The sequence below is a fragment of the Bacillus sp. CR71 genome, assembly GCF_003429245.1.
Taxonomy (GTDB): domain Bacteria; phylum Bacillota; class Bacilli; order Bacillales; family Bacillaceae_G; genus Bacillus_A; species Bacillus_A thuringiensis_S.
Genome location: NZ_CP031748.1, coordinates 3,573,599 through 3,631,269, shown reverse-complemented (window position 1 = coordinate 3,631,269; position 57,671 = coordinate 3,573,599). Strand labels below are relative to the sequence as shown.

Genomic DNA, 57,671 nt, shown 5'->3' with positions numbered 1-57,671 from the left:
AACTAAGTCCCCACATTCATCACTTATCTAAAACTCCTGGATCTATCAATCAAGAAATTAAGAAAATAATTTCTTATATTGATAGTATTGTCCTAGAGTGTGAAGGTGCTACCACAAAAGATTATCTTACCAAAAGGAAATACGAAGCTTTAGAGACTGTTTTATCTTATTTAGTACAAGAAGGCTATAGTCAAGTTAGACAAGAACACATCAGCAAAAAATCTGGAATTTCAAAACCTATTATTAATTACATTTTTAATTGGCTGCAAGATTTAGGGGTATGCCAACAAATAAAGGTAAGACGGCATGGAAAGATCGCCCCCTCTGTTTACATCTTAACAATACATAATAACTATCTAAAGATTGTTGAATATTTCAAGATAAAATGGGCTGTAGCAATTGATGTTTGTGCTACTTTTACTAGATTTTTAAAGAACAAAATTAGTAAAAAGTCTGATGTAACAGATCTTGAATTTATGCAAAAAAACAATTTTAAACCTTCACCTTCCTTAGATTTTTTCGGCATTGAAGAGCAATCAAAACCTGCTGTCAATCATGAGAAACAAGGAAAAAATAATAGATTACAAGACTTAAATGATTATTTGAGTGAAGATCAGAAAAGAGCGTATTACTACATTTTGAGTCAAGAGCTAACATACCTATCTGAAAATGATGCGTATACAATTGCTTTAAGATTGCCACCGGATATTGATCGCTACACAAGATGGGATTTTGAAGAATGTGTGCAATGGTTCCAGTTTAATAAAGCTGAAAACAGTAATCCTGCACATTTCATAAAAATGTTTAATCAAAAATCTAAACAGAATCAAGAACGTAGAATACGTAATGCACAAAATACAAGCTCACTCTTAGATAAAACTAATAGTCATACATTTGTTTTCTATAATTTTTTAAAAGAGCACGATTAAAATCAAAAAATCCAATTACAAATAGCCTTGCTGAAAAAAACATATACAGCAAGGCTATTTGTAATGTCTTCCTATAGTTCTTTATAACCCTATTGGTCTTCAATAAAATAATTCATAAATCATTTATATTTTTTAAGTACTATAAGTTTTTCTTTTTAATTCAACCATAAAATTTAAACCTTATGAATCCAGTATATTCAATTATTATTTACTAAACTATTTATTTAGAAATTTACTAAGTAAAAATCTCCAATACCTTGATACAATAACCATTATGGCCCAAATATTAATTCTAATGTTTTTATTTATTTTAATTTCTAAAACAAGATTTATTAAATATAGTACTTTGCATCTATTTGTAACTTTTTAGGGAGGCTTAGCATATTTTCTAAAAGATTCCCTAATTTTTTATATAATTTGGCATAAATCATATTTTAAACAATCGATTAAAATATGATTCTATCAGTTATGTCAATACAGTGACCTTTTGTTATTCATCAAAATTGATCAATAATATTGAATTAATTTTTTCTAAATTATCTATGGTCTTTAAAATCTTCGTACTCATTGATTTCACTCTTTAAAAGGTATAATAGCTTATTTCACGCACTGTCTTAACAACTGATTTCATTATACAAGCGTCTTCGTCCCCCTCTTCAACTATTGTACAGTCTACATTTTGTTCTAACATCTGTTTTATTACTCTTAACGACTCTTGAAATCATTCACCCTAATTACTAGTAAAATTAATAAACGTCTAGATAAATCTATTGCCCCCCTTTTCATCTTCCTATACACATCTACATTTCATATCAAATTTATGATGTATATTATTCAGAAATCTGGTCCATACTAATACAAATGAAACTTCAAATTAAATTTTTTTAGCTATAATTATTTAATATTTAATTAATATATTTCATCTCCCAATATCCTCATTACTTTTACTTGTAAAAATAACCCTGTTCGAGATTCAAAACCCAACAAATAATATCAGAATCTTTTAAAAATTCAAACAACACCTATGCAAGATTCTATACAACAATAAAACGCTACTTTAACGCATAGCGTTCACATAAAAAAAGCTTTTTATTTGCTTTTTAGGCATATGTACTATAAAAAACCGTACTTAATTGCTAATTCTATTAATGAAAGCTTTGATTCTGTTGCAAATATCTAGTAAAATTCTTATATCAGCAACAAACTTCTAATATTAATAGTTAGTTTTAAAATAGTTTCCTATGTACATTAATGTTGTATAAATACTTGTTCACTTCCAACAATGAACGCTATTAGAACGAATAGCGTTCATTGTTGAAAAAACATTAACGCTAGATGTATAGACTGACTTAATATATAAGTATGTATACAAACAAACTGATATGAGTACAAATGATTAGATGGCTGCCTATAAAAATTTCTACTCTTAAAGGAAAGATCTTTTCAAGAACGAATCAATATCTAACATACAAATAATGGAGGTGTGAAGTTTGGAATATGGATATTTTGCACAAGAAGTAGCAAAACAACTAGATATAAACACCAATACACTTCGCAGATGGTCAATTGAACTAGAAAAAATGGAATATATATTTGAAAGAAATGAGCGTAATCAACGAATTTACTATGAGAATGATATAGATATCTTAAAGCAAATGAAAGAATACTTAAATCAAAACTGGAAACTAGAAGAAGCTGCAACAAGAAGCATGGAAAATACTGAAGAGAACGCTCAGAAAACGGATAGCGTTCATGAGGAAAATGAAGTTCAAGTAACACTCAGAAAACGTTCAGAAACTGATATTTTGATGATTCAAGAAAAATTTTCTCACATGCTTGAGCAACAAGATAAAATTGTACAACAAAACCAAGATATCATTAAATTGTTATTACAGGAACGCTCAGAAAAAGAAGACAAAGATCTACAGATTCAGTTATTACAAGAAAAACTGGATAAAGCAATTGAACTATTAAATGAAGATCGCCAAGAACAGCAAGATAACACCAAAAAAACGTTCATTCAACGTATATTTAATTTAAATTAAATCAAATATACGTTTTTTATCAAATATATCTAATTGAGCAAAAAAAAGCGGTAGCTACCGTTTTTTTTTTGCTCATCCTTACAACACGAATATGTAGTTTTGTAAAAAAATTTCTATGATATGTTTTTTCTTGTTTAATTTCGAAAAGTGTAGTTTTTTACAACTTGTGTTACTAATCCTAACTAGAATAAATAGCCTGTGATACATGATGCTATTATAAGGGTTGATTAATTACATAAACTTTCTACTAAAATCATCAAAAAGCATCATGTCATTGGTAAAGAATACTTATAATTCAGTGGTATGCTCAAAAATAGAAAGCTTGTAAAAGCGATTAGTGACATGTCTTGGTCACAATTTCAAACAATGTTGAAATATAAAGTAAAGTGGTGTAGTGAACAATTAGTTGTAATATCTAAAACATTTGCTTCTAGTCAATTATGTTCCAATTGCAACTATAAAACATAGATGCTAAAAATCTAAACATTCGTGAGTAGGATTATCCTTATTGTGGCACACGTCATGATAGAGATCGTAACACAGCGCTCAATCGTAGAAATGAAGCTAAACGTAAGAACTATCGGGATAGCCTACTGAATTAGAAACCGTTTGGCTTCTGTACTTAGGTATCCATTACCTCAAGGATACTAAGTACTCAGTTGTCCAATATATTTTTCTTAACATATCTTATTGGACCTTTCTTAGGGATTCCAAAAACTCTCTATATCGCAAATAAAAACATGTTAATCCTATGTCCTAAAATTAGTTAAGTGTTTACTTTGTCAATTTTTAGGGAAGATTGACAAATCCTCTATTTTCTTAACCACATAATAAACCTGTATAGGAAACTCCATGCTTTTTCTAGTCTTCTTTAATTCATTTTGCCAGACTAAATTTTTTCATATAAATGTCATCAATCACAGCATTCATTATTATTAAATCCTATGCGTTATAAACGCTATTATTAAAGGCCATATCTTTACTTCTAAAGTTACATTATGTCACCCTTAAAGGAAAACTACTATATTTATGCACTGAATCTCTAATGAACGCTATGCGTTCATTATTTACAATACGTTAAATTAACGTTTTGTAAGCGCTCATATCGTTTTTTTATTGTATTAAAATACTTGCCATCTAATATCCTTTTAGATCGTTTCAAGTTCAAAACACTAAACACAGAAAATTTTCCATTCTTTAATTTGTTAGGCCGCTATCACATAGCTCCTAGGCCTCTTAGACGATTCTTATCGCTCTTATAATTTAAAACTTTGCTAATAAGATATGTACCACAGAAAGAACACGCCAATTAATGTCTATATTTCCGTAATCATACTTCGAACATAGTCTACTAACATCAACTATTTTTAATTTAGCAACCACTTTATTTCATACCACTTGCTTAAAATACTTTATGACATATATAGCATAGTCAGGGTCGTTACTATAACGTTCATTAATTAGTACAACTTAGAAACATACAGCTTTATTATGGACTATTAATTGATACACCCTATCAGATTTTATATATTGCTTTAGCATATATTGTATCCTTTAAACAACTCAGAATATTGATATTAAAGAGGTAAACGCCAAAAAAACGGGTAGTGTTCACATAAAAAACACTCAATAACACTTAAGTTAAAAAAGATTTTAGCATAATCACAACTACTTATCTCTTTGTCCTGCCTTATGGATTCCAAAGATACTTCATATATCTCCAGCCTACTTTAATAAATTTATCAGATTGTATTTGTTATATTAAGCTTAACATTAACTTAGGATAAATCTTAAGATTTGTAATAATAAAAAAGCACCATACCATCGCAGCGTTCATTATTACTAATTTATGTGCGTTATCAACACTGTTAAATAAGACATATCTATCCTAAAGCCATATTATACCGAATTCCTTGTGAACGCATAGCGTTCACGTTTTTTCAAATCGTTAAACTAACGTTTCGAAGGCGTTCATTTTTTTATTCCTACTGTATTAAACATCTTGCGCCTCAAACAGCCTGTAAAGATGTTTGGAGACGCAAGATTACTAAATAAAAAAACACTCCATTTCTTATTTGTTAGGTGGCTATTCTCGTAATTCATATACTTTATAAATAAAATACTTCGTTCTTATGATTTAAACTTGTGTTAATACCTTTATCATAATGTGTGTTATAAGAATGAAACTCTTATGAACATCTATAACACGGCTAAAATTAGGGGATTTCTTGAAATACGCCCTTGGAAGATTATGCTTTGCTTCTTGCAAGTTGATCCCTGTTTAAAGAATTTAATACGATATATTTTTACTTCATTTAGTTGAAATTGTTTTTATAACATTTAGTACTAGTTATAAAAGATATTATATTATAAGAATTAAATAATACTAATTTATGTATAGGTATATTTTATTTTTATCATTCAAATAGAACAAAACATCATATGAATCCTTATTTTATTTATTCATACATCTGTTAGGTGTAACACTCTTTAAATAACTCCTAACGTTGTAGTTAAGGGATTAGTCGGTAAAATAACGGATAGCGTTCACGTGAAAATAAACACTAAAATAACACTTTGATAACGTTTAGATTCTCCAGAATCCCGATACCTTAAAATATTCACTTAACCTTTATAGATTATAGTTAGGATTAATAATTTAAATTTATAACATCTTCGATTTGGTAACATCATTTAAAAGCATAGTTGCTTAAAAGTAGCATTCTCAAAATTATTGCATAAATTTTATCAATCTCCGACAAAGAACTATTTCCTCAAAAATGTGAACGTGGTAGGTGTATGCCAATTGACGTAAGCCAAAATGCTTGGCTTGTTATCATATAATTGTAGATATTGCTTTTTATGAATTCTTAAGATAGGATGTTGGTTGCAGAAAACTCATTGCAATTGTAAACTATCGTCCCATGCTTGACGAAATTATGAAAAACAGGATAAAACAGTAATCTCATATATTAAATAGATCGCAATATTGTTAAGAGATCACAGTTTCACATAAATAGTATTCTCATATTAAATACATCCTATACAAAAAATTGTTAGTAGTGTTAAAAATATTTTCTGAGAGTTGCATGACCGTTTTTATAACGTTCATGCAACCCTCAATGTGTGATAGTAACTTTCGTTACACTCATAAATCCCATTATAAAATTTTTCCATTTTTTTATAATTATATTGTAAAGCTAGAAATGAATTGATTTATTTTTTTAGTTAATCCTTGATTAATATATCTATTATAGAATATGCCATAATAATGAAAAATTCATTCGTAAAACCTCTAAAATAAATGCCTAAAGCATGCGATTAGATACAACTATAACTTTCTCCTCATTACATTTTGCCTTCGACTCCAACGTTATTGAAATTACATCTAAGATACATCAAAAAATTATTGCCTTCTTTAGACTACATATGCCAGTTCAAAGTATCATTCGTTCTTCTGAAAAGAATACGTTTTGTTTTTATTAGCTAGTTTCTACTGTTGGAACAAATTTAGCTTTTTTATAAATAAAAAGACTTCTTTAATTCCTAATCCCACATCATTCTCAACAGAAGTACCAATTTTCATTAATTTTTTTATGTATCATCTAACAGTCGTACTAATTCATAGGCTTTACAAACAGCGTTCCACTATAGATTATAGTTATTTTTGTTTGATCATCTATTATAACCATATTTCCGTTCGTTTGTTTCTTTTGTAGAATTTTATTTTGTTTGGACTAGAGTAATTCATTTCAAAAAACATATGCTTATATCCATCGTACTTCTCTCCGGACTAAGATTTCTATCTTGAATCTCCTTATATAAAAAAGAAGATTCTTTTAAATTACACTCATATTATCTCTTTACCGAAGCTTCTGCTCTATCCATCAAAAACATCGAATTAATTAATATGTAAATATGCAACTAAAAATTGATTCAAGTAGGCCCCATTACAAAATAACAACGCCTAAATAACACTTCTAAAACGTTCATATAATAAAACTATTGTATTTAATGTAACTTAAGAAACTTAAATATATAATTTTGGTTAAAAAATTTGATGTCTTACCATAAAAATTTAGAGTTAATTTCAAAAATAAAACAAGAGCACTAAAGGTTATTCACTATCTATTTAAATATCTTACTTTTAAACTTTAAGCCAGCATTCCTGTGATTCTCCGTGAACGCATAGCGTTCACGGAGAATCACTTACTACATTCCTACTATAAACAGTAAAAGTATGTAAACCGATTAACACCCTAGATATATATCCAATCCCAAATCATATTATATTAGTTGCTTCAGAAAGTAGTTTTATTTTTCAAAGTATGTTACCAATGAACCTCCTAAAAAACACCTTTTCAACATAGCTTTATATTGCCACTATGATTTAAGTATGTATGTAGAGACTACTTTGATATCTATGTGATTTTTTATATAGAAATACTTCAATTGAAATTCTTTACAGCCTATATAAACTACTTTTTTTATTATTGAGCTCGAAAAATAAATTTATAGGTTTTATCATTACGTAAACCATTTTCTCTTTAAAACCACCTTTAAATGTTGCTATTACAATGTTTAACGCTTTAAAAACGCCTAGTGTTCATCTGCTAAGTTCGCCAGATAAACACCATAATAACGTTTGTTTAGCAAATATATATGAATCTGTAATTAATCCTGTTTAATTTTTATATTCGAATCAAATTTCATAGATTCTCTATTCTTTTAAAGGAGTGCTGCAAATACAAATAGAACATATACAACAAAAATACATATTGTAACTTGATATGTAGAGAGTTAATTTGCATACTACTTTTTAGTCTTTTAGTTATAGTTATCATCAAAATAGCCAAAAACAAACTTACTATAATAAAGATCTCAGTTTAAAACCGTCTTTCAATGCGTTACTACACCAAAAAACATCTAATCTTCCAATCTCATTTCTTTTATCAGCTATTGGTTTATAAAAAACATTGAAATCATTGATATAGAGGGGTTTAACGCATTAATAACGCCTAGCGTTCACATAATATCAAACACTGAAATAACACCTTTATAACGTTTATTCGGCTAACCATTTTAACTATTCAAGTATGTATAAGTCATATTCGTAATTAATCTTATTTGCATTCTAATTTTCTTTCCCCTGATTAAAATGTATACCTCATTCCACTAGATATCCCTTGGATCCCCAAAATATATCATCAATAGTCTATCCATAAACCATAGAAACAACATGATATTTTAAAAGGCATCTTCGACAAACGTATTCCTCCCACCAATAACGCCTTTTATATTTTATGTATATTTTTTAGATATCTAATATATATCTAAAAATACAAAAGATCAGAAATATCCCGAAATAACCCAACACATCTCGATTTATTATCTAATTTATATTTATTTTATATCTATTTTATATCTTAATTATATTTTTTATTCATAAACCTTATAAAACCCTTGTTATTAAAGGTTTTATAGGTTATAATATATTTATTAGATATAAATTAGAAATAAATTTCATAGAGGTGATGTATAATGGCAAGTTTAAAAGGCAAAACTCTTCATATAGACATAGAAGGTGATATTGGGAACGATTCATTTAAAGGTTACATCAATGGTGAATACATAAAAATGAAAAATGTATATCAAAGTGTTTACTCAATGCCTAATGTTACAGAGACAAACATCCAAAAAAACGTAGTTAATTTAGTAGATAATATGTTCGTGAATATTGCTAGTAAATCAATTCGAAGATCCGGAATGTATTTCATTGGTAATCGAGCGATGTTAACAGGGAAAAATCCTAAAAACATGAACATTAAAGTCGGTCAAAAATACAATGATGATTTGCCTCTAATTAATATGCTAGGATTAATTGCAAACAAATCAGTTCAACTTGAATGGGAACGCACAGAAGAACTACCACAATCAATCAATGTGACTGTCGACCTTATTTCAGCTATCCCAGCAAGCCAATGGACACCCGTAAACGCTAAACATTTAGAACAGCGTTTTACTAATTCAAATCATGTTGTAGTGGTTTATGTAGGAGAAGAGCAGGTAACGGTTAGCTTAACATTTAATAGTGCAAACATTACACAAGAGGGTGTTCCTCCGTTATTTGCAATTCTTGAAGGGGAAGAGGAGATGTTTACTGATTTCACTAAACTATATGCAAAAAAACTTGAAATCAAAAAAATTGACGGCTCTTTCTTTAAAAACAAAAAGATTCTACATTCTGATATTGGGGATGGAACAACTGAGTATATCTATACAGTTGGCGTGAACCCAGTAATTGATGCTTGTAGCGGTGAAAGACGTGGTGTCGGTCATGCTACAGAAGAAGCTGTAAAATTATTAAATCAAGAACGTGGCACAAACATTAAACGCCAACAATTCTCTCAAATTCTTCAAGATATAGATCATAAATACCATGAAGAGGCAACAACCCACTTTAATATTACAAAAGTGGAACAAGCTGAACTAATCCTAGAAGATACAGATGAAAAATATGTAAACAATACAGCCAGTGAAGCTGAAGTTTTATGTGTGTATGGTGGGGGAAGTATTACTTTTAAAGATGAATTATATAATCAATTATTAGAGTATTGTGAGCGAGTTGGAATGTACTTATTGTGGATTCCAGAGAAATACGCTGTAGACATGAATGCTAAGGGGATGCAAATTATCAAGAAAATTCTTTCTCGAAAAAAGGTGAAATAGTATGTCCGACAAAAAAAGAGAATCCTTCTTCTGGAACCTCAAGAAGATTGAGAATGAAGAATTCTTTAAATGGTTCGAGTCACAAAGCAATATAGCCGATTCTTTGTATAAACTTGTTTGCTATTTTATTGATAAACACGGTTTACAAGACGTGGCTGATTATAAGATACAGCAACAAATGCAAAAAGAAATTTTACTTCAAGATAAAGACTTTTTAAATGATGTTAAGCGTATACTTTTAAATAATTCAAACCTTACTATTCAAAAAGAAAGCCAAGCAAATGAAGAAGAGATAGCCGATTCAAATAGAATAATCTCATCTACTGAAAAGAATTCTACTTCTAAAGATACACATATAGAAAATGAATCAACAACTGAAAAAGCAGTACTAAAAGATGAATATGAAGATCTGGATACGGCCAATTTATTTGGTAACTAGCGTTATAAATCCATGATAAAAAGAGTCCCTAAAATAGGGACTCTTTTTATCATAAATTTAAGCTTTTTCTACATCTTATCAATAATAATTTGTCTTTTGTACCACTGATTTAATTTATCTTTAGCCGTGCCTGAAAGGCGTTTTGTTTTCTTATTATAAAACCTAGAAAGGGTAGGTTGTGATATACCTATTTCTTTTGAAAGTTCTCGCATTGTAATATTTTTATTCATATGGAAGTATGATATTTTTTCTCTAATTGAATTTTCATACTCATCAACATCTAAAGTGTTATTTTCTATTTTCACAGGAGACTCTTCTTGTATGATCTCTACTGTTTTTTTCTTCACTATTTTTTCTATTGAATTCATTAATTCTTTCGGCGGTAAAATTATTATACCTAACTGAGCATAATAGTTCTTAAACCAATTCTTCTTTGTTAACATTTCCTCTTTTAAATCTTCACTGTACTCCCAATGTGATATTACCTTTTCCTTCTCTAAATCAATAAGAACATTTTCTAACTGTTCACGAATACGATTTGGCTTTTGATTTTGATTTATACCCATGACAGCCAGTAATCCCTTATCTCCTCCTATAGAGTAAGGCCTTTTTAAGCTAGAGAACATTTGACGAATTCTCCATTGCCAAGTTAAATAACGAATCAATCTCTTATGATATTTATGTCTATAACTATTATATTCTAACGCTTTTTTTGATAATAGTGCCGTTGTACTACTAGAACCATATAAATAACTTGATAAGAAGCTCCCTGGCTTAATCCTGCAAGATTCTATCCCCATATATTCGTTAGTGTTAGTATCTCTCCAGAGTACCACAGAATCTAATACAAAAAGCCTTTTAATAACTTCTCGCTTTACTTCATAATGTTTACCTGCTTCAGCTCGATCATTTAATACAACTACCTCATTATCATCATTTAAATAGATAAAAATACTTGCTAAGGCAGCAATTCGTTTGGCAACCTTTATTTTATCTTCTGCTCGATAATATTCTGTGTTATTAGCCTTTGCTTTAGGTATACTACACATTTCTAATACCTGATTATATGAAAAGTCTATGAATTCATCAGGGGACTTTGCCTCATTTAACCATTGGATAGTAATTGCATCTAAACAGTCAGCAGTTAAATCATCCATATTACTCATTACACCATCAACCAATGTATTCCAACGAGCAGCTTCTTCAATATTTATTAATCTTAAATCTTCATCTTTATGTGAAGAAAGTTGTGCAACTCCACTACTATCTTTCGTTTCAATTGGATAAGATTTCAACTTTGTATTTTCATCTTCTTCAAATTGATTCTTTGCTATACCATCTCTTAATTTATAATAAACCGCAGAATTATTCACTTCATAGTAATTCTCGTGCTCTAAACTTGTATTAGATTCCTTTGGTTCCTGCACGGTTTCATTGTTAGCTCTTGAAAACTCTTGCTCCACAAATAATCCTATCGCCACATCAATTTCAATTTGGTAAGCTTCTATGTTGGTGAATATTTCCAAAGAGGAGATTCCCTTTTTTTGTTGCTGTTCAAGCCACTGTACAAGCATTGAAAATGATGGGGAAAAATAGTCCGAAGTTACGATCCTACTAGTATCTTCTTTAACTTCTAAGTAATAAGCATTCCATTTATACCACAATTGTTCATTATGTTTATAGATAGGTGCTGATATTACTAATGCATCTTTAAACAATTGTAGAACATTATCCATATACATCCTTCTCCTTATTTAATTTACAATTGAGAATGATTTAAACTTAAATCTATATAGCCTTATGATGTTCCTATTCATGAAAATAAAAAAGAATACAGTAAGTTCTATCCAACCATCCTTTAGTGATAATCTAGCACGTATGCTTATAACCACCTCTTTTACTGATTATACAAGACTGTATCCATTTGGAAAAGGTAAGACGTTATATGAAAACCAATATTTTTCAAGGGATTAGCTGAAACATGAAATTCTTTTGCGATATCATGTCCCTTTTGACTAAACATGAAAAAGCTAGGTTATTCATGTTTTAACAGTTTCGCTGTATATATGGTAAAACTCATTAAATTTTGCATACAAAGTGAAAATTTATAGCGGTATCATGTCCCTTTTGATTAAAACATGAAAAAAATCCAGCCTAAAATGTTTCATGAAATTAAACTATATATTTTTTCATAATCTTTTCTATCCTTGATACAAAAGGGTTTCTTCTATATTCAAGGTATGAAACAAGAAAATTTATAGCGGTATCATGTCCCTTTCGTGTTTCATAAAACCTCTTAAATCCCTTATATACCATACATTTATACCACATCTTCTCAAATTTCAGGGGATTATAAAACATGAAAATTTATAGCGGTATCATGTCCCTTTCTATCTGAAAAGATGAATCACTCCTAGCGGTATCATGTTCCTTTTATAAATGCCAAATTTCATATAAATCCCTTTAACATCAATGTTTATTAACGATTTTCATGTGAATTGTAATAAATAGAAATATGAAAATCTACAGCCCTATCATGTCCCTTATATTTTTGAGAAAATAAGCTTCCAATCCCATTAGAACAACGTTTATTAGCAGTTTATAACTCATTTTCTTGTTTATTCGGAACATGAAAATCCATAGTGATATCATGTCCATAAAAAAAATAGAACAAAACCCGAAACCCCTTGATATGAAAGGGATTAACGTACATTTCATTTTTTCATGTTTGCTCTTAAAGGGGCCCATTTCATCGAATTTTGATTTGCTATAATTAAAATCGGTATATTTTATATTGTACGGATATGTATATTTTAATTTGTATAGGAGGTGAAAAAGATGAGCAAATCATTTGTTATTCGTAATCAACGTAGTCTAAATGGACAATCTACTAATGCGGTTATAGTTACATTAAAATCTTGGCAAGCACTTGTTGATGCATTGGAAGGAAAATACTATAGCTATAAAGATACATACCTTGAAGATATTATTAATCAAATGTCGTATGAAGAACGTATTGCGGATATCGATGGATTTGTTGCACAGGCAAAGCCATCTTTTTCACGTCATACTATTTCAAAGACAATGGGAAGAAAACATAGATTGTACGGTATTACAAATGCAGATCTTGAAGTATTCCTTTATCTACATAAAAAATGCTATACGAATGGTATTATTCCAAACGTAACAGTACATATGCTTTGGGAAGACTATAAGCAATACAAAGAAGAATTGGCATGTATACAGCATTCTCAATTCTATATTGCATTAAAAAAATTAAGCCTACATAACATTATTACGATTGAAAATGAATTAGATAGTCGATACACAATTAAAATAACTCATTTTATGAATGAAGAAACAGAAAAAGCAAATCCTTATGTTTACATTAGTCCTGTAGTCTTTACAAAAGCTTTCTTTGAACTTTCAGTAGCATCTAAGAAGCTATTCTTAGATATTGCTATGCAACAGCATAGAGAAACTACATTAAAACGTTCTTTAGACAAACAGGATGAAAGAGGTAATAAGACTCACTTTGGTGGAATGTACCGCTTTCTACATAAGAAGTATCCACATCAAATTCGTGCAGTTATGAAAGAACTAACGACTGTATTGCCTTGTACAGGAACTCCACTATTCAAAATCTGTAAACTACAAAAAGGGGTTCAAAACAAGAAAAAATACACGACTTTATTTTTATCTATTCATACAGACTTCTTATGTGGAAAAGAATCAGGCGAACTACAGTATCGTGATCCTTTTACTCCAAAGGTTACGTATGCCCGTAAAGCCCGATTTATTGAATCTACACTACAAGAAATGCATATTGGGGAATTTACACGAGACATGAATAAATTTATTCATGTACTTAAAAATACTTGTCATCGACAAATTCGTAGTGTAATACATAGTTTGCGTGACATGATTGATCGCACTGAAAAATATCCAAATAAGTTAGTGTATACACTGAAAAAATTACTAAATCAAACATCACAGTATCATATTCTTGATACCGCAGCTAAAGAAGGGATTTATCCTCTTATTACACAGCACGTACCAGCAAAACAAAAAGAACAAGCTATATTTGATTTCGGATTGCATTTCTCTATGTACTCTCGCCGAAGCATCAAGAAGCTGTTCCGTAAAACATTTGAGTTATTAAAGAACAAATTTGCCGTACCTGTTACAGAGGAATCTTACCATCGTAATTATCTAAGATATCAAGAAGAAACATTATTTAGAAAATACGCTTATGAACAAGGTGCAAATCTAAATGCTTATATGGCTTTAGAAATAGAAATGCGTGAACTTCTAAAAATAAAAGGACATAAGGAACGCTTTATTCCTAGCGATGTACGTGAATTGTTCATTGAAAAGATAGATAAATTACCAAAAGAAAAGCTAAGGGTAATTGAAGTACCTGATAGCATAAATTTAATTACCTTTATACGTGCCTTGGAAAAGCTGATACGTACTGGAATTCAAGTAACATCAACTGAACAGGTATTAAAAGTAATGGAAGAAATGTAATCATTTTCAGCTCTCTATATTTGAAAAAAAATCAAAGTAGAGGGCTATTCGTGTTGGCTCTATCATTCAAAGTCTTTCTATTAGATACATTTATATACTTTTCTAAAAGATTCTATTGAAAATAGAGTCTTTTTTTATGCACTTCTATACAATAAAAGTTATTCATCCTTCTTAATTTCCACAATAGTAACTTGAAAAGGTATCCAATACCTATATAAATAGAGATTTTACTCTACATAAAATCATAAGAAAAATTAAATTTTTAGTGGATATGTTTATAAAAAGTATCATTTGTGAATAAAAATATCATACTATTGTTGCTATATAAAGGTTCTATAAGTAAATCTACTAAAATTCATCAAGTTTTATGTGATTAAATATGAATAACTGAATTAAGTGGATTAAATTATGATCCTTGTGTATAGATTGTGTACAAATAACTACAAATTGGGGACAACTATCGAGAATATCTTCTTATTTACGGTTGAATAAATATACTTATCAATGAATTATTTTTCTTCATTTTTTATGTAGGAATAGTGATATTATTTTATGATTTTATGTAGAAAGGATGGTACAACAAAGTCTATTTTTACACTCCCATTACATACCATTTATGATTTTTTACAGTAGGGTATGTTAAAAACATTGTCATAGCAGGCTTTATTCTATATTTTATGAACCTATAAAAGTTTTATCTTTATATTTTTAATATATATAAGATATATATTTATATAAGATTTTAAGAAAAGGGGGAATATTTTAGAGAGGATGGGGACAAACAAAATATTTTTAAATAAAAAAATAATTTATATTATATATACTAATGTTTTCAAAATTTATTAATAAAAATTTCTAACTACTATACACATAAAATACTACTAGATAAATTACATATAAGTGTTAAGTGTCTTCTTTAGTAGAGTTATCACAACAAAGAGATTTACATACTATAACAAATTAATAGTCCTTTACAAGAAGATGAATTACTATTGCTTTAGGAAATTAATAGTTATAAACTTATAGGCAAAGTCAAGATCCTAGCTATAAGTTTGTAAAAATAGAGTATAAATTTATTATACTTTATTAAATTTTTTATACATGAATAGGAGTGATATTTATGCAACTAAAAAATGTAACACCTATGGGATTAAATGATGATGTATTCAAAACAATTATTAATAAAACTGAAAATACATTCCCATCATTTTTTTTCATTAATCCGTCAGGTAATGTTGTCATACCAAAATATTTGAACAAGGATATATGTATCTATGCAGTTTTCGGTGAAACAATGGTTATAATTGATAATGAAATTGAGATATTAAGGCATCAACAAATATTGTATTTTAATGCTGAAGTGTACATTGAATTGAGAAATAATACAACTGAGAATGTAATTGTATATATTGATGGTGTAAATAAGTAATTATCGATTAGAATTATTATAAATATTTGTGAAATACTTCACAAAAAATACACAATAAAAAATAGTCATTTCATGTATAGTGGGAGTAGTTGAAAATTTCATATCATTACTTGTGAAATACTTCACATGTTTTAAGACTTTACTTAATAGGCAAGATGAAAACAATAAGTTCCAACATTTTAAATCTATTTTTATAGTGATCTGGAGGCTTTAATATGACAAAAAAGACAGATGAAAAAGAAGTACAAGCAATGGTCAACGTAGTAATTAAAGATGAAAATGATGTACAAGAAGTTGTTAATACTTTAGTTGAAAATGGAAAAGAAGCACTAAAAGCAATGGAATCTTATACGCAAGAGCAAGTAGATCATATTGTTCATGAAATGGCACTATCTGGATTAGATCAACATATGCCATTAGCAAAAATGGCGGTAGAGGAAACTGGTCGAGGTGTGTATGAGGATAAATGTACAAAAAATATATTTGCGACTGAATATATTTGGCATAGCATAAAAAAAGATAAGACTGTAGGAATTATTCATGAAGATCCACATGAAGAAGTCATTGAAATTGCCGAACCAGTAGGTGTAGTTGCTGGTGTGACACCAGTAACGAATCCTACTTCAACAACTATGTTTAAAGCAATTATTGCAATGAAAACAAGAAATCCAATTATTTTTGCTTTTCATCCATCTGCTCAGCGATGCTCTGTTGCAGCGGCTAAAATTTTAAGAGATGCTGCAATTAAGGCAGGGGCACCGAAAAATTGCATTCAATGGATCGAAAAACCTTCTGTTGAGGCAACAAAAAGATTAATGAACCATGAGGGGGTTGCACTTGTTCTTGCAACCGGGGGTGCTGGAATGGTGAAATCAGCATATTCTACAGGGAAACCGGCCTTAGGAGTAGGACCTGGGAATGTACCTTGTTATTTAGAGAAATCAGCACATGTAAAACGAGCTGTAAATGATTTAATTTTATCAAAAACATTTGATAATGGTATGATTTGTGCTTCTGAACAAGCAATCATTGTAGATAAAGAAATCTATAATAGTGTAAAAAAAGAAATGCAAGACAACAATTGTTATTTTGTTACCGAAGAAGAGAGAATAAAACTAGAGAAGCTTGTTATTAATGAAAATACATGTGCAGTAAATAGTGATATCGTTGGGAAATCAGCACATTATATTGCATCATTAGTAGGCATTAAGGTACCAGAAGATACAAAAATACTTGTAGCTGAAATTAAGGGAGTGGGTGCAGAATATCCACTATCACGTGAAAAATTGAGCCCAGTATTAGCTTGTATCAAAGCAAATTCACAAGAAGAAGGATTTAAATACTGTGAAGAAATGTTAAATTTAGGTGGCTTAGGGCATTCAGCGGTTATTCATTCTACAAATAAAGAAGTACAAAAACAATTTGGTTTAAGAATGAAAGCTTGTCGCCTTATTGTAAATTCACCATCAGCACAAGGTGGGATTGGTGATATATATAATGCATTTATTCCATCTTTAACATTAGGTTGTGGATCATACGGTAAAAATTCTGTTTCTCAAAACGTAACAGCTACACATTTAATAAATGTAAAGCGTTTGGCGAATAGAAAAAATAATATGCAATGGTTCAAATTACCACCTAAGGTTTTTTTTGAAAAACATGCGACACAATATTTAGCTAAGATGCCAAACATTTCACGAGCATTCATTGTAACGGATCCAGGAATGGTAGAACTGGGATATGTGGACACAGTTACACATTACTTACAACAGCATTTAAATGATGTAAAAGTAGGTGTTTTCTCAGAGGTAGAACCAGATCCATCAGATGAAACAGTATTCAAGGGTGCTGAGATGATGAGAAGCTTCAAACCTGATGTAATTATTGCATTGGGCGGAGGTTCAGCAATGGATGCAGCAAAAGGAATGTGGCTATTTTATGAATATCCAGAAACAAAATTCTTTGGAATCAAACAAAAGTTTTTAGATATTAGAAAACGTACATGTAAATTTCCAATACTAGGGCAAAAAGCACAATTTGTTGCGATTCCAACAACATCAGGAACAGGGTCAGAAGTGACACCATTCGCGGTTATTACAGATAAAAAAAATAATATAAAATATCCACTTGCTGATTATGAATTAACACCAGATGTAGCGATTATTGATCCACAGTTTGTAATGACAGTGCCACCTCATGTAACAGCAGACACTGGAATGGATGTGTTAACACATGCAATTGAAGCATACGTGTCTATTATGGCAAATGACTATACAGATGGATTGGCCTTAAAAGCCATTGATCTAGTATTTAAATATTTACCGAGAGCATATAAAAATGGAAATGATGAAGAAGCACGTGAGAAAATGCATAATGCTTCTGCAATTGCAGGTATGGCTTTTGCAAATGCATTTCTTGGTATTAATCATAGTTTGGCTCATAAGCTTGGACCAGAATTTCACATTCCACATGGACGTGCTAACGCAATCTTAATGCCGCATGTAATCCGCTATAATGCTATTAAGCCGAGAAAACATGCATTGTTCCCAAAATATGAGCATTTTGTGGCAGATGAACGTTATGCATATATTGCAAGAACATTGGGGCTGCCAGCAAGTACAGTGGAAGAAGGGGTAGAATCTCTTGTGCAAGCAATTATCAGCCTTGGAAAAGAATTAAATATTAATATGAGTATTGCAGGACAAGGAGTAAAACAAGAAGCATTTGAAAATGTTGTGGATGTCTTATCGGAAAGAGCATTTGAAGATCAATGTACACCAGCAAATCCGAAACTCCCATTGATTTCAGAATTAAAAGAAGTCTATAAACAAGCATATAAAGGTGTGTAATAAGTTAAGTAGGTATAACTTTTTAAGTTCATAGATTTTGTATTTGATATTTGTAAATATATTGTATATGGGAGTTAAGGGGAAATATATATTATAAACAGCATTGTTTTAAATAGAACATCTAACAAAAATGCTGCCTAGATGACCTGTATGTAGGTAAGATGGGAGTGTACAAAAGCTATGTCTAATTATAAGAAGTTAAATCAAGTAATTGAAAAAAAAGAGGAATTAATATCGCTTGTTAAGCAGTATGGATTCACTCATGAAAAGGTGCTTTGTTATAGTAGAGAATTAGATTTATTACTAGATGATTTGATGAAATCTAATAGAAATAATAAATAAATAAAATTTATATAAAAAAGAAATAAAATATATATATTTAAGATATATTTTAAATGAAAAGCGCTCTCCTATTTATAGGTGAGCGCTTTCTTATCTCCATTTCATCTATTTTGGTGAGGTTTTTTTATTACCAAGAATCTTATGCGTGATAAATCTCACAACATAAATGCACATATAATTTTACAATATAGTATGTAAGTTGATGGGAGGCTTTCTTTTTGATAAATCGTGATTATAACAAAAACCCATTTATTGTAATATGGGAGTTAACAAGAGCATGTGAATTAAAATGTCTACATTGTCGTGCTGAAGCTCAGCATTATCGCGATCCTTTTGAGTTAACATTAGAAGAAGGAAAAAAACTAATTGATGATATATATGAAATGGATAATCCGATGCTGATTTTTACTGGTGGGGATCCATTAATGCGTTCGGATATATATGATATTGCTGAATACGCGGTGAAGAAAGGTATTCGGGTTTCCATGACACCCAGTGCTACTCCAAAGGTTACTAAAGAAGCGATTAAAAAAGCAAAAGATGTTGGGATTGCTAGATGGGCATTTAGTATAGATGGACCAACAGCTGAAGTACACGATCATTTTAGAGGAACAGAGGGGTCATTTAAATTAACAATGGATGCAATTCATCATTTAAATGAATTAAAAATCCCTATTCAAATTAATACAGTTGTTTCTAATTATAATTTGAGTGTACTTAAAGATATGGCAAATTTAGTAGAAGCATTAGGTTGTGTGTTGTGGAGTGTATTTTTCTTAGTCCCAACAGGACGTGGTAAAGAGAAAGATATGATTTCACCAATTCAACATGAAAGAGTGTTCCGCTGGCTATATCAGCTTAGTAAAACTGTTTCTTTTGATATAAAAACCACAGCTGCTCAGCACTATAGACGCATTGTTCTTCAAGAAAAAATGAAGGGAATTAAAAAGATAGATCAAATTATTCAATATAGAGACGTACTGATGGAAGGGATGACGGACGGAGTTAATGAATTTGGACGCGCTCCAAAAGGAGTAAATGATGGAAATGGAGTTGTATTTATTTCTCATATTGGAGATGTATACCCAAGTGGGCTATTGCCAATTAAAACCGGGAATATTAAATCAACACCGATAGCTGAAATTTATCGAAACTCTCCTGTTTTTCAAAGTCTTCGTAATCCAGACAATTATAAAGGAAAATGCGGTGTTTGTGAGTTTCGATATGTTTGTGGGGGATCTCGTTCTAGGGCATTTGCGATGACGGGGGATTACATGGAAAGCGAACCTTTTTGTATATATGTTCCAAAAGCATTGCGGAAAAAGTGTAAGAATTGAGCATGTCTCTTTTTTTAACCTGTTTTATAAATTTTTTTATTGTATATTTCCAGTATTTATGAGCAGATACTTTCCGCTCATAAATACTGGGTTAGTGATGACTAATAATTGAAAAAAAGCAAGGGAATTATACTTATTTTAGGCGTATAATACGTTGATTTGAGCTTCCGCGAAATGGAAGAGTCAAATCTCTTTTTTGGATTTCAAATCTTCCATCAACTAAAACATCTCCATAATGTAACAGCTCAATCATATCTTTGTTTTGTGAGTTTTGTATCTCTTCTAGTGTATAGCCAGTGTAAATCCAAAGATTTTTGTTTAAACTTTTTACAGCCTTTGCAACTTCTTTGACCTCGATAGCTTGAAAAAATGGGTCACCACCTGAAAATGTTACATCAGTTAGAGGATTTGTGGAAATTTCTTTTATAATTTCTTTCACACTCATCTCGGTACCATTATAAAGATTCCATGATTTGGGGTTATGGCAACCTAAACAATGATGCGGACAACCAGCAAAAAACACAACTGTCCGTAATCCTTCACCATCTACTACACTATCATGAATAATATTCATTACCTTCATTTATGTTTCACACGATCTGCTTCTTCACTACGCTTTGCATTGTTCCATTTTGACATGTCCCCTACAAGATATCCAGTAATACGGCGAATTCTTTCAATATGATGATCTTCTATATTTCCACAGCTAGGGCACTCATTTTCAATCACTCCATTATAGTCACAACATTTACAACGATCCACTGGGTGATTAATTGAACCATATCCTACTTTATACTGTGCCATTGCTTGAACAATTTGTTTTAAAGCCATTTGATTATGCGCTGCCGCCCCATCTAGTTCAATATACGTAATATGACCACCGTTACAAAGAGCATGAAACGGTCCTTCTAAACGTATTTTATTAATTGCTTGAATAGGATAATAAACTGGAATATGAAATGAATTTGTATAGTAATCATGATCGGTTACACCTGTAATAGTTCCAAACTCAGCACGATCCTTTTTGATAAACTTCCCTGATAGTCCCTCGGCAGGAGTTGCAATTAAAGTGAAATTCAAGCAATGTTCTTCTGTTGCTTGGTCCATCTTATTTCTCATAAAGGTAACAATTTCTTTTCCAAGTTGCCATGAATCTTTATCTTCCCCATGGTGTTTTCCTGTTAAGGCAACCAAGCATTCCGCAAGTCCAATAAAACCAAGGCTCAATGTTCCTTGCTTTAAAATCTCAGTAACTGAGTCTTCCGGTTGTAGTTTTTCTCCATTGCGCCAAATCCCTTGTGAATATAGGAATTGAAAGTCTCTTGCCTTTTTTGTGCATTGATATGAATATCTTTCTAGCAATTGACGAATGCCAAGTTTGATATAATGATTTAACGATTCGAAAAATCCCTCTTTTGAATCATTTATTAAAGCCAATTTTACTAGATTAATAGAGGTAAATGATAGATTTCCCCTGCCAATTGCTGTCTCCTCACCATGAATATTAGACATCACACGAGTACGACAACCCATATAACATACTTCACTTTCTGGGTGCCCATTATAATACGCTGCATTAAATGGCGCATCTAAAAATGAAAAGTTAGGGAACAATCGCTTTGCTGTTGTTTCTAATGCAAGTTCAAATAAATCATAATTTGGATCTTTTTCTTCAAAATTCACACCTTTTTTTAACTTGAAAATTTGAATGGGGAAAATAGGAGTTTCACTTTTTCCTAATCCCGCTTGTGTTGCCTGTAGTAATTGTTTAATTAATAGCCTTCCTTCCTTTGATGTATCTGTTCCGTAATTAATTGAAATAAACGGAACTTGTCCACCACCACGGCTATGCATACTATTGGAATTATGAATAAATGCTTCACATGCTTGATATGTATCGTTTTCTGTTTCTTTCCATGCAAACACTTCGATTTGTTCCTTTGTTAGCGGATAGTCTTTTAACTTTTTCTTATTTTTTTCAAATGTTTTCCTCACATATGGTGCTAAATCTATATCAAACATGGCAAGAGATTGCCCACCATGCTGCATATTTTGATTAGCTTGAAGAATAATAGACGAGAGTGCTAATGCACTTTTAATATCTTGTGGTTGTCTCATATGGCCATGTCCAGTGTGGAACCCTTTTTTCAGCAATTGTGCTAAAGGAATTTGTGAACAAGTGGTTGTTCCTGTTGCATAAAAATCTAAATCGTGTGGGTATAAAATATTTTGATTAATAGCTTGTTTTACTTGTTTAGAAAGCAAATGTTCCCTTACATAAAGTTTTGCGCTCTCTGATGCAAATGTTCCCATCATTCCCATTGGAGATCGACCATCAACATTTGCATTTTCTTGCATTAAGTCTTGATCGTTACTGTTTATAATTTTATCAAAAGTTGTCCATAAAGTATTTTTTTGCTGTTTTACATTGTCTGAGTTGTTCATAAAATTCACTCCTGCTCAATATATAGTATCTAACATCGATAAATAATACTATATACAGTTCGTTTCTGCAATGGTACTAATAAATGGAGTATGTAATCTTTTCTGTTTAGAAGAGACTAAATCTAGAAGTTTATCGTATTACCTTGCTCATAAAAAATGAAAAGATATAGAATGATTCAATTATTTATAGATAAAAATTCTTTTGTTTTAGGTTCAAAGAGTGAGGTTATCAATAGAGAGTAAAAACACAATGAAGAATGTTTTATTCTATAAAATAAAAGGTATAAAAATAGAATGCAGTGATTTCACTCACAGTATTTTTTAAAAACATAGTTTATCTTATAAGGGAAGAGTGAGTATGAGAAATTCATTATATTTTACTATTTGGGATGGGTATTCCCTAAATTGGTGGAGTATGATTACCAGTGGGGGGATTCTCTCACTGGTAAAGTTTTTTATCTATAAATTTAATGATATATATGCTACTTATTATCATTCTTACGTAACATTTTGATAAAAAATTAAATGTGAGGTGTGGAAGAATGAAGTTAATTATTCCAAAGCAGCATGGAGCCTGGGGAATGCTGCTTATTCCATTTGTTTTAGGTATTTTAACTGGTAAATGGACATGGTATCATATACCTCTTTTGTTAGCGTGGTTTTTTGTGTATGTAGCTACATATCCCTTATTAATGTATGTAAAACAGCCGCGAAAGAAGTATTATTTATATTATTTTTTTCTTTACTTTGGTGAGGCTTGTATATGTACAGCTATTGCTCTTAGTTATGAATGGCGTATAGTTTACTTTTCTATTATTATGCTCCCGTTTTTTTGTATAAACATTTATTTTTCTAGCAAAAAAAATGAACCAGCCTTATTAAATGATGTATGTGCAATTCTTTTGTTTTGTATAGGGGGCATTATAAGTTATTACTTCACAATGAAAACAGTCGATAAAAATATATTGATAATAGCGACTATAACATTTTTATATTTTATAGGAAGTACGTTTTATGTAAAAACAATGATACGTGAAAAAAAGAATCCAACGTATCGCATTCTGTCATGGTGGTACCATTTATTACTTGTGATTGTTACGCTTATTTTATCACCAACGATTACCATTATTTTTATCCCAAGTTTGATACGGTCTATAGTACTGTATGGAAGGAATATTTCAATCTTAAAGGTGGGGATTTTAGAGAGTATAAATGCTATTTACGTTTTTATTACAACAATAATAGTATTTAAATATTTTATCTCGTAAAGACTAATAATGATTTATATTGTTTATATTATATTTATATATAAATTTATTTATATATAATATTGTATTAATGTTTTCTTCAATACTGTATGTAGAAAGGAGTGTATAAATAATGACTTTTTACCAAAAATTAATGCCGTATTATGATGAAATTTTTCCGGAAAATGAAAAACAAGTGAATTTTATTGCTTCTTATTTACAAGAGGGGGACTCCGTAATTGATGTAGGTGCGGCAACAGGGAATGTGGCTAATGCATTAGTTGAAAAAGGAATGATTGTAACTGCGATGGAACCAGAGAAGAAAATGGCTGATAAAATTTCTGAGAAGGCTAAAACCCATAGGGGAAGACTTTTTGTAAATACACTTAGAATGCAGCAAATAGACGATGTACCTGGGATATTTGATGGTATTTATTGTATTGGAAATACGTTGGTTCATTTAGACAATGTACAGGAAATTACTGATTTTATTCAAAGCTCTTTTAAAAAACTTAAGAAAAATGGAAAGTTCATAGTTCAAATTGTAAACTATGAAAAAGTATTAAATCAAAAAAATTTCATATTTCCAGTAATTAAGAAAGAACATTTCTCATTCAAACGAGATTATGCAATAGAGAGAATAAAGGTGCTATTTACTGTAACATTAAATACATGTGGTGAAGAATTCTCAAATAGTATAGAGTTATATCCAATTACAAAAAAACAATTACTTCCCATATTAATAGATTGTGGATTTGAGTCAGTAGAAACTTACGCTAATTTTGATAAAAAAATATATTCACTTGATGGTCCGGCATTAGTAATTGTAGCAACAAAATAAATTTTAAAAACACCTGAGTAGAAAGCTGTTACTCAGGTGTTTTTTTATTAATTTTTTTAAAATGTGATTCTAGTCCTCTTTTAATTATAAAAAAGTTTATATAATTCAGTGGTAAATCGAATCTGATTGAGGAGGAATTGAGTTATATGTGCAAAGAAATTCAGTTAACTAAAGATATATATTGGGTAGGAAAAGTTGATAATAGAGAAGTTCCATTTCATCGTTTAATCTTAGCAAAAGGAACAACTTATAACGCGTACTTGCTAAAAACGGAAAAACCAACAGTGATTGATACAGTTGATATAGAGTTTGGAAGAGAATTTGTAGAATCATTAAGTAAATTAATTGATCCACAAGAAATTCAGTATATCGTAGTGAATCATACAGAGCCCGACCATTCAGGGGGATTGGCAGCATTAGCATCAAGAGCTACTAATGCAACGATTGTATGTACAGAAATTGCAGTACCAGAAATACAAGAGATGTATAAGCTGCATAATCGAAAGTTTTTAATAGTAAAAGACGGTGATACATTAGATATTGGTGGAAAAACATTAAAATTTAAAGAAACGCCATATCTTCATACGGAAGAAACAATGATTACCTACTGTGTAGAGGATAAAATTTTATTTCCTTGTGATATTTTTAGTACTCATATAGCAAATGACGAGATTTTCAGTGATAAAGCGAATGTAGATATTACAGAAGACTTTATCGGCTATTATAATGCCATTATCCATCCACATAGAAGATATGTAAGAACATTAATAGAAGCTCTAAAAGGTTTGGATATACAAATGATTGCACCATCTCATGGCTACATTTTACGTCATGATATACAGAAGTATATTAAATTATATGCGGATATGAGTAGAGATACGAATCAAGATAAGAAAGTAACAATTGTATATACAACAATTAAAAATAATACAAAAAAAGTAGCAAATATTATTAAAGAAACTTTAGAAGCAGATAATATTCATGTATCAGTATTTAACGTTGATAAATCAAAAAAATTAGAGGTTTTAAAGAGTATTCAAGAAGCAGATGCAGTCTTTATAGGATCTTCAACTAGATATGCAGATATGATTGGTAATTTAGAAGACATTTTAAAAGAAATGACAGAAATGAACCTAGAAGGGAAAATTGCAGCTTCATTCGGTTCATATGGTTGGAGTGGAGAGGCAATTGAAGTGATACAAGATTACCTCAATGAAACAAATATGAATGTACAAAGCACATCAAAAGTTATCCAATCTACAGGTATGACTCATGTTGAATTTCCTATTCGGATTAGATTCTCTCCAAAAGATGAGGGGAAAGTAAAGAAAATCCAACATGCAACAACATTTGTTACAGATTTATTATTGAGTTCTATTTAATAGAAAAATGGAGGTGAAAACATGGAAAAGAATTTTGTTATTATTGGGAGTGGTGTAGCTGCTGTAAATGCCGCTAAAACTATTAGAGAGTATGATAAAGGATCAAATATATTTATTTTTGGTGAAGAGCCATTACTACCTTATAAAAGAATTAAATTATCAAAGGATCTGTATTCAGATTTACACAGTGAAAAAGTGTTAATTAAAAAGAAAAAGTGGTATCAAGATAATCACATATCAGTTTTTATAAATACAAAGGTGGTAAAAATTAATACAGATGAGCAATTTATTGTTACATCCAATGAAGCGGTATTTTCTTATCATAAACTATTAATTTGTACAGGAGCGAATAATAGAAGATTAGAGATAAATGGAATTAATAAAAAAAATATTTTTACTATTAGGGACATGAAAGAAGCAGATGAGCTTAAAGGTCATTTAGAGGACAAAGAAAGTGTTGTGACCATTGGTGGGGGTGTACAAGGGTTAGAAACAGCATGGTCTATTCTGAAAGCTGGTAAAAAGGTATCCATTGTAGAAGTAGCTCCTTTATTAATGAGAAGACAATTAGATACAAAATCTTCGCTTCTCTTGAAACGAAAAATTGAAAAGGAAGGAGTAAAGGTGTATTTAAATACTTCTATTGATTCTATTCTCGGGAAAGAATCTGTAACTGGCATAAAGATGAACGACAATTCTCAAATTAATTGTGATAGTATTGTTTACTCAATTGGCGTTACTCCGAACACTAAACTTGTACATGATACGGCTATTAAATTAAATAGAGGAATTGTTGTGGATGAGGAGATGAGAACAAATATAGACTCCGTATACGCTGCGGGAGATGTTGCAGAAGTAAATAATGAAATTGAAGGCTTATGGGGGACTGCCTTGGAACAAGGAAGAGTAGCAGGTAGTAATATGGTCTCTAAAACTGCTATTTATAAAAAAGAAATTCCAACTACTATTTTTAACGCATTCAATGTATCTTTATTTTCAATTGGAGTTGTTAATGAAGAGCAATGTGATACAACAATTGTTGAAGAAGACGGTAAGGAGAAGTATACAAGGTTATTTATTAAGGATAATAAAATAGTCGGTGTGATTTCATTAGAAGGAGTTGCGGCATCTATTCCTTACAAATCTGCGATTGAAAAGCATGTATCGTTAGAAGGAATAGATTTATTAAATACAAACATAAGTGAAATAATGAGCAAGTTAAAAGAAAAAATATAAAGCTGTACAAAAAGGAGAGGAAATCATGAAAAAATACATTTGTTTACCATGTGGATATATTTATAACCCAGAGGTAGGGGATCCAGATGAGGATATAGAACCAGGAACAAGTTTCGAAGATTTACCAGAGGACTGGGTTTGTCCTGTGTGCGGAGAAGATAAAAATCATTTTGCACCAATAGATGAATAAGAAGGTAAAAACAATGAGAATACTGCACAGTATTCTCATTGTTTTTTATATTTTTGAATGTGATTCTGGTCACAGAAATATTCTTTGAAAAATCCTATAATAGTTATGTAGCAGATACTTATACCGATTCAGCCATTCTCGGTACACTCTATAAGGCCCTGACGCCACCCTTTCTCCTCAGGGCCTTATTTTTTCTATGCCATATTCAAAATATGTTTATGTAGATAGTGTATATCACTGTCTACATAAACATATAGTTGTGATTTGGGTCACTGCAATTTTTGATAAAAATGTCTATAATAATCTTGGATATCAGTATATTTTTTATTCTATATTTAAAGTAAGGTGAGAAAATATGGACGATAATCATAAAAAATCAAGAGAGCTTTGCCCAAGAAAAGTACTAATTTTTAAGACCCTTTCCGAAGAGGAAATTAGTAATATAGCTTCAATGACAAAACATAGGAAGTTTAAAAAGGGTCAGCCATTAATTCTTGAGGGAGATAAATCAGATACATTATTTATTATTAATAGTGGACAAGTAAAGCTATGTACATTAACTCTTCAAGGGAAAGAGCAAATATTGCATATACTAACAAGTGGTGAATCCTTTTGTGAATTAAATATATTTAATTATGATGAAAAAAGTAATTTTAGTGCGTATGCTATAGAAGATACTCATATCTGTATGCTAAAAAAAGAAAATATGGATTATATAATGGAACGAAATCCAAGTATTGCATTAAAGTTGTTAAAAGTTGTCACAAAACGTTTAGCTAAGATAGAGAATTTAGTGCAAAATTTAGCGACAAACAATCCTGAAGTTAGAATTGCTCATATACTATTGGAGTTTTGTGATAAATATGGCAAAAGTACAGAGGATGGAATACTTATTAACTTGCCATTGACACGAGAGGAATTGGCAAATTATGCGGGGGTAACAAGAGAGACTATTAGTCGTAAATTGAATAAGTTTGAAAGTTTAGGGCTCATGGCCTCTGTTGGAAATAAGAAAATAATAATAAAAAATCAGTTAGCTATTAGAAGACTTATCAGTTTCTGACAAAAGACCCCTTTCTCAGAATATAAAAGAGGAGTTATTACAAATTAGTAAGTATTTTAATTATATGAATTCTTAAAATCATTATATATGAGTAAAACACGAAAAAGGGAATATGTGTTACCAATCGGTTTAATTGATAAGGTATGAATTTTTTGAGCCGCAAAATATCACATGCCTTATAATCAAACTTAAAAAATAAATTTCAAATTATTTTATCTTATATTTTTGATTTATGCGAGGGACACACCTTAGGTACCACTCCAATGGTATAGATGTGTCCTTTAATTTTATATATAATTAAATAACGTTAGTGATTCTCGTGTAAACTAGGGATTATTATATAATAATTATATAATGAGAAATTAGTAATTTAAAGTTTATCTCAAATCTTATAGCTCTGTGTTTTTTTAAGGAATGATAGTTAGGGCTTGTCTGCCTAATTGAACCCATGCTTCTTCAAAATCCTTCTTATCAATTCTTTTATTTTTTTCCGTATCTAATGGATCATTAATGTATACATATTGATCGGTGTATCCAGTTAGTAAAACACTATGTTGACGGTATGTAACCTGTCTCTCACCCATATTTGTTTTCCAAGTACGAAATTCATAATCAGGTAGTTTGCGAAAGCTCGCGTTTGTTAAAATCCAAACAGGGTGTTCTTTATCAATTGCTTTATATAAATCCTCAGGATTACTTCCGGTTAAGTCTATAATACAATTCTCTGATATGTATAATTTGGCTAACTCTAAAATCGGCTTAATATGCACACCTAAACCAGGCATATCTATGTCATACATATCTCCAACAAATCCTTCGTCCATATTTCCCATCAATCCATTGTTTTGAAAAGGTACATATTTAATATTTTCAGCTAACTCTAATTTATCAACGGATAGACCGTTAAAATTTAAAAGCATTGCTAAACTTGTAACTTCGCATCCACGTTCTAATTCTGGATTTTGTAAAATCAAAGGGACTTCTAAAGGATTATTCTCTTTAGAAGATAGTTTTTTTTCATCAATTTTAACAAGTTTATCCATCTCATATGTTGTATTTTTAACGCTATTATTTTCACCTTTATGGACTAGAGTTATTATACATAATACCGTGCATAAAATAATTAATAGATAAATACTTTTGTGTCGTTGCATTTTAATATGTCTCCTTAATTAAATTAATACTTTAATTTAATACGTAACGGGGTTGCAAATGTGTCAATATTACAGTGTTCTCTTTAACACGTTTTCAAAGGTTTAAAACTCTTCTTAAACAATTATTAAGAAGAGCTTTTTAGATAAAAGTTATAAAGAATTAGTTTTAATTAACTAAGAAATTATGCAAAAAGAGTATTTGTCTGTACATTTGTTATATGCTCGGCTAATACAGTAGCTTGTGCGTGGAGGGGGGCTGGAAATCCTAATGTAATACCATTGTGTTCAGTGCATTCACCAATTGCATAAATTAATTTATCATTTGTTTGCATATACTTATTAACAACTATGCCACGTTTAACATATAAGCCAGCTTTTTTTGCTAAATGTGTATTAGGTCGCCTACCAATAGGTATTACAATTAAATCGTATTTTTTAATAGTGCCATCTTCGAATTGGATCCCCTCTGCATAGTCTGTACCTAGGATTTTAACCGTGTTTTTTTCCATGAGAAATTGAATCCCTTTTGCTTTTAGCTTGTTACATAGTAATGAACAAGCCAAGATATCTTGTTTTGCCATTAAGTGTGAACTGAAATGAACTACGTGGACGTCTATTCCAAAATCAAATAAATTTTGTGCAATTTTTAGACCGAGCATGCCATTACCAATAATAATAGCTTTTTTTGCATGCTTCTTAATATTTAATAGAAATTGAATTTCTTCAGTTGTTCTAAGTTTATTTACTCCCAATAATTGCAGTCCTTTAACGGGAAAAATAAAAGCAGTAGATCCTGTTGCAATGATGAGTTTATCGTAGAAAACAATACGGCGTTTATCTGTAACAATGACCTCGTCCTCACGATCAATTTCTATTACCTTTTCGTTTGTAAAAAGCTTAATATTATGTTGTTTGTACCAATTATATTGCTTTTGTATTCTATTTTTAATATCTAATTGTAATGAAATAGTGTTTATTTGATTGTAGAGAGGATAGAGTTCATCACTGAAAATAGAAATGCTATACATATTAGGATTTTGTATTAAAATCTCTTCAATACAGCGTAAACTAGATATACTATTACCGATTATTACTAAGCGTTTTCGTTTTCTCATATCAATTTCTCCTTTCGATTGTGAAGTGTTGAGCAAAGATGTTCGTTCATATTATAACAATTTTAAAAAGCAGATTGCTTGATATATAGTTTATTTTAAAATATGTCACAAATTATCTTTATTCGGGTAATGAGATACAAAGATGATCCCATTAAACTCATAGGTTAGAGGAAATTTTAAAAATGTTACTAAGATATTTCAGATGGAAAATGTTGAATATGTTTGCTGCTAGTAGTATTTCTTCAATTTTTAAAGAATAACGCATACAAACACACTGTAACCTTATAATTAAAGTTTTTTTATGTATAAATGCGAATAATTTCCTGATAGATCACTATACAAGTAAGTAAAAATTAAGATGGAGTGCTTTTCCTAAACATGATAAATTAAAACTTTTTATACCAGATTAATTATTCTTTTATTCTATATTCACTAGGTATATTCGTGTATTATGCACCTTCTAGGATTTAGTGAATATAGCAGATTGCACATCATTTGAATCATTTTGTAAAGTGAGTATGTTTATTTTGTGAAATATTGAACAAAATCTTGAAAGTAAATATTGAAACATGTAGCTTATTCTTAGGATTATTTATAATAACCATGAACTAAAGGAGTGTGTAATTTTATGTTAGAACAAGGGATAGCTGATGCTATAAAACTTGCACAAAAGAAGAAACAAATATTAGATATAAACCCAATACAATATTTTGTTCGTGCATTACTAGCCGGCATCTATATTGGATTTATTATAGTATTATGTTTTAAATTAGGGGATTTTTTTCACGTTGTAAATTCACCTGCAACTTATTTAAGTGCTTCTTTATTTTTTGGAATTGCACTTATATTAATAATATATGGTGGAGCGGAATTATTTACTGGGAATACAATGTATTTTACAATTTCGACCTTACGAAAAAAAACAACGGTCTTAGATACTTGTCGTAACTGGGGTGCTTGTTTTTTAGGTAATCTGGTAGGTGCAATATTTTTTGCGTTATTATTTTATGGTACTGGTATTTTTGATCAAATTGAATATGAACATTTGATAAGTAATGTTGTTGAAGTAAAAATGAATACACCGACAATACAGCTATTTTTCAAAGCTATTTTATGTAATTGGCTTGTTTGTCTAGCATGCTTCCTTCCTTCTCAAGTAAAAGGGGATACAGCAAAAATAATTGTTATGATGTTATTGGTTTTTACATTCTTTTTATCTGGATATGAACATAGCATTGCAAATTTATCGCTATTTGCAATCTCCCTGGTATCGCCACATCCCAATACTATTTCTTTTAGTGGGGCTATTTATAATTTAATTCCAGTTACAATTGGAAATATTATTGGTGGATCTGTATTTGTTGGCATGGTATATCATTATATAACCCAAAACAACCCTACAGCTGAACAGAAGGGCGATTTAGTTGAATCTCAATGTGAGGAAAACATCCCATTACAAACACAAATAAAAATTTAAGCTACTAATATAATCATTTTCGTATAAAAATAACATAATTATTTTGAATGTTATTTTTATATCAGTTGGCCTAATTAGCCGGAAATACCGTTTTAATAATTCTTTTAAATATATTTTTTTCTTTTATAAAATATATTATTTGTTTTTGTTAGACATATAAGGGAAGGGAAATATACAAAAAACATTCACAACTTATGTGACCTAAATTTGTTAATATAAAATGCAAGATCACATGTCGAATTTATTACAGAAAACTCTAAAAAATCAGTGGGAGGTTTACTAGAAAATGAATTTTGAAAAAGTTTGTTTGGTATAGAAGTGCTTTTAGGGGGGGATTGCTAAAATAGGTGAAATAACCTTCGATATACAAAATAAAAATTTGCAGTAATTAGATTTGAATGAAGATAATATAAGCATGAATGTCATTATGAAAAGTGATAATCCGTTAGTGAATCTTAATAAAAATGTAAGCGTTAACAATTTTATTTAACTAGATGTATAAACTAGATTTTTCACAGAATATCAAAGAATCTTTGAAATGTAGATAAAGAAAAATTATCTTATCTAGTGAAGCTATACATAATATTTTTTTGAGTTAAATAAGAAATAATGTTGGAGCAATATTTGCTGGAAATACATATGAAAAGGAATTTAAGTTTAACTATGTGGTATTGAACATTAATGTATTTCGAGTTCATTATTTGTTTATTCAAAATCAATTAAATCTCTTTTTATTAGAATAACAACAATGCACAAAAACATAACATAAATAGTGAGGGATCTATAAATGAATAAAAATATTAATCGTGTAGTTTTAATTGGTACAGGGGCCGTAGGGTGTAGTTATGCATATTGTATGATTAATCAGGGGTTGGCAGAAGAATTCGTTCTTGTAGATGTAAATGAAGCAAGAGCAGAAGGAGAAGCAATGGATTTAAGTCATGCAATTCCTTTTTCACCATCACCAACAAAAGTATGGAAGGGTAGCTGTGAGGACTGTAAAGATGCACAAATTGTTGTAATAACAGCCGGATTGCCACAGAGACCAGGTGAAACACGTTTAGACTTAGTTGAAAAAAATACTAAGATTTTTAAAGAAATTATACGTAATGTCATGTCAAGCGGATTCGATGGTATTTTCTTAATTGCAACAAATCCAGTGGACATTTTAACATATGTAACTTGGAAAGAATCTGGATTGCCGAAAGAACGCGTAATTGGTTCAGGTACAACACTTGATTCTGCACGTTTCCGTTACATGTTAGGAGAATATTTTGAAATCGATTCTCATAATGTTCATGCTTATATAATTGGTGAACATGGTGATACGGAGCTTCCGGTTTGGAGTCATGTGTCAGTTGGCGTTCAAAAGCTACAAACCATTTTAGAAAATAAAAGTCAGTATAATCAAAGTGACTTAGACGAAATTTTTGTTCGTTCACGTGATGCGGCCTATCATATAATTGAACGTAAGGGAGCAACCTGTTATGGAATTGGAATGTCTTTATTACGTATCACAAAGGCAATTCTACATCATGAAAATAGTGTATTAACAGTATCTGCATACCTTGAAAATGAATATGGTCATAATGATGTATATATAGGAGTTCCTGCTGTTATAAATCGTCAAGGTATTCGGGAAATTATAGAAATTGAGTTAAATGAGGAAGAAAAGTTTAACTTTAATCATTCTGTACATACATTAAAAGAAACCATGTCACCAATACTATAAGGTGAATTTATCTTATTATATTATGTCGGATATATAAATGCTTGGCAAAAGTTTAAATGTATCTAATCTAATGTAATCTGAAATTAAATACTATAGAAAAATGTTTGTTTAAACTGAAATACAGTACTTTCGCCTTGTAAAGAATCATTTTATAAACATTATTAAGAAGTTAATGGCCTTCATGATATTAGTTCATAACATATCAAGATTGAACATTTTTAGAATCAATATAACTATTTATAGCTAAATATGTTATGTCTTTCACAAAGGATTGATACCTTTTTTGTATACTTTCTATTAAGGCACTAAATGCAGACAAATTTGATTAAATAAAAAGCACTTTTTTAAAAATTTAAGAGAGTGCCTTTTTATTTATTAATTAACATTAGCAATCTAATACATACATTAATAAGAAGAGAGCGGTCCCTGTGTGCATCTGGCTACCGTTTAATTACATCCTTAATGGGCATTTATAAAACAATAAGCATACAGTAGGAAATGTGAAAATTAGGGGGATAATGGAGCATACAAAGTTGGCAATAAACCGTAGGGAAAGGAGGGAACGAGATGAGAAATTTCTTTGAAGAAAAATATACAAATTTAGAATTTAAAAGGGAACTAATAAATATTATAAGTAAAATCAGTGAATATAAAGGAGAAATATCAGCATATCAAACTCAAAAACCAGAGATCTTTAATCTTTTGGAAAAGAGTATATCCCTACAATATATTAAAACTTTTCCTAATATATATGACAAGTTTACATTCTCAAATAAACAGTTGAAAAAATTTGTTTCTAATCATGTTAGCCCTCAAACATTGGAAGAGGACGCTTTATTTTGTTATTGCAAAACATTAGAACTTGTGCAAAAAGAAAATCACAAACTGCCTATTAAACCACAAACAATTCAAGAACTGCATTTCCAATTACTGAATTATTCAACGTCTGAAAGTGGTAATTGGAGAAAAAACGAACTTGTATTATCGTGTATTCCAATGTTAAATAATCAATCCAAATTAAGTACAGTTGTTTTATATGATATGGTTCCGCAATATTTGTATCAGCTATGCGAACAATATAATACATTAAGGGCTAAAGGGAATTTTCATCCGCTCCTACTGATTCCTCAATTTATATTAAATTTCCTATGTATTTATCCATTTAATAAAGGGAATGGCAAGTTAGCAAAAATATTAATTCAATGGTTATTAATTGAAAGTGGATATACATTTGTAAAATATACATGTATAGAGAAATATTTTAAAAAATATGAATTAGATTATTATGATGCTCTGTATAAATCTGCAGCTAATTGGCATCAAGGAGATCATAATGTAGTTTTCTGGATGAAAATTTTTTTAGATATTGTTTTAGATGCATATGAAGAATTAGGTAATTTAATAAAAAATTGTATAAGCACTCATACTAAAAGAAAAAGAATTGAGAAATACATAGACAGGCAAAATCATCCTTTTACTAAAGAAAATATTCGAAACATGCATCCAGACATAAGTGAAAGTACTATAAATAAAACATTACACGCTTTAAATTCACAGGGATATATTAAATTGGTTTCTAAAGGTAGGAATGCAACATGGATAAAGCGTAAATTAACTTAGGGTAAAAAACTAGAACACTGGCAAATAATAAACAAGGAGAACCCAAAAAGGGTTCTCCTTGTTTATTATTTGTTAGACTAATGTATCTTTTAGAAGGATAAAGAAGTAAAATAGACTATTTATTAATTGCAATCTAATCATAAAATTTTGTATCACATCTTTAAGAAAGACTGGTCTACTCGTTATGATTTTCTAAACCAAATTGTACCTTTTTACGCATAGTGTAATAAATAGGGAGGCCGAGTGCTGTTAGACCTATTCCACATAAAGCTAGTAGAGGTTGAGTGAATAAGGTATTAATAACAATGAACAATCCGCCAATAATAGCAACTAATGGTATAAAAGGATACAATGGAACTTTATAAGGTCGTACAAGATCAGGTTCTCTTTTTCGTAAGATAAATACAGCAAGGAATGTCATTGTGTAGAATATCCATATTACAAATACCAACATATCAGTAAGAGTATTGAATCCGCCGACGGCCATCATAATAATTGAAATAAATAGCATAAATAGACCAGAATTATAAGGGACCCGACTATTTTTAGATAGTGTAGCAAACCATTTACTAAATGGTAGTTTGTTCTCAATAGCCATGGCATAAGGAATTCGCATTCCTGTCATAATATAACCATTAATCGTTCCAAATACGGAAATTAAAATGCCAATGGTAACTAGTTTTCCTCCCATAGCTCCAAAAAGAATTGTAGCTACTTGAGAAGCGGGTGTATCAGTACCTGCGAGCGATGTTGCAGACATGACCATTAGAAACGCGACATTAATTAATAAATAAACAACCATTACTGTTGATAATCCTAATACGATTGCTTTAGGTAAGTCTTTTTTAGGGTTTTTCATTTCTCCAGCAATATTCCCTACATGAATCCATCCATCATAGGCGAACATTGTTGCGAGTAAACCAGATCCAAGGGCAGATATCATAGATTTGTTCGGCCCTGCCTCAATTGGAAAAAGCTGAAAAGTAACGTCACTTTTGTGTAGTAATCCAAAAATAATAATCAATGCTAATGGAACCAATTTGCATATAGTCGAAGCCATTTGGATTCCACCAGCTGCTTTAGCTCCTAAAAAGTTCATAAGAGTTACAAATGTTGCTGTGATAATTGCAATTGCGATAATTAGCATTTTGTGTTCATTAACATTTAGGCCAAATAAACTAACCGTTTGTGTCCCGAAAATAATAGCAAGAGCTGCAATATTTGCAGGGAAGTATATGACAGTTTGTGCCCAGCCAAGCAAGAAAGCAGTTAAGTTTCCATAAGTCCTCTTTAAATATGCCATCATTCCCCCCGTTTCAGGAATAGCGGCAGATAGTTCAGCAGCAGTTAGTCCTGCGCAAACGGTCAAGATACCACCAATTACCCATGCAAGTAATCCTAGGCTAGCTGTTCCTGTTACTCCATATAATGCAGTGGGCTTGAAAAATACTCCGGCGCCGATAACGGTACCAATAACTGTGGTTAATGCTGCAAAGAAACCAATATCCTTTTTTAGTTGTTGTTGTGACAAAATAATCACTCCCAATTAGAAAAATATATAAATTCTCTTATGAATTCTTTATCCTGTTTGTTAAATTATTTGATAGTATATCCTGTATCCATACAAATAGCCGCCCCTCATCCTTACCAGCTAGAGAATTTGAATACATTTCAGATACTAAATAAAAAAGAAATTAAACGTATAAGTAAAGAAAGTTTAATTTCGCCTCAAATCATGTGAAAATTTTCACATGATTTGAGGCGAGTAAAATTCAATGAATTATACATTAAAAGAAATTCTTTAATTTAACCCGAAACATGAAGTTAAAAACGAGATTTCTTTTATATGAATAATAAGAATAAATGAGGTATTTTAATATTTTGATATAGTAAAATGGTAAATCGAAATTCAAAAGAGAAGATATATTCTTGTGAAGAATATCACAAAGTATTGAGGGATTCAATCATATTTTCGATATAAAATATAGAAAATCAACTAAATAAAACATTTTGTGAAATGTTTCACAAAATTGTTGACCTCTTATTTTTACTAATGGTATCTTGTAGGTGCAATCCAATGTTATAAATTAAATTATATTTGAAAAATATTGTAAGGATGAATATTTAGAATCTTATATTTATCTGACAATAATTAATTTAATTTATAACTCACTCTAAAAAAGGATGTGTAGATATGAAAATTGGTGTAGTGAAAGAGATAAAAAAAGGGGAAGCTCGTGTAGGGATGACTCCAGAAAATGTTCAAAAATTAGTTTCAGCTGGAAATGAAGTTTTAGTACAAAAAGATGCTGGATTAGGTTCTGGTTATACAAATGATGAATATATAAGTGCAGGAGCAAGCATAGTAAATCAAGGCCAGGCATGGGATGTTGATATGGTAGTAAAGGTAAAAGAACCACTACCTGCAGAATACCATTACTTTAAAAAGGATCTAATCGTTTGGGGCTTTTTACATCTGGCTGCGTCGAAAGAGTGTGTAGAAGCAATGAGAAATGCTGGTACTACTGCGATTGCTGGTGAAACTATTAGTGAGGATGGAAATTTAGCATTATTAAAACCTATGAGTGCAATTGCTGGAAGACGTGCGGTATTTATGGGAGCTTATTATTTAGAAAAACAACATCAAGGAGAGGGGATTTTATTATCAGGTATTGAGGGAATCCCAGCCGGAAAAGTTGTAATCCTAGGTGGAGGGAATGCTGCAACTAATGCCTGTGATATGGCAATTGGAATTGGATGTAGTGTTACAATCCTAGAGGTTAATCAAGAAAGAATTGCATATTTAAGAAAGCAATACGCAACAGAAGAAGTAAATATAATTGAATCTAATACTGAAAATCTAGAGCGAACGATTAAAGAAGCAGATTTATTTATTTCAACAATTTTAATACCAGGATCTCGCCCTCCTAAAATTGTTAAAGAGTATATGGTTCAATCTATGAAGCCAGGAAGTGTCATTGTGGATATCGCAATAGATCAAGGTGGTACAGTAGAAACTATTGATCATTATACAACTCATGATAATCCTGTATTTATTAAACATGACGTAATTCATTATGCAGTACCAAATATGCCTGGTGCCACCCCACGTACTTCAACTATGGCGTTGGCAAATGGAAATATTGAGTATTTATTAGCAATTTCTAAAGATGGATTAGAAAATGCAATTCAAAATAAATCATCATTAGCATCTGGGGTAAATGTATATAAAGGTATTATTACCTACGAAAATTTAGGTATGACGCTAGGTTTGGACTTTAAAGAATTGAAAGAAGTGTTAGTATGATTACCAAAAAAGTATTGTTAGATATCACTGACATTAAAAAAGCCAAAGAAATTCTTGATGTAAATGCCCGAAAAACACCTTTGGTTAAATCTTTCTATTTAACTAGTAAAACGGGTGGAGAAATTTATTTAAAGCTGGAAAACATGCAGTTAACGGGTTCATTTAAATTTCGTGGTGCATTTAATAAAATTTCCCAACTAACAAATGAAGAGAAAGAACGTGGTGTAATCGCTTGTTCAGCTGGAAATCATGCACAAGGTGTGGCACTATCTTCCCATTTACTAGGAATCAAAAGTAAAATTGTGATGCCAACCTCTGCACCGCAAGCTAAAGTGGATGCGACGAGAGGATATGGTTCTGAAGTTATTTTATACGGTGATACGTTTGATGATGCAAAAGCGAAGTGTGAAGAGATTATAAAAGAAACAGGCGAAACATACCTACATCCATATGATGATGTAGAAGTAATGGCTGGCCAAGGGACAATTGGGTTAGATATTCTGGATGATATGTGGGATGTTGATACTGTTATTGTACCTATTGGTGGAGGAGGAATTATTTCAGGAATTGCTGTAGCGCTGAAATCATTTAATCCTTCCATTAATATTATTGGGGTTCAAGCAGATAATGTTCATGGAATGAAAGCTTCTTATGATGCGGGGAGAATTTTAGAACACTATGAAGCACCAACAATAGCGGATGGTTGTGCGGTAAAAATACCAGGAAATTTAACTTTTGAAATTGTAAAAGACCTAGTAGATGAAATTGTAACTGTATCGGAAGAAGAATTAGAAGTAGCGATGAAAGACTTATTGCAACGCGGAAAGGCTGTCGTAGAAGGAGCGGGAGCGTTAGCCACAGCCGCACTTCTGGCAGGCAAAGTTGATAAATATGTACAGGGTAAAAAAGTAGTAGCGGTTATTTCAGGTGGCAATGTGGATTTAAAACGTATTTCAACTGTATGTGAGCATTTCTTTGTTGCCAATGAGGTAAAATAACGATTGAATAATCTTATAAAATAAAATTATTTTACTTAAGGGGAGCTAGGAGACGATATCTTAGCTCCTTTTTTAATAAATGGAGGCGTGTGTTATGGCCAACTTATTTAGGAAAAAATCAGTAAGGAAATTATTAGAAGATGGTGAAAGTAAGACTTTGACAAAAACATTGGGAGCATTTGATCTTACCATGCTAGGGATTGGTGCAATAATTGGTACAGGAGTACTTGTATTAACTGGATTAGTAGCCGCAAGAGATGCGGGTCCAGCAGTTATTTTTTCATTTATGATTGCTGCAATTGTTTGTGGGTTTGCAGCCCTATGTTATGCGGAAATCGCATCTGCTCTTCCAGTCTCTGGTAGTGTATACACCTATTCATATGCGACGATTGGTGAGTTTGTAGCCTACTTAATGGGATGGACTTTATTGTCTGTATATATAGTTACAACTGCCGCGGTAGCGGGTGGATGGACAGGCTATTTTCAAAACTTATTAAACGGGTTTGGGATTGAGATACCAAAATCACTTTTAACAATTCCAACACAAGGTGGAATCGTTAACTTACCAGCAGTAATCATTACTTTGTTATTAACTTGGTTATTATCAAAAGGAACGAAAGAAAGTAAGCGAGTGAATAACGCAATGGTATTAATAAAAATTGGTATTGTTGTTTTATTCATTTCAGTTGGTATATTTTACGTAAAACCAGAAAACTGGATCCCGTTTGCACCTTATGGTATAAGCGGAATCTTTGCCGGAGGAGCTGCAGTATTTTTTGCCTTTTTAGGATTTGATGCGTTAGCAACATCTGCTGAAGAAGTAAAAAATCCACAACGTGATTTACCGATTGGTATTATTGCTTCGCTAGTTATTTGTACAATTATTTATGTTATAGTTTGTCTTGTTATGACTGGTATGGTTTCTTATAAGGAATTAGATGTACCAGAAGCAATGGCCTACGTATTAGAAGTTGTAGGACAAGATAAAGTAGCGGGTATAATCGCAATTGGAGCTGTAATTGGTATTATGGCTGTAATTTTCGCTTACATTTATGCAACAACACGTGTATTCTTTGCGATGAGTCGTGACGGTTTATTACCAAAATCGTTTGCGAAAATTAATAAGAAGACAGAAGCACCAGTATTCTCAACTTGGTTAACAGGTATTGGTAGTGCTTTAATTGCTGGATTTATCGATTTAAAAGAATTATCGAATTTAGCGAATATTGGAGCGTTATTAACATTTGCGATGGTTGGTGTGTCAGTTATTATTCTTCGTAAAACACATCCAAATTTAAAACGTGGTTTCATGGTACCACTGGTACCAATTTTACCGATTATTTCAATAACATGTTGCTTATTTTTAATGGTAAATCTCCCTTTAAAAACCTGGGTTTATTTCGGTATTTGGTTATTTATAGGGGTAATCGTATATTTTATGTATTCTAAAAGACATAGTCAATTAAACAAACTATAAATAAGATATATCAGAGACAAAGGGTACCATGCCCTACATGTTTGGACAAGTAGGATTCTTCTCATTTGGGATGTACCTTTTCTTTTTAAAAAAAATTTAATCAAAAGAACTTGAAGGTTTATGTTATACCACTACTACTTCTTTACCGAGTAAAATTTTAGAAAAAGTGGGACGAGATCCTATGAAATATAAGGTTTGTAAGTAAAGAAAATTAAGTATATTACTCTCTCGATGTAAGGGTAAATATGTCTGTTATTTGATAAAATACTTTCTTCATAAATAAAACAGCCATCAATATTGATGGCTGTTTTATTTAATAATAGATAGCTGTGGAGAATTACTTTTCTTTTCTCACGCCTTTGAAAGGTGCTGGACTACTGGTTTTTTGATCAAGGAATCGTCCAGTTGTACTGTCACGTTTAATCCAATTTCCGTTTGGACCTTGCAATTGACTACGCCCTTTTACTGCGCCAATGCGCCCTTTTCCAGGTTCACCGTTTTTCGCCATGTGAATCCTCCTCTCCTATATGCTTATTGTTGTCTGTCTTGTTGTATATTGTTTATTTTATAAAAAAACATGTGATTTTTATATTATTTTGTATCAGAGATAGTACCAATAAAATATGGATTTTGTCAGCAAAGCAAAATTCACATAGAAAAAGACAATTTCCTGTACTTAGAGGTAACCGACTTTAAATGGTTAATTACCAAAAAACTTAATGGATAAAAATAAGGAACTTTGTTTTTAAACTGGTAATGATACTTTATAAAAAATGTTTAAAAGAGTAACAGATATTAGTTCTTCTATAAAATTAATTACTTGTTTATGTTTGAATGTTTTTCTTAATCATCATCCTAAGATTGTTGAAGAAGAGATATGGAATCAAGAAAATAGAAAAATAAAAAAATTACAACTTGGAATGAAATTCGCAATCTAGCAAAATGCGCAGTCCGTGGTTCTAATATGATAATTGTACAGTCTTATTTGAAAAAGAAAAGTGGAGAGTGAACAGAATGGAAATATTTAAAGTGTCCTCAATACCATCGGGCAGGAAAACATGGTTGTGTAAATCATGTGCCGATTCAATATGGGTATTTTCATCAGTTTGTCATAAAGTTATTAGTGGAAAAAGGAGAGTCTGTTACTTTAAGGCTCCAAAGCAATGTCGAAAAGGGGCAAGAGGAAAAGATAAGAAAGTTACAAAAGCTTATGAGCACAAATCAGCAAAAGAAAAAAACGCTACTAGATTTGTATTTAGAAGAACTTATTAATAAAGAAGAGTTTGAAAAAAAACGGAACGATCTGGAAGTGGAAATACTCAAAGCGGATCATGAATTACTTGTGATGCAAAATGGCAATCATGTTCAAATTGATATTCAAACGATAAAACAAGCATTTGAGCAGTTACAAAAGCAAGAGCTAGATTTAATTCACGTATTTCAAACATTAATTCAAAAAATTAATGTTCATCAAAATGGGACGGTGGATATTATATATACTTTTGAAAGTCCGTTATAAGAAAAAAATTATATAAAATGATAATATTTTTTTAATCCTTAGAGTGCATTAAATTTTATTGTTGTTTTTTCATAAAAAAGACCACTTTTATGTGGTCTTTGGTTGTTTTTACAAAAGTGGAGCACTTGTTCATGAAACAAAAGAATAGATTATAAAATAGAGGACTGCAAAATATCTAGCTATTAATTAATTTGATACCATATACGTTGACAATATTGTTTGTAATTTATTTAACTCAGATACAATTAGCTTATTAATCGATTCTTCAGTGATTTTTGGTTTTTGTCGATGATCCAAAATTTTATTATATTGTTCATTAATACGTAATCCTTCTTTTTCGCCAAAGCATCTTATAAACAAGTTATTTTTTACATTATGAGTATTAATGAAAATTTTCTTTAAGTCAGTATCCATTGTAGCAAATAGATGTATGGTATTTCCTTCATTTTCATCCCAATATAAGGTACTCCAAAAAGATAAATAAGTTAAATCCCAAGCCTGATTTGAGCTCTTTTTGAGGATATTATCTATATCGCTGAGCTCATGAAGTCTTGGTTGCTTTATCTGTTTTGAAAATAATAATGCTGCATATACCACTGAGTATTGGCAAAATAGAATGTTTTTATCAATCCATTGTAATAGGGCTATCATCTTTTCTGTGGTAGAAAGTTCCTGATTCATAAGTAAGTACCAAATATGCAAGGTTTCTGCAAGATGCATCTCTTGGTGATTATTTTTTACATCGAATGTGTATTCCTTATAGGTTGATATATTTATTTGGGGTATAGTAGTTACTTTTCCTTCAAATAGATCAAGCCATGTTTTTATAGGGTATTGATTAAACATCGTTAAAAAAATATCATTTTCTAAACTGGCTTCTGTATTATTGTTTTTATTGTTGGCATATTCATTTAATGCCAAACCTCCAGTAATTGATATATGATTGAAATGTGCCCAGAACAATAGACTGCTAATAACCTTCAGAATATGTTGATCTTTTAGAGTGCCGGTATTACAAACCTCTACAATTTTTGTCATGATATTCCGATCAATAATAAGAATATATTCTTTACCATAATGGTTAGAGAAATCCGGACAACCTTCTGGGGAAATAGTAGGATGAAATATTAAAGATTTTTCAATGATAAATTCAGTTAATAATTTAATCTGTTCTTTATGAATTTTCATTACTTCCATAGTGTCCTCCTATAATATGTATACTGATTATTCTAATTTAGTATCATAATAACATTTTATCGTACTTCTTATTTTTTTGTACAACTATATTTTATTTTTGATCACCTTTATAGTGTGTTGGGTCTATTGGGGTTATTTAATCATAGATCTCTTGAATTTAAGATAGAGCTTGTTTCGTTTTGCGCAAACAATACACATCTCAAATGTGATGTGTATTGTTTGCAAAGAATGAATTGTTATAGGGTAAGTTAGCGTAGGTTTGAAATGCTGTTTGTGGTAAAATTTACATTATGAATATTTTGAAAAGGTGGTAAAAGAATGAAGGTAGAATGGGTTCGAATTCAAGATTTTCGTTCGATTGAGGATACTGATAAGCTGTACATAGATTCTTTACTTACTGTTTTAGCTGGTAAAAATGAAAGTGGTAAAAGTAATATATTAAGAGCTCTAGAAGTGTTTTCAATAGGTGGATTTTCTATTGAAGATTATCCTGAGGGTAAAAGTAATGACGAAATTGATCCTATGGTAGAAGTTTCTTTTAGATTGAATCTAAGAGATATAGAAAACACTGTAGTAGAAGATAAAGGGTATACTCCATTTCATCAAGAAAAATACTACAATTTTATAATTAGTAAACCCTTAGATGAAAGTAAAATATATACATATGGTTCAATTCAAAGATACTTTTTTAATGAGCGATTTATTAATTTGTTGGAAAGGATTAATGAGAGTCTATTAGTGGCTATTGAAAATGCCGATATTAGATCGAGTGTAAGAAAAAGAGCAGAATCTTTATATAAGCTGGGACATAGTTTTTTAAAGACTTTTTTAGAACAAGAGACACCTATTTATTGGTTAATGGATTATAGAAATAATTTAAGTGATATATTAGGATTTATGGATGTAGATGACAAGATATATAAAAAAAATGTGAAGAGTGCAGATTTAACATTTTCTCCTGAGATATTGAAACAATTCTTGAATCTAAGTATATATATATATGATCGGTATCAACATTTTGAAAAAAATGTAGTAATACCGAAGTTTAAGTTGCTTGAATCATTTGAAAGACCTTTACCGGATTCAGTGTCGCTTTTTAATGAAGATGGAGATGTTTGGACGAAATATATACAAGACGCTTTAGGAGGAACTGAAGGTGGAAGTGTTTCGGAGATGTCAAATAGAGAGATAAAAAGGGGTCTAGATAAGCTTTCGAAGGACACTACGTCCTTATTTCAGAATGTATATTCGCAAAGTCGAATAAAGATAGAATTAGATTTAGGTGTTCATAATACTGTAGATGTATATATATATGATGATGCAAATGACATTGATTTTCTCCCTAGTCAAAGAAGTAAAGGTTTTCAATGGTTTTTATCCTTCTTTTTTGCAATTAATACAGTTCAAAGAACAGGGGATATTATTTTGCTTGATGAACCTGGTCCATATCTACATCCAAAGGCACAAAATGATATTTTAAACGCGCTAGAGATATTAGCGCAATCAGATCAAATTATTTTTACTACTCATAGCCCATATTTAATCAATCCAAATAACTTAGAAAGAGTACGTTTAGTTACAAGGAACATCCAAAATAATACTATCACTGAAAATCAGATACATGCATCTTCAGTTGCTGATCAAGAGGTATATACCCCGATAATGACAGCAATTGGTTTAGACTTATCCAAAAGCTTTGGGGCTTTTGGGGAACATAATGTTATAGTTGAAGGCATTTCGGATTACTACTATCTAGAGAGTATGAAAAAACATATTAATTATAATGGGAAATCGGACATCTTGAGGTTTATTCCAAGTATAGGAGCTTCTCAAATTGACAAACTAGCTTCTTTATTAATAGGATGGGGAGTGAATTTTAAAGTTTTATTAGATAATGATAACGCGGGAAATAACGAAAAAAAAGAACTCGAGCAGAAGTTGTTTCTATCTGAGGAACAAATGGTCTTCGTAAGTGACAATTCTGGATTTGCTATTGAAGATTTATTTTCAAGGGAGGACTTTTTAAAATACATTATGCCTGATTTGAAAATATCTGAACAAGAAAAAGAATTAAACAATTCTCGTTTATTAAAAGGAAAAAGTAAGGCTTTATTTGCAAAGATGTTTAAAGAGAAATTGAAAAAAAATCCAGATATAAAATTCACTACACAAACCATTGATAATTTTACTGTGCTATTTCAAAAGTTATATGATGGAAATAGTGTAACAACTAAAGAAATGCAAAGCGTACAATAGGCTTTATTCTAAGTGTGAAAAAGAAAAGAGTTAATAAAATAGGATTGTCCTTATAGTCAATTATCATATAGTAGTCATGAGGTGATGAACTATGACTATGAAAGCCTCTCCACTTAAATTAGGCAATGAAATATACGGTGCAATAAAAATTGAAGAAGCGTTTCTAGAAGCTTTAAAAATGTATTTTATAAAGCAGCAAGACAAAAAAACTCCTGATTAAGCAGGAGTTTTTTATTTCTCTGAAGAGGATGGCACAGGAGAAATGATTATTCAATTTTATAAATCCATACATACTTTTCACCTATATATGCATCCAAATGTTTCCACTTCCAAGGCGGTGGAGGGGAATCTTGATAATAGATTCGTTTTTTAGAGACATTCCATATTTAAAATTAAAATTAGAAAAAATAACGTTTTTTATCTCCTGATAACTTACAAACTTAAACTGAAATAGAGAAAAGGAATGAAGTAAACTGATGGTAGTAATCACCTTAGTGATTTCAATGTATACATGACGAATCAGCTTGTATTTATTTCCTTGATAGGATTTTACATAATATTAATTTTTTGTGAATTATTAATCTGAAAATAATTTGATTTAAAGTATTATTCATACGAAATGAATACCTTTATGTAATTTATTTGATTTATAAGATAGTTAAGAATACCAAATCAAAACATAAAAGCTCATTATTGATTGATATTTTATAAAGTTGTATTAATATGTGTCATAAAATAATATCAAAATATAATTATAAATAGAATAAGGGAGGACTATGTAAAAAAGTAATAAATACAAGTTCATGAACTGTTTTTGCACGTAAGTACATGCTAAAGAAACCAAAACTATTAAATTGATCAAGGAAATGAGAGGGAGATACTATGGGGAATAAATCAAAGTATAAAAACAAAAGAATACTAGTAGCTACTGCAACATTAACTATAATTGCTTCTGGGATGGCTTCTTCATCAGATGTCTTTGCAGAGGAAACTCAGCAGCAAAAAAGTTTACCGACATCACTGCAAAATGAAAAGTCAGTTAAATCAGAAAATAGAACATTTACAGTCCCAGGAAAAGGAGATGTTGAGGTACTGAAACAACAGGAAAGAAAAAGTATGGCATTTAGTCCATATGAACCAACTGGTTTATATGCAAAGCCAAATGAACAAATAACGATTAATGTAGAAGGTAATCAAGATATTCAGGTATATATTGGAACGTATTCGTATGATGCTTCTTGGAGAGAAGATTCTAAGATAAAATCATTTACATTAAAACCTGGTGTAAACACAATCCAATCTCCAAATGGGGGGATGATTTATTTTTATAATAAACAGCAAGGTGGTACCATTCGAACAACAATTACAACAGGCGGAACGACTACGCCTTTCTTTGAACTAGGAAAGCATACGAAACAAGATTTAATTAACATGCTGGACCAATATCCAAATGCACATGCAGTGGAGTTAAAAGGCGAACGTGTATTAATTACGGCCAGCCCTGCACGTGTTAAGAAATATTTGTTGGGTTCTAATACAGATCCTGTACAACTCTTAAAAAAGATGGATGAAGCTACTCGAATTCAAGACAAAGTAGCTGGATTATCTGAAGAACAAGTAGATAAACATTATGTTCATTACGTAGAAGAAAATCATTCTCCTGATTATTATATGTATGCAACTTCTTATCGAACAGCATATGTAGGAGATGCAATCCAATACGTGTTAGATATTAATAAATTTATAACAGATGGCTGGGGCCCTTGGCATGAGGCAGGACATTTGAGACAACAATCGCCCTGGAAGTTTTATAATATGACAGAAGTACAAAATAATATATACAGCCTTTCTGTAGAAAAAGCATTTAATCAACCATCCAACTTAGAGAAAAGTGGAATTTATCCAAAAGCATTTCAATATCTAGAACAAGTGAATAAAAATTATGATGAAATTAGCGATGTTTTTGTAAAGCTTGTTATGCTTTGGCAACTACAGTTAGCGTATGGAGAGGATTTCTATCCTAAATTGCATCAATTGTATAGAGATATGCCTTCAAGTGAACTTCCACAAACTGATGAAAATAAAAAACAATTATTTATGATTTCAGCATCAAAAGTAGCCAAACAAAATTTGATTCCTTTCTTTGAGAAGTGGGGATTACGTCCAAATAACGATACCATTCAAAAAGTAGCTGCATTAGGATATCCAGTTTTAACAGCAGAGATTTGGAAGGGGACGGATTCTAATCCAATTAAACCAGATATGCCTAATGTAAATAATATTTTAGAAGGAAACCAGTTTGCATGGTCGCTGAAAGGGATTGGAGATTTTGAATTCGCAAAAGTAAATTTAAATAAATCAACAGAAGAAATGCAAATTGATTTAAAAGCAGGTGTACCACATAACTACTTTGATAGTACATATGCAAGTATTAAAGTGCAAAACACATCAGGTAAAGTGGTCTATAACAAAGAGATTTATGGAAACAAACAACAAAATGCTGAATCACAAAAAGTTTCGGTCAAGGTAGGAGACTATATAGAGTTAACACATCTAGAAGGTGTGCATAGAGCTACTCTCACAAATGTAGATAATAGTAAACAAGAGAGCTTTGGAAAAAAAGCCATATATGAAGTTACAAAAGAAGGTCTAAAGAAAGTAGAAAAAATGCCAGAAGCAACAATTTTAGATGGAAATCAATTTGCATGGTCATTAAAAGGATATAGTGATAGAGAAATTGCAAAAGTAAATTATGATAAAACAGTAGAAGAGATGAAGGTAAAACTAGAAGCAGGTGTACCCCATTCCTACTTTACTAGTACGTATGCGAGTATTAAGGTCCAGAATGCTTCTGGCAACGTTCTGTACAATAAGGAAATCGTGGGAAATAAACAACAAAATGCTGAAAGCCAAACTGTGCCCGTTAAAATAGGTGATTACATTGAACTTACTCATATAGAAGGGGAAGCAACAAAGGAAAAGACGAGAGCGACTTTAATTAACCTTGAAAATAACAAAAATGAAACCATTGGAAAGACAGCAAGATATCAAGTTACAAAAGAAGGCCTGAAGAAAGTAGAAAAAATGCCAGAAACAACAGTTTTAGATGGAAATCAATTTAACTGGTCTTTAAAGGGATATAATGATCGAGAAATCGCAAAAGTAGAGTATAACAAAGCATCAGAAAAAATGCAGATTAAATTAGAAGCGGGTATCCCCCATTCCTATTTTACTAGTACGTATGCAAGCATTAAAGTTCAAAACTCATCGGGCAATATATTGTACAATAAAGAAATTGTAGGAAATAGACAACAAAATGCTGAAAGCCAAACCGTTCCAGTTAAGGTAGGGGATTATATCGAGTTTACTCATATAGAGGGAGAAGCACAGAAGGAAAAGACCCGTGCCACACTTACTAATCTTGAGAATAGTAAACAGGAATTTGTAGGCAAGAAAAAAACATATCAAGTTACTCCTACAGGATTATTAATAAAATAGATAAAAAGGATGTCTAAAAAAATAGAATTTTTTTAGACATCCTTTTTTATTATTAAAAAACGCTAATTATTAATAGTGATATAGGATGAATTCTATAGCCCACTAACTATTATATATACTCAAAAAATCAAGTTATAGCTAATGTTCCAAGGATTGACACATCTATTCTTAGTTAATCATGTTATACTTTTCACAAATGAAATGCTACAATATCAAATCTTAGTTTTATGACATCCTTCTGTTGCCACAGTTTATAAAAGGTCAATTCCAATGGGATTGACTTTTTATAGTTGTAGCACAAAGTTATAAACGCCCATATTTATTATAAGATAAATGTTGCAATTTCACGTACCGTATTTGTGAATGTATATATAATTACAATAAATATTATTCTATATGTAGCTTTGCGATATGTAACTGTTAAATAGATAATATTCAACCTTCTCGTGATATTTTAAATTAAGGTTAAAAGAAAGGAACGTAAAATAAAGTAATTCGTTAATATATAAGGATATTAGTAATAATTTGTGGGAAATTGAAGAACTAAGGTATATGATTGTGAAAAAAATCACAAACATATACCTTAGTTCTTCAAAATTATTTCAAAAGGAGGTTATAAACAATGAAAAGAATTATAACACTGAGCACTTGTAAACTGCAAGATACTATAAAACATGGTGGGTGTGGTGCATGTCAGACATCTTGTCAGTCTGCTTGTAAAACCTCATGTGGAGTTGCAAATCAAAAGTGTGAAAATACAATAAATAGGAAACAAGAAGTATAGTATTCAATTATATTTTATTTAGGTGGCAATCTTTATGAAAAAGGAGTTTGGTTATCCAGTATGATTCATCAATATAAATTAAATGGATACAATATCGTGTTAGATACTTATAGCGGATCCGTACATGTCGTTGACGATCTTGCTTATGAAATAATTATGCTATATCAGAATACTCCTATGGAAGAAATCCTGTCAATAATGCAGGAAAAGTATAAATATGATTTCCACGTTTCCAAGAAGGAAATTCGAGAAACAATTGCGGATATTGAAGAACTAAAAAGAGATGGGAAGCTTTTTACCGAAGATGATTATAGGGACCTTTCAATTGATTTGATAAATCGTCCCACTTATGTAAAAGCTCTTTGCCTTAATGTCGCGCATACATGTAATCTGTCGTGTGAATACTGCTTTGCTAGCCAAGGAAAATACAATGGAAATAGAGCCATAATGAGTTTTGAAGTTGGAAAAAGAGCCATAGATTTTCTATTAGAAAACTCAGGTAATCATCGAAATCTCGATGTTGATTTTTTTGGTGGGGAGCCACTCATGGCGTGGAAAACTGTCAAACAGATTGTCGCCTATGCAAGAAATAAAGAAAAAGAGTACAAAAAAACTTTTCGTTTTACCTTTACTACAAATGGTATGCTGCTTAATGATGAAATTACTGAATTCTTAAATCAAGAAATGCACAATGTTGTATTAAGCCTTGATGGAAGAAAAAAAGTTCATGATTATCTTCGTAAAACTGTCAATGGGAAAGGTAGCTATAATCATATCATTCCAAAATTCCAGGAGTTTGTTGGGAAGCGTGGAGATAAAGAATACTATGTACGTGGAACCTATACCCATAATAATGTTGATTTTACCAATGATATTTATCACATCGCTGACTTAGGTTTTAACAAAATCTCAATGGAACCTGTTATCTGTAATCCCCAAGAACCATATGCGCTCTGTGAAGAAGACCTGCTGGAAATTTACAATCAGTATGAAATTCTCTCGAAAGAAATGCTAAACCGTGAGGAAAAAGGAAATGGTTTTACATTTTATCATTACATGCTCGACCTTTCAGAAGGTCCGTGCGTTCAAAAGAGAATTTCTGGTTGCGGTTCAGGGACTGAATATCTAGCTATTACCCCGTGGGGGGAGATATTTCCTTGTCATCAGTTTGTGGGAGAAGAAGAATATAGTATGGGGAATATATGGGATGGCATTATAAAAGCAGAGATACAGTCTCAGTTTAAGGAAAGTAATTGCTATTCAAAACCGGAATGTCAGGAATGTTGGGCACAGCTTTACTGTAGTGGCGGTTGTCCAGCTAATACAATACATGCAACGGGTTCTCTTAAGGGAACACATGAGTTCAGCTGTAAAATCTTCCGAAAGAGAATAGAATGTTCTATGATGGTTAAAGTAGCTCAATCCATTAGAGCTATGAAGAAGGAAGAACAAGGCATGGTTCAGTAAATAAAAAAGTGCACAAGTGTTGTTATAGCATAAATTTATAAAGATAGTTACAAACAAGAATTCTTTAGTCCAATTTAGAATAAATGAGTTTAAAAGAAGATAGCCATTTGTAATGGCTATCTTCTTTTGTAAAAAATATATAATTTATTCAATTATTTTTTCGATAACAGGCATAACAGCGATTGGTGGAATAGAGTGAGTCCATCCTACGGAAAATATATTTAGTTTTTCACCTACGCTATAGTTATCCTTGCTAGTAATAGGAACACGTAAAATTTTATTCTGAGAAGCTAATTCCCACCAATTATTTTGATAAGAAAGTGCCTCCTCTTTTGTATTAGTGTCAGCTACAACTAAATAATTATCATCTGCTGAAATAACATATCCAGTAAAAGGTATCTGTATTCTTACTTGTTCTTCCTTAATAGGAGTAGGAATACTTATAGAATCTGCGGAAGTAGGAGTTAATCCGAAAACTAATCCACATCCTAGCGTCAGAGTGGTAACCACTGTTACTAATTTTTGTTTTTTTGAAAACATAATATAAATCCCCCTTATATTTTATCCGTACACCATCACCTTTCTATTTTTTATATAGAAAGCCTTTTTATATCCCTAAATTTAACAATTATGTCACAAATAATCCATTGTTTTTTCAAATGGGTATTATTTAAAGATAATATATGTTATAATTCACCAAATTAACTATTAATTTTACCTCTATCTTCTAGTGAATATATATTTTTGAAAAGAATGATAGCGCTATCTTTTGTAAATGTTCCTATTTGCATGATTACCTAATTTTTATGTACAATAAAGAAAAGAGAGTTTCTTAGACAGGAAGAGGAAAGTCATGACCAAGTCATTAGTAAATTTACGCATTGATTTTGCTTTTAAGCAATTATTTGGGACAAGTGGTAGTGAGGATATTCTTATCACATTTTTAAATGCCATGCTAAAGAATTCATTAGAATCACCTATTATGTCACTACAATTAGAGGATCCACATTTACATCGAGAACACGAGGATGATAAATTATCAATTTTAGATGTCTCAGCCACATTAGACACAGGTACTAAAGTAAACGTAGAAATTCAGCTGAATAATAATCACGACATGATTAAACGAAGTTTGTATTACTGGGGTAAATTATATACTTCACAGTTACAAAAAGGGATGCCTTACAGCTCTCTTAGTAAAACAATTACTATTAATTTGTTAAACTTCGTACTTTTTCCCGAATATGAGGAATTTCATACAACGGGAAAGCTATGGAATGTACAACAGCAAAAGCAGTTTAGTGATGATATAGAGATTCATGTTATAGAGCTTCCTAAACTAATGGAACAATGGCGGGAAGAGAAAGTTAATCCGTGGGAAGATTCATTTGTTCGTTGGCTGTTATTACTTCCGGCAAATGAAGATGAACACTTAACTCAAACATTGGAGGACATTGCGATGAATCAAGATCCGATTTTACAAAAAGCAATGAATAAGTGGGAGCGAATGAGTCAAGATTCGACATTCCGACAAGCCTATGAAGCGAGGGAAAAAACCCTAATGGATGAAGCTGCAAAGTTTGCTCACGCAGAGGAGCAAGGAATCAAAAAAGGTATTGAAAAGGGTATTGAAGAAGGCAAAAAAGCCGAACGTATACAATTGGTATGTGGTATGTATAAAAACGGAATGTCTGTAGAGGATATTGCCAAATTTACGAAGTTACCTATAGAAGAAATAAGAGAAATTATCCAATTATAAATAAAAAAGAACACCTACAGCATTTGTAGGTGTTCTTTTTTATGACCAATAATGTCCGGAGTATAATTATTAGTTGATGTATCGTCAGGAAAATAAGAATTTACAACATTAAATATCTTTTAAAAAACTTACATGGATTCTACCTTAAATACATGCTCTATATTCCATCATAATATTGTTAATAATTGTTTGGACGGGCAATATCTCTTTGACTTCATTTACTCGTGCACCTGCGAAAACAAGACCATTTTCACAATCACCATCCATAGAGGTTATCAAAGAATCTAGCGTGCAGAAACGATAAGAACAGTTTTTTAAGCAATTTATACACTTTTTTATTTTTATCTTTTTATTATTATCAGCTATTAATTTAGTAAAGTTATTTTTAACCGCACGACCTTGGAGCCCGACAGTTGTTTTGACTAATATGGTATCTTCTAATCGAGCATTTATATATTTTTCCTTAAAGGATAGTGGTGCGTCACACTCATTACTTGCAACGAATCTTGTACCCATTTGCACACCAGATGCACCCATTGTTAAGGCACGAGCAATATCTTTCCCAGTCATAATTCCTCCAGCAGCAATTACGGGAATTTTGACTGCTGCAACTACTTCCGGTAATATATCGAATAAAGGTCGATCGGTACCCAGATGTCCTCCTGCTTCATGCCCCTCTACTACAACAGCGGCCGCACCCAAGCGTTCAGATAATCTAGCGAGTTTGGCTGAGGATACTATTGAAATAACTGGTATGCCGGCATTTTTCCCCCAATTATACATATCTCGTGAAATGCCAGCACCAGATATGATGAAATCAACTTTTTCCTCAATGGCTGCTTTCATTTTTTCAGCAAAATCATTCATTGCAAAAAGGACATTTACTCCAATATAACCAGTATTCCGAATCTTTTCTTTCGCCTTCCTAATATGCATTCTCATTTCATCTATGGAAATACCAGTTCCTGATATAATCCCAATTCCTCCAGCATTTGCAACTGCAGATGCAAGTTTACTTAATGAAATGCCTACGCCCATTCCTCCCTGTAGAATTGGGACCTTTGGCATCATATGCCCGATTTTTAATTGTGGAAAGTTCAAGTAAATACCCCATTTCATTAATGTTATTAGAGTAGATCTGTTAAACCCCTTCAGTTTAACACGGTGTTTGGAACAAACACAGGAAATTAATACCTGATACTAGTAGTTTGTGATGTTTTTTGATAATTTTCACAAAATGTTCGAATAGTGCGCTATAAATTTTAGAATAATATCAAATGTATATTAAGGATTCTGGATAAAAAACAACGAAATTTAGATTTTCTAACAAAAAATGTTATTAAAAAATTGATTTGTCAAAAATGAAGTGGGATGTAATCATTAATTATTTTAAGCGGGGATATGAACAGAGCTAAATAGAAGTTTATATGCTTTTTAATAAAAGTAATTTTTGTATTATAAGTGTTAAATAATCAATAGTTGTAAAGGAAAAAATCTATGTTTTTAGTAATCTACACGATTGGATTAGAGACAATTAGATGTGTAGTACATTCTAGAAGTCTTAAATATCAATATTCCAAAAATCTTGATAATCAATATGCTTATCAAATTTTTTTAGTATTCTAATGATTTTAGTTGCAGATGTTAAAGTGGGAATACGATCCTTTTTATTTGCTAAATCACTTATCAGAGATTTACTTAATCCAGTCCTTTGTACAAGCCATTGTTGTTTGATTCCTCTGTGATCTAAATACTTACCAAATGGAGTTCTTTTTTTTCCTAGACCAAACATAAAGAATCCCTCCTAATTAAGAATGATGTATAAATAGCTTGTACAAAATTCCATAAATTTAAACTTTTGTCCATAAATATGGAATTATAATTTAGAATAAAGCATAGAATAATATAAATATAATGAAAAAATATGGAATAATTTTGAGGAATCTAGCATTCATAGTAATAGCTACAAGTTGCTGATACACTATCCTAATGGCAACTTGTTGCAAAGGGTATTACTAAAATAAAAAAATCTGAAACTCCTTACGTCAGAAGGATTTTCAGATTTTTTCTTTTTTAGATCTTTAATTTATAGATACGTATTTTATAGATTATTATGCATAATATGGCGAATGAGTAGAATGGATTATCTGCTTATATAGCTTGATTGACCTTGTCACTAAGCATATAAATCTGTTTTAGATATGATGAAAGGAAATACTGACAAAAAATGTGAAATCTGAAATCAGTCATATCTGGTCCAGTATACTCACCACTTTCTACCCAGCTGTTAAGTTATCAGTTTGTAGTGAAAAAAGTACAGTCGGCCAGTTTGTGTAACAAAAAATATTTCTATCCCGTCTACAAATGGTTTATTAATATACAATTCAGGGATCATACTTATATTACAAACACTATGAATACTTTTTTGTTTCATAAATTCTCTTTCGTTAATACACTTGCAAGTGTATTATTTTGGATCTTTATGTGTCAAATGAATAATGTTTTTATCTGAATTTTCTTCACCATATTATGTTTGGGTTGCCATACCCAACATAATATGAAAAATCTCAATCTCATTTTTATAGGATGAAATGAGATTGAGACTCTTTTGTTGTTTATTTGCTGGATAATGGAATGGTAACTAAAAATTCTACGCCTTGTTTGGTATTATTTATAGAATATGTGATAAAAAGGGACTCGAAAATTTGTTTTACAATATATAAACCTAAGCCACTCCCTCCCGTATTTCGATTTCTTGACTTTTCGATTCGATAAAATGGTTTGAAAATATGTTGTATATCTTCTTCTTTTATTTTGACACCTGTATTGATAACTCGCATTTGGACGTTGTTTTGTTTAGAATCCTTTGTTAACTTTATATAGACTTTTTCGTTATACGGTGAATACATAATCGCATTATGAATGATGTTTTTACATGCTTTTTCTAAAAGAACATAATCCGTATAAACAAAAATATCAGAATCGACTTCTTTTATTATTTGAATGCCTTTTTGAGAAGCAAAAAATTCGAGTTTTTTGGCAATTGTATCTATTGATCTCGAAAGATTTACTTCTTCCACTTGAAGTTTAAAGGTATGTTGTTCTAATTTTGACATGCTTAAAATTTCGCGAACCAGTTGTTCCAGACTTTCAATTATTTGATAATTTTTCTTTAAATACTGGTCACGATTTTGATAAGGGCCGATATTATATATCATCCCTTCTAAGTATCCTTTCATAACAGTAAGAGGAGTTTTTAATTCATGTGCTACAATAGC

General features: G+C 30.9%; 39 protein-coding genes and 2 pseudogenes (1 of these 41 cut by a window edge). 29 read left to right on the top strand and 12 right to left on the bottom strand.

The window, feature by feature from the left end; all coding sequences use genetic code 11:
• The 5 genes and pseudogenes from DOS87_RS18160 to DOS87_RS18140 form a co-directional block, all read left to right on the top strand.
• On the top strand, window positions 1-929 hold the 3' portion of the coding sequence (locus DOS87_RS18160) for a Replicase RepFR55 (RefSeq protein ID WP_071714093.1). It extends 40 nt beyond the left edge of the window; only the last 929 of its 969 coding nucleotides appear in the window; its start codon lies off the left edge, out of view; its stop codon occupies window positions 927-929.
• A 1,490-nt stretch (window positions 930-2,419) separates the two neighbouring features.
• Complete coding sequence (locus tag DOS87_RS18155) at window positions 2,420-2,974, top strand: MerR family transcriptional regulator (RefSeq protein WP_208730099.1); 555 nt, start codon at window positions 2,420-2,422, stop codon at window positions 2,972-2,974.
• A gap of 231 nt (window positions 2,975-3,205) precedes the next feature.
• Window positions 3,206-3,576 (top strand): annotated as a pseudogene (locus DOS87_RS30305) (RNA-guided endonuclease TnpB family protein); the annotation flags it as partial.
• A gap of 4,939 nt (window positions 3,577-8,515) precedes the next feature.
• Complete coding sequence (locus tag DOS87_RS18145; RefSeq protein ID WP_000157615.1) at window positions 8,516-9,703, top strand: ParM/StbA family protein; 1,188 nt, start codon at window positions 8,516-8,518, stop codon at window positions 9,701-9,703.
• A 1-nt stretch (window position 9,704) separates the two neighbouring features.
• Window positions 9,705-10,142 (top strand): hypothetical protein, encoded by a 438-nt coding sequence (locus DOS87_RS18140; protein ID WP_001280893.1) that lies wholly within the window; start codon window positions 9,705-9,707, stop codon window positions 10,140-10,142.
• A gap of 68 nt (window positions 10,143-10,210) precedes the next feature.
• Here the strand turns inward: DOS87_RS18140 and DOS87_RS18135 are convergent, their stop codons facing one another.
• Window positions 10,211-11,878 carry a helix-turn-helix domain-containing protein gene (locus DOS87_RS18135; RefSeq protein ID WP_000370965.1) on the bottom strand — a complete coding sequence of 556 codons (1,668 nt, stop codon included), beginning with the start codon at window positions 11,876-11,878 and terminating at the stop codon, window positions 10,211-10,213.
• Between the two features lie 1,102 nt (window positions 11,879-12,980).
• Here DOS87_RS18135 and DOS87_RS18130 point away from each other — a divergent pair.
• The 5 genes from DOS87_RS18130 to DOS87_RS18110 all read left to right on the top strand — a co-directional run bounded on the left by DOS87_RS18130 (window position 12,981) and on the right by DOS87_RS18110 (window position 20,629).
• Window positions 12,981-14,672: a hypothetical protein gene (locus DOS87_RS18130; RefSeq protein WP_208730097.1), complete on the top strand. Its 1,692-nt coding sequence runs from the start codon at window positions 12,981-12,983 to the stop codon at window positions 14,670-14,672.
• A gap of 1,120 nt (window positions 14,673-15,792) precedes the next feature.
• The gene (locus tag DOS87_RS18125; protein ID WP_001176238.1) at window positions 15,793-16,101 is read left to right on the top strand and encodes a hypothetical protein; all 309 of its coding nucleotides are present in this window, start codon (window positions 15,793-15,795) and stop codon (window positions 16,099-16,101) included.
• 251 nt (window positions 16,102-16,352) lie between these two features.
• On the top strand, window positions 16,353-18,950 hold the full coding sequence (gene adhE / locus DOS87_RS18120; RefSeq protein ID WP_208730389.1) for a bifunctional acetaldehyde-CoA/alcohol dehydrogenase: 2,598 nt from the start codon (window positions 16,353-16,355) through the stop codon (window positions 18,948-18,950).
• A gap of 180 nt (window positions 18,951-19,130) precedes the next feature.
• Window positions 19,131-19,292: a Spo0E family sporulation regulatory protein-aspartic acid phosphatase gene (locus DOS87_RS18115; RefSeq protein ID WP_002090341.1), complete on the top strand. Its 162-nt coding sequence runs from the start codon at window positions 19,131-19,133 to the stop codon at window positions 19,290-19,292.
• Between the two features lie 218 nt (window positions 19,293-19,510).
• The gene (locus DOS87_RS18110; protein ID WP_141541150.1) at window positions 19,511-20,629 is read left to right on the top strand and encodes a TIGR04053 family radical SAM/SPASM domain-containing protein; all 1,119 of its coding nucleotides are present in this window, start codon (window positions 19,511-19,513) and stop codon (window positions 20,627-20,629) included.
• Window positions 20,630-20,762: 133 nt separating this feature from the next.
• On the opposite strand, the gene nrdG is transcribed toward DOS87_RS18110, so the two are convergent.
• Together nrdG and DOS87_RS18100 are read right to left on the bottom strand one after the other, a co-directional pair.
• Window positions 20,763-21,212, bottom strand: coding sequence for an anaerobic ribonucleoside-triphosphate reductase activating protein (gene nrdG / locus DOS87_RS18105; protein WP_000867052.1), 450 nt, complete (start codon window positions 21,210-21,212; stop codon window positions 20,763-20,765).
• A complete protein-coding gene (locus DOS87_RS18100) occupies window positions 21,209-23,074 on the bottom strand; it encodes an anaerobic ribonucleoside triphosphate reductase (RefSeq protein ID WP_098236250.1) in 1,866 nt (621 codons plus the stop codon). The genes nrdG and DOS87_RS18100 overlap by 4 nt, the downstream gene beginning before the upstream one ends.
• 542 nt (window positions 23,075-23,616) lie before the next feature.
• On the opposite strand from DOS87_RS18100, the gene DOS87_RS18095 reads away from it, so the two are divergent.
• The 6 genes from DOS87_RS18095 (at window position 23,617) to DOS87_RS18070 (ending at window position 29,033) form a co-directional block, all read left to right on the top strand.
• Window positions 23,617-24,342, top strand: coding sequence for a YwiC-like family protein (locus DOS87_RS18095; RefSeq protein ID WP_208730096.1), 726 nt, complete (start codon window positions 23,617-23,619; stop codon window positions 24,340-24,342).
• Window positions 24,343-24,454: 112 nt separating this feature from the next.
• Window positions 24,455-25,162: a class I SAM-dependent methyltransferase gene (locus tag DOS87_RS18090; RefSeq protein ID WP_098236251.1), complete on the top strand. Its 708-nt coding sequence runs from the start codon at window positions 24,455-24,457 to the stop codon at window positions 25,160-25,162.
• A gap of 146 nt (window positions 25,163-25,308) precedes the next feature.
• Entirely contained in the window at window positions 25,309-26,544 is a 1,236-nt protein-coding gene (locus DOS87_RS18085; RefSeq protein ID WP_097925528.1) for an FprA family A-type flavoprotein, read from the top strand.
• A gap of 21 nt (window positions 26,545-26,565) precedes the next feature.
• On the top strand, window positions 26,566-27,780 hold the full coding sequence (locus tag DOS87_RS18080; protein WP_000414246.1) for an NAD(P)/FAD-dependent oxidoreductase: 1,215 nt from the start codon (window positions 26,566-26,568) through the stop codon (window positions 27,778-27,780).
• A gap of 25 nt (window positions 27,781-27,805) precedes the next feature.
• Window positions 27,806-27,970, top strand: a complete 165-nt coding sequence (gene rd, locus DOS87_RS18075) for a rubredoxin (RefSeq protein WP_000759866.1) — start codon at window positions 27,806-27,808, stop codon at window positions 27,968-27,970.
• A 355-nt stretch (window positions 27,971-28,325) separates the two neighbouring features.
• Complete coding sequence (locus DOS87_RS18070) at window positions 28,326-29,033, top strand: Crp/Fnr family transcriptional regulator (RefSeq protein WP_000342564.1); 708 nt, start codon at window positions 28,326-28,328, stop codon at window positions 29,031-29,033.
• 407 nt (window positions 29,034-29,440) lie between these two features.
• Here DOS87_RS18070 and DOS87_RS18065 read toward each other — a convergent pair whose 3' ends face one another.
• Both DOS87_RS18065 and DOS87_RS18060 read right to left on the bottom strand, forming a co-directional pair.
• A complete protein-coding gene (locus tag DOS87_RS18065) occupies window positions 29,441-30,187 on the bottom strand; it encodes a C39 family peptidase (RefSeq protein WP_097947143.1) in 747 nt (248 codons plus the stop codon).
• 182 nt (window positions 30,188-30,369) lie between these two features.
• A complete protein-coding gene (locus tag DOS87_RS18060; protein WP_001231611.1) occupies window positions 30,370-31,302 on the bottom strand; it encodes an FAD-dependent oxidoreductase in 933 nt (310 codons plus the stop codon).
• Between the two features lie 628 nt (window positions 31,303-31,930).
• On the opposite strand from DOS87_RS18060, the gene DOS87_RS18055 reads away from it, so the two are divergent.
• The 3 genes from DOS87_RS18055 to DOS87_RS18045 all read left to right on the top strand — a co-directional run bounded on the left by DOS87_RS18055 (window position 31,931) and on the right by DOS87_RS18045 (window position 36,131).
• A complete protein-coding gene (locus DOS87_RS18055; RefSeq protein ID WP_000893013.1) occupies window positions 31,931-32,779 on the top strand; it encodes a formate/nitrite transporter family protein in 849 nt (282 codons plus the stop codon).
• A 787-nt stretch (window positions 32,780-33,566) separates the two neighbouring features.
• Window positions 33,567-34,511 carry an L-lactate dehydrogenase gene (locus DOS87_RS18050; RefSeq protein ID WP_001038829.1) on the top strand — a complete coding sequence of 315 codons (945 nt, stop codon included), beginning with the start codon at window positions 33,567-33,569 and terminating at the stop codon, window positions 34,509-34,511.
• A 567-nt stretch (window positions 34,512-35,078) separates the two neighbouring features.
• Window positions 35,079-36,131 carry a Fic family protein gene (locus DOS87_RS18045; protein ID WP_208730095.1) on the top strand — a complete coding sequence of 351 codons (1,053 nt, stop codon included), beginning with the start codon at window positions 35,079-35,081 and terminating at the stop codon, window positions 36,129-36,131.
• A gap of 175 nt (window positions 36,132-36,306) precedes the next feature.
• Here DOS87_RS18045 and DOS87_RS18040 read toward each other — a convergent pair whose 3' ends face one another.
• Window positions 36,307-37,662 carry an APC family permease gene (locus DOS87_RS18040; RefSeq protein WP_097925525.1) on the bottom strand — a complete coding sequence of 452 codons (1,356 nt, stop codon included), beginning with the start codon at window positions 37,660-37,662 and terminating at the stop codon, window positions 36,307-36,309.
• Between the two features lie 663 nt (window positions 37,663-38,325).
• Here DOS87_RS18040 and ald point away from each other — a divergent pair.
• The 3 genes from ald (at window position 38,326) to DOS87_RS18025 (ending at window position 41,913) form a co-directional block, all read left to right on the top strand.
• A complete protein-coding gene (gene ald / locus DOS87_RS18035) occupies window positions 38,326-39,438 on the top strand; it encodes an alanine dehydrogenase (protein WP_071714106.1) in 1,113 nt (370 codons plus the stop codon).
• Window positions 39,435-40,436 carry a bifunctional threonine ammonia-lyase/L-serine ammonia-lyase TdcB gene (tdcB, locus tag DOS87_RS18030; protein ID WP_029442949.1) on the top strand — a complete coding sequence of 334 codons (1,002 nt, stop codon included), beginning with the start codon at window positions 39,435-39,437 and terminating at the stop codon, window positions 40,434-40,436. Before ald ends, tdcB begins: the two co-directional genes overlap by 4 nt.
• Before the next feature lie 94 nt (window positions 40,437-40,530).
• Window positions 40,531-41,913 carry an amino acid permease gene (locus DOS87_RS18025; protein WP_208730094.1) on the top strand — a complete coding sequence of 461 codons (1,383 nt, stop codon included), beginning with the start codon at window positions 40,531-40,533 and terminating at the stop codon, window positions 41,911-41,913.
• A gap of 337 nt (window positions 41,914-42,250) precedes the next feature.
• Here DOS87_RS18025 and DOS87_RS18020 read toward each other — a convergent pair whose 3' ends face one another.
• A complete protein-coding gene (locus DOS87_RS18020) occupies window positions 42,251-42,421 on the bottom strand; it encodes a hypothetical protein (protein WP_176281439.1) in 171 nt (56 codons plus the stop codon).
• A gap of 328 nt (window positions 42,422-42,749) precedes the next feature.
• Here DOS87_RS18020 and DOS87_RS18015 point away from each other — a divergent pair.
• Window positions 42,750-43,432: pseudogene (locus DOS87_RS18015) on the top strand (recombinase family protein); the annotation flags it as partial.
• Window positions 43,433-43,618: 186 nt separating this feature from the next.
• Here the strand turns inward: DOS87_RS18015 and DOS87_RS18010 are convergent.
• A complete protein-coding gene (locus DOS87_RS18010) occupies window positions 43,619-44,629 on the bottom strand; it encodes a hypothetical protein (RefSeq protein WP_208730093.1) in 1,011 nt (336 codons plus the stop codon).
• A gap of 318 nt (window positions 44,630-44,947) precedes the next feature.
• On the opposite strand from DOS87_RS18010, the gene DOS87_RS18005 reads away from it, so the two are divergent.
• The 5 genes from DOS87_RS18005 to scfB all read left to right on the top strand — a co-directional run bounded on the left by DOS87_RS18005 (window position 44,948) and on the right by scfB (window position 52,634).
• Window positions 44,948-46,885, top strand: coding sequence for an AAA family ATPase (locus DOS87_RS18005; protein WP_208730092.1), 1,938 nt, complete (start codon window positions 44,948-44,950; stop codon window positions 46,883-46,885).
• Between the two features lie 91 nt (window positions 46,886-46,976).
• Window positions 46,977-47,105: a hypothetical protein gene (locus DOS87_RS30300; protein WP_261795529.1), complete on the top strand. Its 129-nt coding sequence runs from the start codon at window positions 46,977-46,979 to the stop codon at window positions 47,103-47,105.
• 662 nt (window positions 47,106-47,767) lie between these two features.
• The gene (locus DOS87_RS18000; protein ID WP_208730091.1) at window positions 47,768-50,383 is read left to right on the top strand and encodes a putative mucin/carbohydrate-binding domain-containing protein; all 2,616 of its coding nucleotides are present in this window, start codon (window positions 47,768-47,770) and stop codon (window positions 50,381-50,383) included.
• A 622-nt stretch (window positions 50,384-51,005) separates the two neighbouring features.
• Window positions 51,006-51,167, top strand: a complete 162-nt coding sequence (gene scfA, locus DOS87_RS17995; protein ID WP_000821353.1) for a six-cysteine ranthipeptide SCIFF — start codon at window positions 51,006-51,008, stop codon at window positions 51,165-51,167.
• Between the two features lie 60 nt (window positions 51,168-51,227).
• Window positions 51,228-52,634: a thioether cross-link-forming SCIFF peptide maturase gene (gene scfB / locus DOS87_RS17990; RefSeq protein WP_098236244.1), complete on the top strand. Its 1,407-nt coding sequence runs from the start codon at window positions 51,228-51,230 to the stop codon at window positions 52,632-52,634.
• Window positions 52,635-52,778: 144 nt separating this feature from the next.
• Here scfB and DOS87_RS17985 read toward each other — a convergent pair whose 3' ends face one another.
• Complete coding sequence (locus DOS87_RS17985; RefSeq protein WP_098236243.1) at window positions 52,779-53,174, bottom strand: DUF3221 domain-containing protein; 396 nt, start codon at window positions 53,172-53,174, stop codon at window positions 52,779-52,781.
• A 313-nt stretch (window positions 53,175-53,487) separates the two neighbouring features.
• Here DOS87_RS17985 and DOS87_RS17980 point away from each other — a divergent pair, with 313 nt between their 5' ends.
• A complete protein-coding gene (locus DOS87_RS17980; protein WP_000167466.1) occupies window positions 53,488-54,393 on the top strand; it encodes an Rpn family recombination-promoting nuclease/putative transposase in 906 nt (301 codons plus the stop codon).
• A gap of 144 nt (window positions 54,394-54,537) precedes the next feature.
• Here DOS87_RS17980 and DOS87_RS17975 read toward each other — a convergent pair whose 3' ends face one another.
• From DOS87_RS17975 to DOS87_RS17965, 3 genes are all read right to left on the bottom strand, one after another.
• Window positions 54,538-55,512, bottom strand: a complete 975-nt coding sequence (locus DOS87_RS17975; protein WP_208730090.1) for an NAD(P)H-dependent flavin oxidoreductase — start codon at window positions 55,510-55,512, stop codon at window positions 54,538-54,540.
• A gap of 442 nt (window positions 55,513-55,954) precedes the next feature.
• On the bottom strand, window positions 55,955-56,185 hold the full coding sequence (locus DOS87_RS17970; RefSeq protein WP_098630253.1) for a helix-turn-helix domain-containing protein: 231 nt from the start codon (window positions 56,183-56,185) through the stop codon (window positions 55,955-55,957).
• Between the two features lie 823 nt (window positions 56,186-57,008).
• Window positions 57,009-57,671, bottom strand: a 663-nt coding sequence (locus DOS87_RS17965; protein WP_222616348.1) for a sensor histidine kinase, incomplete at its 5' end; no start/stop codon positions are given.

Coding starts and splice junctions, on each gene's coding strand:
- DOS87_RS18140 (WP_001280893.1), top strand. CDS start 9,705: ATGTCCGACAAAAAAAGAGAATCCTTCTTCTGGAACCTCAAGAAGATT.
- ald (WP_071714106.1), top strand. CDS start 38,326: ATGAAAATTGGTGTAGTGAAAGAGATAAAAAAAGGGGAAGCTCGTGTA.
- DOS87_RS18010 (WP_208730093.1), bottom strand. CDS start 44,629: ATGGAAGTAATGAAAATTCATAAAGAACAGATTAAATTATTAACTGAA.
- scfB (WP_098236244.1), top strand. CDS start 51,228: ATGATTCATCAATATAAATTAAATGGATACAATATCGTGTTAGATACT.
- DOS87_RS18070 (WP_000342564.1), top strand. CDS start 28,326: ATGGACGATAATCATAAAAAATCAAGAGAGCTTTGCCCAAGAAAAGTA.
- DOS87_RS18100 (WP_098236250.1), bottom strand. CDS start 23,074: ATGAACAACTCAGACAATGTAAAACAGCAAAAAAATACTTTATGGACA.
- DOS87_RS18145 (WP_000157615.1), top strand. CDS start 8,516: ATGGCAAGTTTAAAAGGCAAAACTCTTCATATAGACATAGAAGGTGAT.
- DOS87_RS18115 (WP_002090341.1), top strand. CDS start 19,131: ATGTCTAATTATAAGAAGTTAAATCAAGTAATTGAAAAAAAAGAGGAA.
- DOS87_RS18025 (WP_208730094.1), top strand. CDS start 40,531: ATGGCCAACTTATTTAGGAAAAAATCAGTAAGGAAATTATTAGAAGAT.
- DOS87_RS18085 (WP_097925528.1), top strand. CDS start 25,309: ATGTGCAAAGAAATTCAGTTAACTAAAGATATATATTGGGTAGGAAAA.
- DOS87_RS18080 (WP_000414246.1), top strand. CDS start 26,566: ATGGAAAAGAATTTTGTTATTATTGGGAGTGGTGTAGCTGCTGTAAAT.
- DOS87_RS18045 (WP_208730095.1), top strand. CDS start 35,079: ATGAGAAATTTCTTTGAAGAAAAATATACAAATTTAGAATTTAAAAGG.
- DOS87_RS18095 (WP_208730096.1), top strand. CDS start 23,617: ATGAAGTTAATTATTCCAAAGCAGCATGGAGCCTGGGGAATGCTGCTT.
- DOS87_RS17985 (WP_098236243.1), bottom strand. CDS start 53,174: ATGTTTTCAAAAAAACAAAAATTAGTAACAGTGGTTACCACTCTGACG.
- DOS87_RS18090 (WP_098236251.1), top strand. CDS start 24,455: ATGACTTTTTACCAAAAATTAATGCCGTATTATGATGAAATTTTTCCG.
- adhE (WP_208730389.1), top strand. CDS start 16,353: ATGGTCAACGTAGTAATTAAAGATGAAAATGATGTACAAGAAGTTGTT.
- nrdG (WP_000867052.1), bottom strand. CDS start 21,212: ATGAAGGTAATGAATATTATTCATGATAGTGTAGTAGATGGTGAAGGA.
- scfA (WP_000821353.1), top strand. CDS start 51,006: ATGAAAAGAATTATAACACTGAGCACTTGTAAACTGCAAGATACTATA.
- DOS87_RS17980 (WP_000167466.1), top strand. CDS start 53,488: ATGACCAAGTCATTAGTAAATTTACGCATTGATTTTGCTTTTAAGCAA.
- DOS87_RS18065 (WP_097947143.1), bottom strand. CDS start 30,187: ATGCAACGACACAAAAGTATTTATCTATTAATTATTTTATGCACGGTA.
- DOS87_RS18125 (WP_001176238.1), top strand. CDS start 15,793: ATGCAACTAAAAAATGTAACACCTATGGGATTAAATGATGATGTATTC.
- DOS87_RS30300 (WP_261795529.1), top strand. CDS start 46,977: ATGACTATGAAAGCCTCTCCACTTAAATTAGGCAATGAAATATACGGT.
- DOS87_RS18005 (WP_208730092.1), top strand. CDS start 44,948: ATGAAGGTAGAATGGGTTCGAATTCAAGATTTTCGTTCGATTGAGGAT.
- DOS87_RS18055 (WP_000893013.1), top strand. CDS start 31,931: ATGTTAGAACAAGGGATAGCTGATGCTATAAAACTTGCACAAAAGAAG.
- DOS87_RS18050 (WP_001038829.1), top strand. CDS start 33,567: ATGAATAAAAATATTAATCGTGTAGTTTTAATTGGTACAGGGGCCGTA.
- DOS87_RS17970 (WP_098630253.1), bottom strand. CDS start 56,185: ATGTTTGGTCTAGGAAAAAAAAGAACTCCATTTGGTAAGTATTTAGAT.
- DOS87_RS18060 (WP_001231611.1), bottom strand. CDS start 31,302: ATGAGAAAACGAAAACGCTTAGTAATAATCGGTAATAGTATATCTAGT.
- DOS87_RS18135 (WP_000370965.1), bottom strand. CDS start 11,878: ATGGATAATGTTCTACAATTGTTTAAAGATGCATTAGTAATATCAGCA.
- rd (WP_000759866.1), top strand. CDS start 27,806: ATGAAAAAATACATTTGTTTACCATGTGGATATATTTATAACCCAGAG.
- tdcB (WP_029442949.1), top strand. CDS start 39,435: ATGATTACCAAAAAAGTATTGTTAGATATCACTGACATTAAAAAAGCC.
- DOS87_RS18130 (WP_208730097.1), top strand. CDS start 12,981: ATGAGCAAATCATTTGTTATTCGTAATCAACGTAGTCTAAATGGACAA.
- DOS87_RS18000 (WP_208730091.1), top strand. CDS start 47,768: ATGGGGAATAAATCAAAGTATAAAAACAAAAGAATACTAGTAGCTACT.
- DOS87_RS17975 (WP_208730090.1), bottom strand. CDS start 55,512: ATGAAATGGGGTATTTACTTGAACTTTCCACAATTAAAAATCGGGCAT.
- DOS87_RS18020 (WP_176281439.1), bottom strand. CDS start 42,421: ATGGCGAAAAACGGTGAACCTGGAAAAGGGCGCATTGGCGCAGTAAAA.